Here is a 57671-nt window from a genome sequence, read left to right as displayed (position 1 = left end):
GGCATGGCAAGTAAGGGCGAGTGCCCAAAAGAGTGATAATAAGATGGTTTTCATAGGTTTAGGTTTTGCTTCTGATTATTTTTCTGTAATGTTTATTATCGGACAGGAACCCATCTTCTCTACCAAAGCCAAATCGTAGGCCTTTAGCGCTTCGTTAATGGATTGCACATTGCCCATATTGGCTTGGATTGTAAGTTTAATAGGCCCTTCATAGCCCGTTTCATCAATAATGGGCAAAGGCAGATTTTGCAGGTAATAGGTAGCTAGAGGTCTGATCAATTGCATAAAATGCTGATTTTGGATCTGCAGGCTTTGTGCATCTACCTTTAAAAAACTGGAACTATCGGCTGCGCAGGCAAATTTGGTGGCGTTTGAGGTTCTGACCAATGCCAAGCAGTTTTGTTGCCGATAAGCAATGGCAGATTGATACTGTGGCAGGTAAACGCCCAATAAGCGACGCATGGCCTCATAAAAAAGCTTGGCTTCGCTCTGTGCTGGCGATGTGACCATTTCAAAGCAATAGTTGTGTTTTTTGGCCCAGTTTTTTAATTCTGATTTGGGTACCCCAATGCTCAGCTGGCTACTATCCTTGAGCTTAAAAACCATGTTCTTGTAGCCAAAATTTCCATAATCCCGATAGGCGATGGCGAAAAGATTCATTAAGGTGAGATTCGTTGCCGTAAAACGCTTGCCTTTTTTAACATCGTTTGGATAGAGCTGATAACCTGCGGCTAGTCCTTCGATAAATCCCGAAAAATAGCTGTAGCCGCTCAGGCTTTGTTCAAATATGGGAGCGGTTTGTGCAAGCAACAGTTTTTGCTTATCAATGTCTAGATTTGTATCGCGCTTGACTGCAAAATTTTGTGCTTTTTTAGCCAACATTTGTTCAATATGCATGGCATCTATAGCTTCATGGTCGGTAATGGCGCTGATTATGCCCTCCTCATCAATCCATATATAGTGAGGCAGGTAAACATGCGGAAATAGGCGATGCAGTTTGTGGTCGTTGCTTACTATAGGGATAGACAGCATTTGTTTGGGATAATGCTGCTGCAGAAAGGCCTTAATTTCCTCCGTTTTTTGGTAGGTAACCGAGAGGAACTGCACCTTGTCCTTGAACTGTTCCTGCAGCTGTTCCATTTTTGGAAACATGCCCACACAAGGGGAACACCAAGTAGCCCAGAAATCTAAGATGAGCAGCTTTCCCTTAAAGTCTTCCGTTGATAAAGCCTTGCTAGGAAAATTAAAAGAACGCTCAAGCTGTACTGGAGGCATTTTTTGACCAATTTGAAGGCCTTTGCTGGTGATATCGACCGCCTGGCCACTTTGTGCTTTTGTCCAAAAAACAAAGCATAGCAAAGCCAGTACGATCATGGTCGTAATTTTTTTCATGGGTAAGAGATTAGATTAAAAAATGAATTATGGCTATCTTTAAATAGCAGGAGCTATTTGAACTTATTCAGGCGAACAAATGATCAAGCTGATCAGGATTGCGAAAGAAAAGTCGGCCACGTTATCGAGCCTTTTGACCAATGGAAATCTGCTTGTCATCGACAAGAGGGGATAAATGGGCAGTCCTGTTTTTATGCTATTGGTCATCAATTGTTTAAAGCCTAATAAGCTTCAACCAAATTTAACGAAAAAATATTTGAAAAGGACAAATAAGTCCTAATATTTTTTCTATTATATTTTCACTTTGGTAGGGTGGGAAAACAACATAAAAATCAGCAATATCTGCAAAAAGTGGGGAAGAGGCTAGTAGCGATCAGAGAGAAGCTTAACATCACCCAAGAAAAACTCCAAGAATTGACTGGTTTCGATACCAGGCAGATCGGCCGTATAGAAAGGGCTGAGACCAATGCCTCCATCAGTAGCATCAAAACCATTGCTGATGCCCTGAAAATCAAAGTGAGCGAAATCTTAGACGTATAAGCGATACAAGCATAAAAAAGGTCGGCATTAAACAATGTCGACCTTTTCTTTGAAAATAAATCTTCTTAAAAGTTGGGTTTCAATACATATTTGTCGTAGAACCTGAAGATGTGTTCTGCGGCATCTTCGGCTGTATCCACCAATCTGAACAGGTTCAGGTCTTCCGCATGGATGTTATGTTCTTTTTCCAGCATGTGCGATTTGATCCAATCTACCAAGCCGCCCCAATAAGCCGTGCCCACCAAAACGATAGGGAAACGGGCAATCTTACCGGTTTGGATCAAGGTTATTGCTTCAAAAAGCTCATCCATGGTTCCCATCCCGCCAGGCAATACCACAAAACCTTGCGAGTATTTCATAAACATTACCTTTCTCACAAAGAAATAGTCGAACTCCAATAATTTGTTATGGTCGATGTATTTGTTATGGAACTGCTCAAAAGGAAGGTCGATATTTAAACCTACCGACTTGCCGCCGTTCATGTGCGCGCCCTTGTTACCGGCCTCCATGATACCTGGACCGCCACCTGTAATTACGCCATAGCCACGCTCAGTTAGCAAACGGCCACATTCTACCGCAATCTGATAATAGGGATTGGTTTCGGCGGTACGTGCAGAACCAAATATACTTACACAGGGACCAATTTTGGCCAATTTCTCAAAGCCGTCTACAAACTCGGCCATGATCTTAAAAATCTGCCAGCTGTCTGTTACTTTTATTTCTTGCCAGTCTTTATTGGCAAAAGCACTTCTTATCTTTTCTTCACTTGTCATTCTTATAGCTATTAAAATTAAAATTTGGTCTGTAAGGTAGATTTGCTACCGGTAAGCCAAAGTAATATAAACGTAATTAGACCATTTAATATGATCAATTCAAAACCTAGTGCATAGCCGAACCAACCAACCGAATTAATGTCTATAAAGAAGCATAATATCGGCGATAGCACGCATATAAACGGTACAAGGCGATCGGCAACTGCTCGTTTGGTGAACATGCCCAATGCAAATAAACCAACTAATGGTCCATAAGTGTAGCCCGCGGCCTTAAAAATTGCATTCACTACAGAATCATCATTGATCAATTTAAAGACCATGATCACCAAAACCATCAGTATCGAAAAGCCTACGTGCACATAATGCCTTGCGCTCACCAGCTTGGGGTCATTTTGGTCTTTTTTCTTGTCGAAATGAAGAAAATCTACACAAAAAGAAGTAGTTAGGGCTGTTAGGGCCGAATCGGTAGTGGCAAAAGTAGCTGCAGTTAAACCCAACATAAAGATAATACCCGGAATAATATTCAAGTGGTTCAGGGCAATTTCTGGGTAAAGGTGATCTGGGGTTTGCAAAGCAGCCACATCAATGTTATTGTTAGAAGCATAGAGGTAAAGCAAAGCGCCTACACTCAAGAAAAAGATATTCATGATAACGAATACGCCAGTAAAGGTAAACATGTTCTTCTGGGCCTCGCCAATGGTTTTCATGCTCAGGTTTTTCTGCATCAGGTCCTGATCCAAGCCAGTCATGGCGATGGTTACAAAAATACCGCCCAAAAACTGTTTAATAAAGTGTTGCTTGCTGCCCAAGAAATCTTCCCAAAAGAATATTTTCGAATAGCTACTGTTTTTTACTGCTTCAAAAGTGCCTGCCAGATCGAGGTGTAGCGATTTAGCAATAAAAATGATAGAGAGCACTACCGAAAGCAACAAGAATACCGTTTGCAGGGTATCGGTAATGATAATGGTTTTTAGGCCGCCTTTATGGGTGTATAGCCAAATGAGTACCAAACAGATGATGATGGTGAGCCAGAAAGGTACATTCCATGCATCGAAAATAAATTTCTGCAATACAATGGCGACTAAATAAAGCCTAAAAGAAGAACCAACGGTACGGGAAATCAAAAAGATAACGGCACCAGATTTATAGCTCCAAAAACCCAGCCTTCTTTCTAAATAGGTATAAATTGAAATGATGTTCAGGCGATAATACAAGGGCAACAAAACGGTGGCAATAATGATAAAACCAACAGCATTGCCCAGAATAAACTGAAAATAGCCAAATTCGCTTTTTCCTACGGCCCCAGGCACCGAAATAAAGGTTACGCCAGATAGGGCAGTACCAATCATTCCGAAGGCTACCAGGTACCATTTTGAGTTCCGGTTGGCAATAAAAAAAGAGGCGTTGTCTGAATTGTTTCTCGAAGTAAAATAGGCTACACCTATCAGCAAGGCAAAATAACCCAATAAGAAAGATAAAAGTATCGTTGGACTCATAATTTATATTTAGCTGTTAAATGTAAGTATTTACAGTTTCAAATCAATATAGCGTTGGTAAGTTTTAACTTTTAGTTTATTGGTTCATTAGTTCATTAGTTCATTTGTGTCATTGTTCATTAGCCGATTAGTTTATTGGCTGATTAGCTCATTATTGAATTGCTACATTGTTCATTGTAAACTGGCCACTGAAAACTCATTAGCTGATTTGAGGATTAGCTTATTGCTATTTAATTGTTGGATTGTTGAATTGCTATATTGTTAATTGTAAACTGGCAACTGGCAAATGACAACTGGTTATTGATTTCAGGCTATTGACTACGAACTATGAACCCAGACTAACAACTGGCAACTAACAATAGACAACTTACTTGAAAGAGATTGCTTCATCACTTTGTTCTTCGCAATGACGACTTTCTAGTTGTTAACTCATAACTGACAACTGAAAACTGACAACTGGCAACTAAAAACTAACAACGTCCTAAGCTATTGACTACCGACTAACTTTTGATTAAATTTGTAGATGAATTTTTCTTCCCAGCTGCTTGAAGATGCGGTAAACGAATTTGCAAAATTGCCCGGTGTAGGGCAGAAAACTGCTTTACGTTTGGTATTGCATCTGCTAAATAAGGAGCAGGAAGAAGTAGCACATTTTGGTCGTACGCTCATTCGGCTAAAAGAAGAGATCAAACATTGCCGAATTTGCCATAACATTTCAGACCATGACACCTGTAGCATTTGTACGGCACCTAAAAGGGATGCAGCAACCATTTGCGTGGTAGAAGATACCCGCGATGTAATGGCCATCGAAAATACAAACCAGTATTTTGGAGTTTACCATGTACTTGGTGGCTTGATCTCGCCGATGGATGGAATTGGCCCCTCAGATCTGCAAATCGATGGTTTGGTGCAACGTGTGGCTACAACGCCGGTTAAAGAGGTGATTTTGGCCTTGAGTGCCAATATGGAAGGCGATACCACCTTATTCTACCTCCATAAACGGCTAAAGGATTTTCAGATCCCCATTACCACCATAGCACGGGGTATTGCCTTTGGCGGAGAATTGGAATATGCCGATGAAATTACCCTTGGCCGCTCTATTCTTACCCGTGTGCCTTATGAAAATTCATTGATCAAATAGCAGACAATTGATACATACAGCTCCAAAGGAGCTTACAGCTTATTTCAGAAAATAGAATGAATTTCAAGAACAAAACCGTCATTATTACAGGAGCCTCGTCTGGCATAGGCAAGGCCTTGGCCGAAGAATTGGCTAAGCGAGGTGCCAATTTGGTGCTGGGTGCACGCCAATATGTAACGCTTTGCGAAATCACTGCCGATTTAGAGAAGCAATATGGCGTTAAAGCCTTGGCCGTACAAGCCGATGTAAGCAAGGAAGAAGATTGTGCAAACCTGATCAAACAGAGCTTGCTCACCTTTGGCCAAATAGATGTGCTGATTAATAATGCGGGCCTTTCGATGCGGGCTTTGTTTAACGACCTCGACTTATCTGTGCTTAAAAACCTGATGGACGTTAACTTTTGGGGCACGGTATATTGCACCAAATATGCCCTTCCAGAAATCCTGAAAACCAAAGGCAGTGTAGTTGGCGTATCTTCTATTGCCGGCTACAGAGGTTTGCCTGGCAGAACGGGCTATTCATCGTCTAAATTTGCCATGAATGGCTTTATGGAGGCCTTGCGCACCGAATTGCTCAAAACAGGCGTACACGTTATGGTGGCTTGCCCGGGCTTTACCACCTCGAATATCCGCGTGGCTGCTTTATCAAAAGATGGCAATGCACATGGCGAAACCAGTATGGAAGAAGGCAAAATGATGACTGCTGAAGAAGTGGCCAGTCGCATTAGCGATGGCATTGAACAGCGCAAACGCACGCTCATCATGACTGGCCAAGGCAAGCTGGCCGTATGGATGAACAAACTGTTCCCGGCATTTACCGATAAAAAAGTTTTTCAGCTGTTTGCCAAAGAGAAAAATCCCTTGATTAAGTAAGAGGGGAAAGAGGGAAGAGGTGAGATGGAAGAGGTGAAATGGAAGATGGAAAATGGGTGTTACCTCTCTCTTTCAGAACTTATAACCTACAACTCACAACTTATAACTTATAACTCACAACTAATTCACAACCTAAAACCTCCAATGAGATTCAAAATAATGGTGATTGCTTTTTTGCTACAAGCTTTTAGCGTTTCGGCTCAGGTTAGGGTAGAGAAAAACATCAGCTATGCCAATACAGGAGATGAAAGCCATAGCCTGAATGTGTATTACCAAAAAGACAGTACCAAACAGCGAGACGTTATTGTTTTTATCCATGGTGGCTCATGGAGTAGCGGAAGGAAGGAAACCTATTGGTGGCTAGGGCGAAATTTTGCGAAAAAGGAAGTAGTTACGGCCATTATCAATTATCCTTTGGCGCCACAGGCAACCTATAAGGAAATGGCTGAGGCAAGTGCCCAGGCTGTAAAATGGGTAAAGGATAACATCTCGAAATATGGCGGAAATCCAGATCGTATTTTCTTAATGGGCCATTCGGCTGGCGGACATTTATGTGAGCTGATCAACGCCGACCCGCAATATTTTGATTCGCTGGGGATCAAAAATCCAGTTAAAGGCTTAATTCTTGATGATCCCTTTGGCTTAGACATGGAAGAATACCTTAGCAAAGCCGAAAAAGACCATTATTATGTAGATTTTATCAGGACCTTTAGTGCAGAAAACAAGACCTGGCAGGCTGGATCGCCCTTGTTTTATGTAAAGAACATCAGCAATCCACATCTTGTTTTTTATGGTACCAAAACCTATGAAGCTATTAAGATCCAGTCAGAAAGGCTTAAAACTTTGCTGCAGGCCCAGAACGTTCCAATAGAGCTTAATGTCATCGAAGGCAAAAAACATGTAGGCATGATCAGCCAAATGATTTTTGGAGGCAATCAGTTGTATAAAAGTATTTTGGGCTTTTTGCAGGAAGTTAAATAGTTGCGAGCTATTCGCTTAGCAATTCTACCAATTTGATAGAGCCATCGTCGTTTAAAGTGAATGTGCCGCTCAGTTTTTTGGCATCTGATTGTAAAACCTGCTTCAGCTCGCCACACAGGTTGCCACAATCGATTTTGACCTCGTCTAAAATGTTATAGCCGGTATTTTCATTGCCATTGATGAATTTTACCACATCCAGCTTTAAATCAAGATTAAAAGGAACATTTGGTTCAACTTTCGTTTTCGAGAGCACCTGTTTAAGCAGATAGGCCTTCGGAACACCGCTAGTAGGTGGGTACTTGATTTCGGTTTCTACTACCAAAAGATCATAAACATAGCCCTCCTCATAGTCAAAGCCAACAATTTGATTAGACATTGGGGTCCATTTATTGCCTCCAATATCATTTCCAAGTTGTGCCGAAAGTACCAGGCTTGGAGATGTGGCTACGGCTGTTTGCTTAAATTGGTTGATCCGAATTTGGATGGGCTGTTCTCTCTTCTCGCAAGAGCTTAAAATCGCCACAAATAGAAAAAGAGCGAATAGCCCTTTTAGGTAAGTAATAGTAGTTTTCATTTAGGTTAGTTGTGTGTATTATTCAAATGTAACAAATATATTATGCAAAACAAGCAATCGAATAAGGTCTTTTTTAAACAATTATAGTGCTTGATTTTTAAGTTTTTCCTGCACTGACCCAGGTAAAATAGCCCAGATTGAAGCGACATCCTTTTTTTGCCTTTAAGCAAAAAAGATAGAGCGGAAAGCTGGATTGCCTTTAATCTTTATCAGAGGCATTGCGCTTCAAAACTGATCATTGCAAACCGCCAGCTACTTATCTACTATCGGCTAAGCAGCTCAATCGCATTGAGCCGGGATAGGTCTATCGTGGTTACCCCATTGTCGTCATGAAAGAAAACAGGGGCAAACTTGGCGTTGTAGATGATGTTTTCGTCCAGGTAAGAGGCACGGCTGTGCACGGTTTGAGAAAAAGTATCGTCAAATGCCTGCATCAAAATAAGCAGTTCTACTTCTGCCTCGGTCAGCTCTTCTTTGGTTTTTTCAAAAAGCGGGCTCTTCTCATTGATGGGGTGAACCACTGTCCAGCTTAAATTTAACAGCCCGATTTTGCTTCGTTCCAGTTCCAATGGCATAAACCTTCTCATTTTTTTTCCGTTTACCATTTCATTATAGGTAAAAACCACCTGTACCGAAACTTCGATCAGCTGGCTATTGCGGTAGTTGGCCAGCCTGAACATGAGCGCAGTGCTATCCTTATAGGGTGCAACCACCATGTCTTTGCTGTACAAAATCTTGGCGTTGGGGCGTGAAAATCGGCCGTACAATAAACCAGTGGCCAAAGCGAAAGCCAGCAAACCCAGCATCGATTCGAACGCGGCAATGCAGCTGGTTATAAATCCACTCGGACTGATATGGCCATAGCCTACGGTAGAAATGGTTTGGGCAGAAAAGAAAAAGGCATCAAAAAAATGATCGCGTGTAGTAAGTCCGTCTGTTCCTTTTAGGTTTTCGATGCCAACACCCACATACACAAAGGCGAATAGGATATTTACAACTAGCCAGGCAATGAAAATAACGGATAGAAACTTGCCCCACGACATGGAAATGAGCCAATTATAGGTGTCGGACGAGCGGAAGAAAGGCAAACCGATGCGTTTGATATTAGAGGTGCCGTTGGCATTCATCATGCGCTGGTCTTTGCCCATTGGCCTGTTGCCAAAGCCAAGGTCGTCGTCATGATGCGATTTTCGTTTAATAAAAGACATAATTCTTAATAATTTTAAGAAAGATTTTGCAAATAATAAAAACTATTCCATCTTTGCTACAGAATGATTCAAGTAAACGCAAATAAAAACTGGTGGTGGCATAACGCAATAGCGTGATGTGACCTTTTTTTGTACGTTTATTTTTATAAAATATATAGAAGGTTGCTCATAAGGCAACCTTTTTTATTTGATACCCATGAAGAAAATACTGAACCACTTATTTGAAAACAAGACTTTTAGCAGAGAAGAAGCCAGGAAAATCCTAACTTCTATTGCTTTGGGAGAATTTAACAGCTCGCAGATTGCCGCATTTATTACGGCTTACTGCATGCGCAACATCACTGTAGAAGAATTGCAGGGATTTAGGGACTCGATGCTCGACTTATGCCTCAAGGTAGATTTTTCGGGTTTTGAGCTGGTAGACCTTTGCGGTACAGGTGGCGATGGAAAAGACACTTTTAACATTTCTACCCTGGCCTCTTTTGTGGTGGCTGGCGCGGGTCATCAAGTGGCCAAGCATGGCAACTATGGCGTATCGTCTGGCTGTGGCTCTTCTAACGTGATGGAATATTTGGGCTATAGCTTTACCAATGATGAAGACAGCCTGAAAAGGAGTCTGGATAAAGCGGGCATCTGCTTTTTGCATGCACCTTTATTTAATCCGGCGATGAAAACCGTTGCACCTATCCGCAAGGAATTAGGGGTGAAGACCTTCTTTAACATGTTGGGACCTATGGTTAATCCGGCGCAGCCTAAAAACCAGATTGTAGGCGTATTTAGCTTAGAGCTGGCCCGTTTATATGCTTATTTATACCAACAGACCGATAAAAACTATACCATTATCCATGCGGTTGACGGTTTTGACGAGGTTTCGATGACCTGCGATTTCAAATCGTTCAGTAAAAAAGGAGAAGTACTGACGCAAATCAGTGATTTAGGCTTTGAAGAGATCAACGAGCAGGAAATTAAAGGTGGAGATACGGTAGAAACATCGGCCAAGATCTTTATGGATATCCTGAATGGCGAGGGAACAGATGCGCAAACCAATGTGGTGCTGTGCAACGCGGCCTTGGCCATCCAAACCATTAAGCAGGGCAGTACCTTTGCCGATTGCTATTATGAAGCAGAAGAATCATTGGTGGGCAAAAAGGCATTACATAGCTTTAAACAATTAGTAGGCTAAATGAAAGCGAAACTTAAAATATGCGGCATGCGGGAAGCAGCGAATATTGCTTCGGTAGCAGAGTTGCAACCCGATTACATGGGTTTTATCTTTTATTCAAAATCGCCACGCTGCATTAGTGAGGTTTCGGCCGAATTGATTAAATATGTGCCATCGAGCATTAAAACTACCGGTGTTTTTGTAGATGAAGAATTGGAAAGGGTGATCGCCTTGGTGATCAAGTACAATTTAAAGGCGGTACAGTTGCATGGGCATGAAGATGTGGCTTATTGTGCCGAGCTTGCCAAAACGGGTACAACAGTGATCAAGGCTTTTGGCATAGGCGAAGATTTTGATTTTGACCAATTAGAGGCTTATGAGCCTGTGGTCGACTATTTTCTTTTCGATACCCAAACGCCCATCCATGGAGGTTCTGGAAAGGTTTTCGATTGGACTTTATTAGCCAAATATACTTTAGACAAGCGCTATTTTTTAAGTGGTGGAATCGGATTGGAGCAGGCTGAGACCCTGAAGCAATTGAATGATCCACGGTTATACGCCATAGATGTGAACAGCAAATTTGAGCTGGAGGCGGGTTTGAAAGATGTGGCCAAATTAAAAGAATTTATAACAGCAATGAACAAATAATCCTCCCTCGATTTTAATCTATCCCTTTGGGGGAAGCAGTGAGGAAAAAATAAAAATAACTATGAACTACTTTGTAAACGATAAAGGCTATTACGGTGATTTTGGAGGCGCCTACATTCCAGAGATGCTCTACCCAAATGTGGAAGAACTGAGACAGGAATACCTCAAAATTTTAAAAGAAGAGAGTTTTCAGCAGGAATTTAGAGCCTTGCTCAAGGATTATGTTGGTCGCCCTTCACCTTTATACCTGGCTAATCGCCTTTCGAAAAAATACGGGGCCAATATCTTTCTCAAACGTGAAGACTTGAACCATACCGGTGCGCATAAAATCAACAATACCATTGGCCAAATTTTGTTGGCAGAGCGCTTGGGCAAGAAACGAATCATTGCCGAAACTGGGGCAGGACAACATGGTGTAGCAACTGCAACAGTTTGTGCCTTGCGCGGCTTGGAGTGCGTGGTTTACATGGGCGAAGTGGATATCCAACGTCAGGCACCTAATGTGGCACGAATGAAGATGTTGGGCGCAAAAGTAGTTCCAGCTACTTCGGGTAGCAAAACCTTAAAGGATGCCACCAATGAGGCCATGCGCGACTGGATCAATAATCCGGTTGATACCCATTACATTATTGGTTCGGTAGTTGGTCCACATCCTTATCCCGATATGGTCGCTACTTTCCAGTCGGTTATTTCAGAAGAGACCAAAAAACAATTGCAAGAGCAAACAGGCAGTGAATTGCCAGATTATGTATTGGCTTGTGTAGGTGGCGGCAGCAATGCGATGGGGATGTTCTATCATTTTATCAACGATGAAAGCGTAAAACTGATTGCCGTTGAAGCTGCGGGTAAGGGAGTAGACAGCGGACTTTCTGCCGCAACCACTTATTTGGGAAAGGAAGGTGTGTTGCATGGCAGCAAAAGCATTTTGATGCAAACGCCAGATGGACAGGTGGTAGAGCCACATTCTGTATCTGCAGGACTGGATTATCCAGGCATTGGTCCGCAACATGCACATTTGTTCAAAACCGGCCGTGGCCAATATGTTTCCATTACGGATGACGAGTCTTTGCAAGCCGGCTTATTGCTCACTCAGTTGGAAGGCATAATTCCAGCGATAGAAAGCGCCCATGCTTTGGCTTATTTAGAAAAGATGGAATTTAAAGGCGGCGAAAATGTAGTGGTTTGCCTCTCCGGCCGTGGCGATAAGGACATGGAAACTTATATGAAATATTTTAATTTATAGTAGAGCGATAAGCGTATAGCGTACAGCGATAAATCAAACGCCAAACGCAATACCCCTAACGCCAAACGCGATACCCCTAACATGAACCGTTTACAACAACTTTTTCAGCATAAAAAGAAAGATATCCTTTCTATCTATTATACCGCAGGCTATCCGCAATTGGATAGTGCCCTGCAAATTGCAACCGCTTTGCAAGAGGCTGGCGCCGATTTTCTGGAAATAGGCTTTCCTTATTCAGATCCGGTAGCCGATGGTCCGGTTATCCAGGCCAGCAGTAAACAAGCCTTGGATCAGGGCATGACCTTGCATTTGCTTTTCGAACAGTTGAAAGACCTGCGTAAAAGCATCACCATTCCTATTTTATTGATGGGTTATGTCAATCCGGTATTACAGTTTGGGGTAGCCAATTTCTGCAAGGCTTGTGCCGAAGTAGGGGTAGATGGTTGCATTATTCCCGATTTGCCCATGTACGAGTATGAAGAATTGTACAAAGAAGAATTCGAGAAAAATGGCTTGAGCAATATCTTTTTGGTTACGCCACAAACTTCAGAAGAACGCATCCGCAAGATCGATGGCTTGAGCAATGCCTTTATCTACCTGTTGTCTTCATCAGCTACTACAGGCAAAAACCTTGATGTTTCAACCAGTGCAACTGCTTATTTTTCGCGTATTAAAGCCATGGAGCTTAAAAATCCATTGATGATCGGTTTCGGTATTTCCGATAGAAAAACTTTCGACTCAGCCAATGAATATGCCAGCGGAGCCATTATCGGCAGTGCCTTTGTCAAATGCCTGGCCAATGGCGATCAGGTAGAAGCACAAGTGAAGGATTTTATGAAGGAGTTTAGATCCTAGTAAATCGTCATTGCGAGGAGTGAAGCAATCTCTTTAAGCTGTCATTCTTCACGATTAGATACGGTTTAGACTTGTTGATGAAGGACACCAACAAATGTGGAAGTTTTTAGACCAATTATTTTAGGCCAATAAAAATATCCACCTCTGCATCCATTGGGTTTTGTGCTTTAGTGCCATACACTTCAAAATCGGTGTCGAATGCCCTTGGAAGATCTGATTTCCAGATCTCCGTCCAAGCATTCAGAACTGCACCTTCTTGCAGGTTGCCTTGAGCCACATATTTGGCATAATTGGCTTCATTTACGCTTTTGCCAACTAATCCGGCAGGAATATGATTTAAATCGCTTACCTGATAGCCCAACAAAGTAGTATAGGGACGGGTATGGTCCTTTTCATAATCTGTATAGAGGCAATAAATGTCTTGACTGATCTTGTTAGGGATCTGATCGCCAATGCTTTCGCTTAGAAACTGATGCCAAAGGGCTGGGATATCTTGTGCTGATTTGCCGTTTTCGTTGGTTGTTCTTACGCTAATGCCTATAACGTAAAAGGGTTTGATTGTTTGAGTGCTCATGGGAATTGAATCTTGTTGAACCCAAAAATAAAACGAGCAAGTGACAACCCTATGTCAGGGCTGCTTCGAAATTTTGTCTACAAATTTCAACATATTCTTCCAAGGTCAGCTGATGTGGCTCAAAGGTTTCTGAAAGCACCTCCAGGTTAGACATTCTGTCCATGCGAAAAGCACGGTAATCTTTTCTTAGCCTGCACCAGGCAATCAGCAACCAATTTTCTTGGGTACTATTGTAAATGGCAAATGGTTCTACTACTCTTTGCGTAGTTTGTTTTCCCTCAACTGTGCAGTAATTGAGCTGGATAGGTTTAAAATTGGTCAATGCCAGCTGAATGCACGAAAGGTAATTGCTGGTATGAAAGCTCTCGTCGTGATGCGCAAATATAGTCCGCTCTGCCAGCAGGTTCGCCTTGTCTTTGGTATTGTAACGCAAAACCGATTTGATTTTGTTAATGGCCTCGATGTATTCGCGAACAAAAGAAGAATCTTTATTCTGGCGGATCAGCTGTTCGGCAGTAACCAAGGCATTGGCTTCGCTTTCGGTAAGCATAATGGGTGGTACGCGATAGCCTTCCATGATGGAATAGCCTTTGCCTAGCTCGGTTAAAATCGGTACCCCCGATTCTTCCAAAGCCCTGATGTCACGGTAAATGGTTCTGATGCTCACCTCAAACTTTTCGGCCAATTCGGTAGCAGTGAGCAGTCTTTTGGTCTGCAATTGCGTTAAAATAGCCGTGAGCCTTGGCAGGCGTTTGGGGTTGTTGGGCATAAGGTTTTTGGTGAGGAACTGTAAAAATAAGAGAAATAAGCAATGGATTATTGGTTCTTAAAATTTTTATTTGATCTATTGCCTACGCTCATTAAATAGGTAAAACCTGCAATTCCGGCCAGTACAGAAGTGCATAAGATGGCAAATTTGGCTTCTACCACAAACAGGGCATCGTTAAATGAAAGCAGAGCAATAAAAATAGACATGGTAAAACCGATGCCAGCCAACATGCCTACACCAATAACATGCTTCCAGTTAGCGCCCGATGGCAATTTAGCCAGTTTGGTTTTTACGGCTAGCCAAGAGAAGAAACTGATGCCTATTGTTTTCCCGACAAATAAGCCAACAATGATACCCAAGCCTAATGGCGAAACCAAACCATCGATCATTTCTTTTTGAAAGGTGATATTGGTATTGGCCAGGGCAAAAATAGGCATGATCAGGTAGTTGACGGGGATGGTTAAGCTATGCTCTAGTTTTTCGAGTGGAGATAGGCTGGCTGTATTGTTGGTTGGAATGGTAAAGGCCAACAACACCCCGGCAATGGTGGCATGAATACCTGAATGATGTACAAAATACCATAAAAACAAACCCGGAATAAGGTAAAAGACCAAATGCTTAACCTTGAAATAATTGAGCAACAACAGGAAAGCAAAAATACCACCTGCAATAAAAAGTTCGGTCCAGTGGATCTGTTCGGTATAAAAAACAGCGATGACCAAAATTGCACCCAAGTCGTCGGCAATGGCCAAGGCAGCCAGAAAAATTTTAAGCGAAGCGGGAACATTTTTGCCAAGCATCGCGATGATGGCTAAGGCAAAGGCAATGTCGGTAGCCATCGGAATACCCCAGCCTGAAGCCGTGGCAGTGCCTTGGTTAAATAGGAAATAGATGAGTGCTGGAACGATCATGCCACCAAGTGCAGCCAAAACCGGCAGGGAAGCTTTTTTTACACTCGATAGCTCGCCTTCTAAGAGTTCGCGCTTGATTTCTAAGCCAACCAACAAAAAGAAAATTGCCATCAGCCCATCATTGATCCATGCCGAAATGCTATAACTGATCGATGTACTGCCGATTTGAAAGCCTAAATTTTTTGATAAAAAAGCAGAAAAAGCTGTGGCCGAGCTTGAATTGGCAATAAACAAAGAAACTACCACACAGATCAACAGGAGTATGCCACCTATTTTTCCAGATTGAAAGAACTCCTTAAAAATACTGAGATTGATCTTTTTTGCCATGGCTTAAAAATACAGTTTTCAGTTGAGAGTTTTTAGTCTTAAGCGTCAAGCTATCCCCTTTTGGGAGGTAGGAAGGAATAGGGGACATTTTTTGCCATAGGACATCTAAGTTGAGGCTTATAACTACAAACAGTACAATTTTTTGAAAAGAATGGAAGTTTTAGGCGCTGTGCTGTCCCCATTTGGAGGGGGCAGTGAGGTATAAATAAAATTTAACCATCTAAGGCATCTAAGTTGGGGCTTATAACTGCAAACAGTACAATTTTTTTGCAAAGAATGGAAGTTTTAGTCGCTGTGCTGTCCCCTTTGGAGGGGGGCAGGGGGAGGACATAAATAAAATTTCACCATTTAAAACATCTTCAACTAACTGCAGTTAATCTCGCATATTAAAAAAAAACCGCTCCAAAAATGAAGCGGTTCTGTTAAGGTTGGTTGTTAAATCTATTTGAACAGGGTAGCTCTTACACTGATCTCGAAAGTGCCATTGGCCGAACCCTGCAGAGCAGAAGTTTCAGTGGTGTAAAATCCCATAAAGGCTAAAGAATTTTTATAGTTGAAGCCTGCGCCAAACGAAGCACTTTTAGTACTGTGGTACATGCCCATGATAAAAACCCTTTCGTCAAAATTAAAATTAGCGCCGGCATCAACAATGTTGTCATAACCTTTAATGCCTCTAAAAGCTACTTTAGGCTCGATCGACAAGGCATTCACACCACTACCTGTAGCAATCTTATAGCTTGCGGCTGCGTAAAATTGCGAACGGTCTACATTATTATCGTCTTCCTGCTTAATGAAACTTCTAATGTTAGGAATGGCAGCTTCGATATTGAGTTTATTGCTGGTATAAGACACCCCAAAATCGCCGTCAAACAAAGAGCCTTTGTTGTTGAATTGGGCAATCGATGGGTCGCTTGCATCGCCATTTACGTCGCTGTAATCAACGCGTTCGTTCATGATCCCAACCGAGGCTCCGAAATTCAGTTTTTGATTATTATCGTTCAGGGGTAGGTGATAGGCATAAGTAGCCACTGCTTTGGTGCGTTGCAATGAACCCGCTTTTTCGTTGTACACATTAATACCTAAACCCACTTTGTTCATTTTGTAGTCGGCCGTAATAGATTGTGTACTTGGCGAGCCTGGAATATTGCTCCATTGCTTGCGGTAGTTGAGGTTTACATTCAAGCCATCTGCTATTCCGGCAAATGCAGGGTTAGCCTGATACTGGTTCAAAAAATATTGCGAACTTAAAGGGTTCAGCTGTGCATTGGCAGTTGAGGTGCCCAGCAGGCTAAATGTTAAACTAAGCAATAACAAGCCAATCGCATTGCTCAAAAATTGATGTTTTTTATAATTGATCTTCATCGGAATGTTGCTTTTTAGTTTCTAACAATAGTGATATAGCCTTTAAATGGAGCGATGTTGCTTCCAAATTCGAGTACGTAATAATAAGTATCCGAGGCCAAAGGCGCTCCATTAAATGTACCATCCCATTCGTTGGCATAGTTTTTCTTGGTGTATACCTTTCTTCCGGCTCTGTCAAAAATGGTTAAGGTATTGTTCGGGTAGTAATCGATGTTCTGGATGACGAACTTGTCGTTTTTGCCATCCCCGTTAGGGCTCATGATGTTAAGTGCCTTTATTTGATAATCGTCTTGTACCTGAATGGTGATGTTTTGAACACTGATACATCCCGAAGCATTGGTTGCCGTAACGGTATATGTGGTAGTTTGCTTTGGCCTTACTGTTAGATTGGCACTGCCTTGTCCGGCCACAACATCTGTTTGTGGCGACCAAGTATAAGTGCTTGCACCGCTAGCCGAAAGTATCACCGATGTGCCTTTAGAAATAACAGCAGACGAATTGTTGCTAGTAATGACTACGACTGGCAATGGGTTTACGGTAATGGTGGCTGTTCCGCTTTGTGCCTGAGTGGCATAGGCATCGGCAACGCTTACCAAAGCATATACAAACGTACCTGCAACATTGCTTGGCGCATTTAGTGTGGCTACAGTAGAATTCGTGGTAATGGTTCTGCTAGCACCCCCGTTAATCGTGTAGGTGAAAGTATAAGGAGCAGTTCCTGCCCCACCAGTAAAAGTAACTACAGGAGCGGTACCATTGATGCAGATCTGTGCCGTTCCGCTGAGGGCAGCCGTAGGCAATGGCCTTACAATTACCGTAGCCGTGCCTGTTTGCGGCTGACCGCAGTTGGCATCGCTTACATTAACCAGGTTGTAGGCAAAAGTACCAGTTACATTGGTTGGCGTAGTTACCGTAACACTGTTTCCACTCGCTGTGGTGATGGTTTTGTTGGCGGCGCCATTGATATTGTAAGTAAAAGTATAAGGTGCTGTTCCATTGGTTCCGGTGAAGGTAATTACAGGTGCTGTAGCGTTCATTGGAACTGCAGTTGAGCCTGCAATAGTTGCGGTAGCCAATCCGTTTACGGTTAATTTAAAGGTTTGACTTACGTTGTCAACACCACCAAAATCGGTACCACCGTTATCGGTAACCTTAACTGTAATGTTAGCTACACCGCTTACATTGTTTTTTAAATGATAGGTTACGGTACCTTTATCGGCGCCGGTCGATTGCGCAGTTAAAACGTCGAACAAGTTCGCATTATCAGAAGTAACGGATAAAGTAACCGTTTGAGCAGTTTCCGGCCCAGCTGAAATGCCTGTTAAAGCCACTGTTTGGTTGGTTGCACTGTAGCAAACCGTTTGGTTGGCAATTGCATTCAGGGTTGGAACACCGTTTCCGAACAAGTATCTCGATTTAATCGGGTAGTGGTCTGTAGTGGTTGTGTTGTAATTGGTCACCAAGGTTCTCACCCCATCCATTACTTCGGCTGTGCCTGGAATATAATTGGTGTTCAATGCTTTGGTAATGATCACGTTGTCGATAACCGTAGGGAAACCTGCGGTTGATTGTTTTCCGGCCAAGCTCAAAGGCAAAGTAATCGGGAAATAGTTGGCCACATCATTAGTGAAATCAGAATAAGATGTTCCAGTTCCTGCCGGCATAGGCGCGATGGTTTTATCTGCATCCAATACATCGTTAAAATCGCCCAAGATGATTACTTTTTTGCCTGCTAGATTCGCATCTACCCAAGTTTTAAACTGTTGGTTGCCACCTTTGCGACGGTTGTAGGCATCAACTTGCTCAGCTGGTGTCCCTGTATTGGCCTTCGCATGGATCTCGATAAACGTAACGGTTTCTTTCTTGCCGTTAATGGTTACCTCTGCTTCCATGGCAAAAGGGAAACGACCTGACGACCAGTTTTTATAAGGAGTGCCATCAACGCTGGTTGAAGGTACTGCAGGGTTGTAAGTATCCTGCAAAACGCCATACGTTCTTAAAGGCTTAACCTGATCTATGCGATACATAAAAGCCAGTTTTTGAGCCAATGGATAATCAATATCGGCTTTGTTATCTGCATAAGAACCAAACTCGCTAAAGATCACATTATATCCCGGAGGCAATACATCTCTTCTAAAAAGTGTGGTATCTACTACTTCGGCAAATCCATAAATATCGGCATTAAGACTGTTTACTACAGTTCTTACATTGGCAGCTTGCTGGGTATCGTTTGATGGATCTTGAGCCGGACTGCCGAACCATTCGATGTTCCAGTTTACTACTTCCAAGGTATTGGCTACATCGAAAGTATTTCCTGACAAGGCTACCGATTTATTGGCACTGCCCGCTGTAGCAATAGTTACATTGCCATTGTAGGTGCTGTTGGTTGCCGTTGGCGAAAATTTGGCATATACCGTTTGTGGCGTATTGTTGATGCTTGCCTTGGTATAAGTTAAGCTGCTGCCAAAAGTGCCTCCGCTTGTTTTAGCAATCGTGAAATTGGCAGGAGCGGTTAAGGTTACATCGCCAGTGAGGTTGCCTGCAGAGAAGCCAAAAGTACCTTCGGCAGAAGTAGTTCCTGCAGCTTGGTAGCCAAAGCTTAAGCTCGATGGCGATAAGGTGATATCTACCGGTGGTGGAGTGCTGGAGTTGCTTACTGCAAAATCGTCAACTGTCCATCTGCTGGCCGACGAAGTGGTAGAAGTATACACGAAAGCCACATAAACAGGTGTAGCTTTATAGGCTGTTAAATCGATAAAATCTGATTTGGTCCAGGTGTCTGTAGCAGTTTCAGGAAATTTTCCATCTAAATCTACCCAGGTAGCTGCACTAGGATTGCCTGTGCCTGTGTAATTGGTTGATATTTTTAATTTCAGTTTATCACCCGCAAATGCAGAACGTGTCCAGAAAGACAATACGGCATAGTTCATGGTTGATAAATTCAAGGCTGGCGAAATCAGCCAATCTTCATTCAGGATATTGCCACTGGCAAAACCATTGATTTGTAGGCCGTTTCCGGCACTCGCTTTTCCAGTAGGATCAGAAGCATTGTGTCCAAAAGTAGTAACACAACCCCAAGTTTGAGGACCTGTAACGCTATATTGGTAAAAACCATCTGATAGCGCCGAACTGCCTGCAGTGGTACAATTTTCGAAGTTAAATACGGTTTGGTTTGGATCGATAGCTACTCCGGTGAGTGCCAAATTAACCGTTGTTGCACCAGCGCTGCTGTGCGCAATCGGAACGTTCGCATTTCCAGAAGCGGTCGGACTAAACTTCACGTATACGGTTTGACCAGCCATGGCTTCAGCAGCGGTAAAACTGATCGAACCCGAAAATGCACTATTGTCTTTCGATATGGTGAAAGGTGCATTAACCGATAGGTTTACATTGTTAGTTAAGTTGGCACCTGATACAACATAAGTTTTTACTGCAGAAACGGTGTTGATGGCTTGGTTGCCAAAAGCCAAACTGGTTGGGTTTACACTGATGCTTGCCGCAGAAGTAGAAACGGGTTCGGTTAGGGTAGAATTTTGGGGATTAGGTGCCCTAACAATGAAGTCGGCAGCATTGTCGTCGCTGTCGTAGCCATTGCCTACAAATTCTTCTGAGCCACCAGTGCCCATGGTAGTTGCAGTTGAACTTGCGCTTGCCTTACGTTCAACAGAAGTAGTATTGCTTGGTGCTGCGGTAGGTGCAGTTCCTTCGAAAGCGTTGGCAGTAGTTCCAAATCCTACAAAGTCTATAATATTGGCCCCTGTTGGATTTGAACCAGTTAAAGCAGTACTGGTATTGCTCAAAGCAATTTTTCCAGCTCCGCCAGCTAAATTTAAATTTCCGATAGCATCTGGAGTAGGCAAATTTAACGTGCCACCAGAGCCCGCATTACCTTGAACCAAATAAAAACCTTTAGCTTTTATGCTTCCTGTTAAGGTAGCAACGCTCCAACTGGTTCCAGTCGCACTGGCATATTGTACCGACCAGCCGGCCACATTGATATCGGCATTGGTTGGGTTATATAATTCGATGAAATCGTTTTTATAAAGCGCGCCACTATTGCCACCTCCACCATAAACTTCGCTAATCACAACATGGTTGGCACCCGCAGGTTCAATCACACTCGAGTTTTGAGGGTTTGGTGTTTGCACTACAAAATCGGTGTTATTATTATCGGTATCATAGCCATTGCCAGCAAATTCTTCAGCGCCTCCAAGAGCGAGGGTGGCTGCGGTAGAAGTAGCAGTTGCTTTTCTTTCGATAGAAGTTGTATTGGTGGTAGCTGGTGTAGGGTTTGCGCCTTCAAAACCAGTCGCGCCCCCAAAACCTACTAAATCTATAATTTGAGTGCCAGTAGGCTTAGCACCTGTTTGTGCGGTAGTAGTATTGGCTAATAAAACCTTGCCAGCTGTACCCGAAAGAGCTAATGTTCCAATCGCATCAGGTGTAGGCAAATTAACTGTACCCCCAGCACCTGCAAGTGCTTGTACTAAGTAATAGCCCTTTGCTGGAATACTCCCTGTTAATGGAGTAAGAGCCCAAGTTCCTGTTCCTGCAGCACTGGTATATTGTACCGACCAGCCAGTTAAATCAACCGCGGTATTGCCAGGGTTATATAATTCGATGAAATCGTTCTTAAAAGTGGCTCCAGTATTGCCACCGCCTCCGTAAACCTCACTAATCACCACATGTGCCTGTACAGCCGGTGGGGTAGTACCTGTACCGGTTAAGGCAATGCTAGCTGATGTAGCGTTTGTACTGGTATTGAGTACTACATCTGTAGAAGTTACCGCAATTGTTGGACTAAAACGTACATAAACGGTTGGATTGCCTGCAACTTCGGCAGCTGTATAAGTAATCGATGTACTAAAACTACTATTGTCTCTCGACACCGAAAATGGCGCTGAAGTACTTACGGTAACATCGCTGCTTATCCCTGTGCCACTTAACACATAGTTTTGCGTAGCAGAATTGGTGCCTACGTTTTGCGTATTGAAATCGAGTGAAGTTTTGCTGGCATTCACCGTTCCGCTAATACCGGTTCCGCTAAGGTTTACATTTACAGCCGTTGCTCCCGTACTCGAATTAACAATGCTTCCATTGGTTGTTCCGCCAGCTGTAGGACTAAAGCGTACATAAACTGTTTGTGAGGCATTAACTTCAGCAGCTGTATAAGTGATCGAAGGCGTAAAAGTTGTTCCGGTTTTTGAAACTTCGAAAGGAGCAGTAGTGTTTACGCTTACATTAGCTGTAAGGTTGTTGCCACCCAAATTATAGGTTTGTGCCGTAGAATTGCCACCGGTATTTTGGTTGCCAAAACTTAAAGTGTTTGGATTGGCGTTTAGTGTTGGGGTGCCTGTACTTACGTTTGATAGTGTACCACTGATTGAAAAACCACTAGTACCACTAGATGCTGAGGTAAAACCCCATCCACCTGTTGCTGTTTGTCCACTTGCATAATAACGCAAAGTAACTGTAGTACCAGCTGGTATGTTTTGTAGAGCAGCAATACCAGAAAGATTAGTAGAGCTACTTAAGTTTGCTGCTACTATGTTTACTGGAGAGCCAATTAATGTAAAGTTGGTACCGTCTAAGCTATAGGCAAACTGTGAAGCTACGCCGGGCGAAGCATAAAAAGTTGCCGTTCCTGCAAACTTTGCATCAATATTGCTTAATGAAAGTTGCTTGCCTGTAACTGCCGTTAGTGTTACCTGAAAATAGTCGGTATTCGCTGTTGATATACCTTCATTTTTAAACCCCACCGTTCTAAAAGAGTTATTTGCAGCGCTGGCTGCAGCACCTGAGCCACGTGTTAAAATAGGTGCGGCAGTTAAACCTGCATCAAAGGTATTAGCAGTGGAAGTTGCCAGCTGATTTTGCCCAGTGAAATCCCAGTTTGCGATTTGAGCACAAACATTTAAGGGTAAATAAGAGACTGTAGCAAAAAGAAAAAAGAGTAAAAGTTTTCTCATATACATTAATTTAACAAGCAAATGTATACGCAAAAACCAAATTCCAATGTTAAGTTGTTGTTAAATAATCATTTTGTGGAAAACTATATATAATCTTTCCTTTATTTCAACGTTGTTAAATTTTTTAAAGCTTCGTTTTTTGCAAAATTTGTAAGGATAAAGGAGTGGTTTGCCAAATTAATGATGGGATGCTTTTTCGGACCTGTCTACTGTCATGTTGAGCTTGTCGAAACATAGCAACTTCTATACCCGCACATACCTTCAACAAGCTCAGGCTAATAATGAGTTGTAAAAAATAGCCCTGTCAATTGGTGATCAACAGGACTAAATCATTAAAATCTGCTAGTTGCTATTTCTTTTTAAGAATGTAAATGGCATTTCCAGTTCCTTTTTCCGATCCCTCAGGATAAGCTTGAAAAAGTTCATAGCCATAACTCTTCATCTTGTTTACGCAATCTATACCCGAGGCAAATTCGATTTCGTTTCCATTGTCGTCCTTAATGCGTAGGTCTTTGTCCCGTCTTGCCTTTTGACCATAATCTAATTGAATAAAATACTTACGGGTACCCTCGTAAATGGTCCTGATTTCAATGTACTCCGTACGAATTTCGCTGAGCCTAACGCCACCTACAGATTGTGCCTTGGCCTTGGTTAGGGCAAAGCATGCGACCATGATCGCAAGCGTGATTGATTTTTTCATGATAAAGGTTTTAAATGTGTGTACTACAAGGTAGTTAGAATTATAAAACCTTCAAAAGAATAATTGGTTAAACTAGAGATAATCCTCAATATTTCCCTTGCCTTCGCGGATAACTTCAAAATCGCCAGTCGTACAATCAATCACAGTCGAAGCTTCGTTGTCGCCATAGCCACCATCGATAACCATATCCACGAGATCTTCATATTTTTCGTGGATCAATTCCGGGTCGGTCGAATATTCGATCAGTTCGTCGTCGTCTTTGATGGAAGTCGAAATGATAGGATGGCCTAATGCCTCTACAATCTGACGGGCAATGGTATTGTCGGGCACACGAATACCCACTGTTTTTTTATTCGAACTTAACAGTTTGGGTACATTGTTGTTGGCGTTAAAAATAAAGGTAAATGGTCCAGGCAAAGCCTTTTTGAGTACCCTGAAAATCGTGGTATCTATAGGTTTAATGAAATCAGAAATATGCCTTAAATCCGAGCAGATAAATGAGAAGTTTGCTTTTTCAGGTTTAATGCCACGTAAACGACAGATTTTTTCGATGGCTTTTTGGTTGGTGATGTCGCAACCCAAACCGTAAACCGTATCGGTGGGGTAAATGATCAATCCGCCTTTTTGCAAAACCTCCACCACTTGCTCAATAGCCTTCGGATTCGGATTTTCGGGATATATTTTGATTAGCATATGTAAAAATAACAAAATAAGGGCACAGCTTGTTTAACATCTTAAGATTATAATTACATTTATTAGACGCTTGCTACTCGGATAGAGTTAGCGCATTTGTTACTTTTGGATAAATCGGTTTTTATTGATTTCAAAATAATAGAAACAGCATTAAAACGATAGATTATGAGAAAAGCTTTTGTTGCCATTGCCGCATTCCTCGTGGCGCTTACGATTATGTTGGGCCTAACCTACACGCCTTTGTGGTGGCTGTTTATTTTTACCGGACCTTTTGTGATTTTGGGCATCTATGATCTGTATCAGCCAAAACACAGTATCGTAAGGAATTACCCGGTTTTTGGTCGCCTGAGGTATTTTATGGAAGAGCTGAGGCCTAAAGTTTACCAGTATTTTGTAGAAAGTGATACCAATGGCAAGCCCTTTAGCAGACTTAACCGCTCATTGATCTACCAACGTGCTAAAAAAGACAACGATACCATCCCTTTCGGAACGCAATTGGATGTTTACGAAAACGGCTACGAATGGCTGAGCCATAGCATTGCAGCCATCAGCCACCACGAACTTGACTCTAATCCGCGGGTGATGGTTGGCGGCCCCGACTGTACACAGCCTTATTCGGCCAGTATTTATAACATATCGGCCATGAGCTTTGGTTCATTGAGCCAAAATGCCATCTTGGCTTTAAATGGAGGGGCCAAAATGGGAAACTTTGCCCACAATACAGGCGAAGGTGGCATTAGCGACTACCATAGCGGACCAGGGGGAGACCTGATCTGGCAAATCGGTACAGGTTATTTTGGTTGCCGAAATCATGATGGCACCTTTAATTATGATGCATTTGCAGAAAGATCAAAAGCGCCAAATGTGAAAATGATCGAAATCAAGCTTTCGCAGGGTGCAAAGCCGGGCCATGGTGGTATTTTGCCGGCTAAAAAGGTTACTCCAGAAATTTCGCGCATTCGTTTGGTAAAAGAAGGATTTGATGTGATTTCTCCGCCTGCGCACACCGCATTTTCAACACCTTTAGAAATGATCGAGTTTGTAAAGAAATTGAGGACACTATCTGGAGGCAAGCCTGTTGGATTTAAATTGTGTATTGGCCGCAGAAGCGAATTTTTTGCCATTTGCAAAGCGATGGTCGAAACAGGCATTTATGCAGATTTTATAACAGTTGATGGGGGAGAAGGTGGTACTGGCGCCGCGCCACAAGAGTTTTCTAATGCAGTGGGCATGCCTTTAAGAGAAGGCGTAGCATTTGTATATGATGTACTGAGCGGCTTTGGACTTAAAAAACACATCAAAATTATTGCTTCTGGCAAAGTGGCTTCAGGATTTGATCTGGTTAAAAACATTGCGCTTGGTGCCGATCTATGCAATTCGGCCCGCGGTATGATGTTTGCCCTGGGTTGTATTCAGGCTTTAGAGTGTAATAGCAATACCTGTCCAACCGGTGTTGCTACGCAAGATCCTAGTTTGATGAAGGGCTTGGTGGTAGAAGATAAAACCGTACGTGTGTTCAATTTTCATCAATCAACTGTTCAGAGTGCGGTAGAGTTGTTGGGGGCTGCAGGCTTGCGTCATCCTTATCAGCTTACCCGTGCCTATATCAACCGACGGACTTCACAAAACATGATGCAATCTTACCTCGAAAGTTATCCTTATATACCAGAAGGATGCCTGTTGCAAACACCTTATCCATTGCAATTTGAGCTGGGTATGGCATTGAGTACTTCAGCCAGTTTTGCACCTACAGATTATAAAGTATCATTGGTCGATTACCAGCATGCAAGCCCGCACCATGAATAGGCAAAAAATTATATCTTAGCGTTTTTAATAGATACCTGAAGCTTTGCAGATAGATAGAGAAGTAAAAAAGGGCTTAAAACTCTTGCCGTTCATAGCCGCTGTGCTGGCATTTTATTATTTTGGCATTTTTAATAAACAATATCCGAATTTGGTATTCGCTTTGGGTGTATTGTCTATTGTTTCGTTATATTTTTCAATCATTAAAGGGAATTTATCTAAAAACCTTTTCCTGAGCATTAGGAAACAGGAGTGGAGAGTATTGTTTTTCCTTGCCATAAATACCGTTCTGCTCGTTATGGTTATGGTAACCGAACTCGAATTCGATTATAAGAATTTTGGACTGAACATACTGTTTGTTGCTATGAAAGCAATTTTTACTGTCGGAATTATATTGGGCTATTTGATTAACCTTTCCAAGCAGCAAGAATTGGTAGAGGAATAAAATATACAGTTGTTAGGTAAAAGAAAATCCCGTTCTATTTATTGTAGAACGGGATTTTTTATGAATTGATTTGCCAACTGAATTAAAACTCTGCTCCTTTAGGAAACCTAGGGAAGGCAATTACGTCTCTAATGTTGGTCATGCCGGTTACGAAAAGCACCAGGCGCTCAAAGCCCAAGCCAAAACCTGCGTGTGGTGCTGTACCAAACCTGCGGGTATCCAAATACCACCACAATTCATCTTCAGGAATGTTCATTTCGGCCATGCGCTGGGTCAGCTTGTCCATGCGTTCTTCACGTTGCGAACCACCGATCATCTCGCCAATGCCTGGGAATAAAATATCCATGGCAGCTACCGTTTTGCCATCGTCGTTCATGCGCATATAAAACGATTTGATGTCTTTAGGGTAATCTGTTAAAATAACCGGTTTTTTGAAATGCTTCTCTACCAAATAGCGTTCGTGCTCCGATTGCAGGTCTGCGCCCCATTCGTCAATCAGGTATTTGAATTGCTTTTTCTGGTTCGGTTTTGATGATTTTAAGATCTGTATAGCTTCTGTATAGGTTAAGCGCTCAAAATCGTTCACCAAGCAGAAATCAAGTTTCTCTAGTAAAGAAAGTTCGCTTCTTTCTTGCTGCGGTTTTTGTTTTTCTTCTTCCAGTAACCTATCGTTTAAGAAGGCCAACTCGTCTTTACAATGGGTCAAGGCATAGCTGATCACATATTTCATCATGTCTTCGGCCAACTGCATGTTGTTTTCTGCATCGGCAAAAGCCACTTCTGGTTCAATCATCCAGAATTCGGCCAAATGGCGCGTTGTATTTGAATTTTCAGCCCTAAAAGTAGGACCAAAGGTATAAATCTGTCCAAAAGCCATTGCTGCCAATTCGCCTTCCAGTTGTCCAGAAACGGTTAAATTGGTTGAGCGGCCAAAGAAATCTTCCTTGAAATCCACTTTTCCATCTTCGGTGCGAGGCGTGTTGTCGAAATCTAAGGTGGTTACCCTAAACATTTCTCCTGCACCTTCGGCATCACTTGCGGTAATGACCGGCGTATGCATGTAAACAAAGCCTTGTTCGTTAAAAAACTGATGAATGGCAAAAGCCAAGGCATGTCTTACTTTAAAAACGGCATTAAAGGTGTTGGTACGGAAACGCAGGTGCGCCTTTTCCCTCAGAAATTCTAAACTATGTTTTTTAGGCTGCAAAGGATATTCTTCGGCATTGCTGTCGCCCAATATTTCAATTTTGCTGGCTTTGATGTCTACCTTTTGGCCTTTACCCAATGATTCGACCAAAGTGCCTTCAATGGCAAGCGCTGCGCCCGTAGTAATGCGTTTAAGCAATTCTTCTGGCGTATTGGCAAAGTCTACCACAATTTGGATATTACCCATACAAGAACCATCATTTAAGGCTATAAACTGGTTGTTGCGGAAGGTACGTACCCATCCCATTACTTTAACTTCGGTGTTAAATGCAGTAGACTGCAGCAGGTCTTTAATTTTTTCTCTCTTGATCATTGCAAATTGCTCTATAAGGGCGTCAAAAATAAGGATTTAAACCTAAAATCCCTACCGTTTTTGCCCATAGTTTTTTATAAAATACATTTTTTCTTTATGGCTAAATATGTTTAAGTTTGCTCTCCCCTTAATCCTTAATAAATTTTGCAGATTCTCGGCAACAAGTTAGATGGTGATCGACTTATAGGTAAACCTGAATTGTTTTCTTTGCAAGAAAGGATATTCAATACGGTTTGTATCATTGCCTTTATTACCATGTGCTTTGAGATTCCGTTCAATTTTATCATAGGCTTGGCGGTTCCGGCCGGTCTCTGCATATTCGGAGTTGTTTTTTCGGCCTACATGTACTACATCTCTCGCTTCAAACGGAGATCCTCCCTAGGCATCAAGATTTTCTGCATCGTTTGCAACCTGGCTTTTACGGTCAATTATTTCTATAATTCGGGTATCTACGGGCCAAATTTGTTATTGTTCAGCCTTGTCTTTTTAATGGTGATTGCGGTTATTCCAAAAGAGCACTTCAAGATTTGGATTCCGATCAATATCTTGTTGGTGTTTGCAATCCTAACGGTTGAATATTTTTATCCGCAATTGGCGCCAAATGTTTATGTGAGCAATTTGAGCAAGGTGATCGATTTTGGGGTTACTTTCCTGGTAGTGGTTACCTTAACCTATTTTGCCATAAGCTACATTAGGAAAAACTATGATGCCGAACGTTTTTCGGTAGACGAGAAGAGCAAAGCCATTGAAGAACAGAAATTGGAGCTGGAAAGGATCAATTCAGAAAAGGATAAACTTTTTTCTATTGTTGCCCACGATATCAGGATGCCGCTTAATTCTATCCAAAGCTATCTTGAGCTCTTAGCCGAAACAGATTTGGAAGAAGAGGAGCGGGTGCATATCAAAAAACAGCTGCTCCAGATTACAAGAGATACCTCGGCCATGGTAACCAATGTGCTTTCCTGGTCTAAAACACAAATGGAGGGTACACGCGTAGAGCTGGCGCCCATGAATGTGAAAGACGCATTATTCAACGGACTGAATATCGAAAAGAGCATTTCGCAACGAAAAGGAGTGAAGCTTGAAATTTACAGTGAAGACAGCCTGCATATTGTGGCCGACCATAACATGTTTCAGCTGGTGGTGCGAAATTTGGTGAACAATGCCATCAAATTTACCGAAAAGGGTGGCGAAGTGAATGTAAATGCAAAACAAATGGCCGGTATCTGCCATATCGAAGTGCGAGACAATGGTTTAGGCATCAGCGCAGAGCAACAATCTAAATTGTTTAAGCTCAAAGCCTCTTCAACCTATGGCACCAATAAGGAGAAGGGAATTGGCCTGGGGCTTTTGCTTTGCAAAGAGTTTACCGACCTGCAGGGCGGAACAATATCTTTTGAACCCAACAGCGATAAAGGTTCCGTATTTAAACTCGCGTTTGCTTTAAGTGCCAATTAAAGTGGCAGGGCAATGTAAAACGAAGCACCAGCATCTTTTCCTTCGCTGGTAGCCCATATTTTCCCTTTGTGCAGTTCTACAAGTGTTCTGGTAATGGAAAGCCCCATTCCGTTGCTGTATTCCTTGTCGGTTGCTGTAGCGCTCAGCTTTGCGAATTTTACGAATAGCTTGCTCATGTCGGCCTCGTTCAGGCCTTGGCCTTCATCTTTAAATTCTATAATGAGCTGTTCGTCAGCCTTGCTGATTTTGATCTGGATTTTGGTGTGCGGATAGCTGTATTTAACTGCATTGCTCAATAGTTGCGCAAAAGCTTCCTGTAGCCTTTTGGCATCGCCCAGCAGCAGCGCGTTTTCGATGCTGTTCAGCTCTATGCTCAATTGTTTTTTCTGAAGCCTGAGTTCAAAATCGTGAATGGTAAGCTGAAGGATGTGCAACACATCAACCTCCTGTATGTTGAGCCTAAAATTTCCGTTTTCTACTTGCGAAATCTCCATCAGGTGTTCTATATTGGCCAATACGCTTCCTGTGGCCGATTTTATCCTGTCGGCAAAATTATTGACGATATCTATGTCGTCTATCTTCTTTTTGATGAGTTCTGTAGAAAGCGAAATGGTTGTATTTGGATTTTTAAGGTCGTGTACGGTCTTATTGGTCAAGTCTGTTTGGACATGGGTAGCCAGTCTTGAAGCAGCCCTGATTTCTAAGATATCGATAATCAGGGCAGAAAGTGATTCCAAGGATTCGAACTGTTGCGCTGCGGGTTCCTTAGGGCTGAGGTCGAGTACGCTTAAAGTGCCAACCGCAAATCCCTCTGGTGTAATAAGTGGGGCGGCAATGTAAAAACCGATGTTGTTTTTGAGGATAAAAGGATGTAAAAATGTTTCTTGAACTGTTGGTGTATTGTTGAAGACCGTAAGCTCATTATTGAGGATGCTGATAGCAGCCAGGCTCTCTTCCCGTAAATTGTCATTGACATCAAGTGGGCCAATGTTGCTTTTGATAAACGTGTATTCATCATCTACAAAACTAAGCTGTGCCATAGGGGCATCAAATAACTGTGCTGCAAGTTTGGTAATTCGATCGAATGGGTTTTCGGCTGGGGTTTCGAGGATGTGGTAACTGTAGAGTTTTTGTAGGCGAAGGTGTTCGTTAGCAGGAATTGAAGGTGAATGATCGGCTAATAGGTTCATAAATTTTACAGTCATATACAAATATAATAAACTGAATTATTTTAATGTTTTTTAGATGTTTTTCTATTTTTTGCTAAAATATTTATGTTTTGTTTATTTTTTTATGATGTTTTTGTGATTTTGTTATGTTTTATTTGATGTTTTTTTGTTTTTAATTGGTACTAAATGATTAAATATTTAGTTTTTGCATATAAATTATGTTATTTTTTTATGAATTTTTGCTGTTTTGTATTTATAAATACTTTTTAATTGATTTTTAATGAAAAAAATAAGTTAAAATTTAATTTTTAATTATAATTTTTAAAATATTTGTTTATATTTGTGGTGTTCATACAAAAAAGTACATTTATATTTGGTTTGATTAAAGCTCTGGTTGGATGGCCAGAGCTTTTTCATTAAAAAAATCAAAATCTACAGATCAGAACTTAACTAACCTAACAACTATAACCAAAAAGACCAGCTCGATGATTCGACTGGTCTTTTATTTTATGTCTTTTTTGGTAATTGTTAAAATTCTAAAATAGCTAAACTTGTTTTGGAGCGCAGTGCCTGCAATAGCGATTAAAGCTAGTCCAGCTTTCCGCTGTATCTTTTTTGAAAACGAAGGCAAAAAAGGATGTCGCTCCAATCTGGGCTATTGGAGTTGGAGCTGTACAACTAGACATAATTGCACAAAATGATGCTCCCTAAACCTGATTGAAACGAAAAGCCCGAATCCCGATTTTTTATCGGGAGAGGCTTGTAGTGAAAAGCGGGGCTGGATTTACCGAAGAACACCAAGCCTTGCTTTTCTAAAATAGGTGTTTATTTTGTATCATATTAAGTCAACCATCAACCATCAACCATCAGCCATCAGCCATCGACTATGGACTAAAGACTACCGACTTAAGACTAAGCTATCCCTGGTTCCTCGGATGGGCTACATTACCTTTGGTTTTATCATAGCCTTTTGAGCCGTCTTTAAAGAAAAAAGCAATGATTGCGGTAAATACTACTGCCGAAACGGCCAATATGCCAATTGTAGCTACAGTCTTGTTAAAATTTGTACTGTCCATCATGCTGATGCCCCAGTAAGACAACAGAAAATAGGTGAGTATAAACAACAAGACCAAAATGGTTAGAGATCCAATAAAATATTTCATGGCTTTTATTTTAAATTGCTTAGCAACTGTTTTTTCAACTCGTCAAACTCGGCAGCGGTAATGATATCTTCGTCTAATAAAATCTTAAGCTTTTGAAGCTTCTTTACGGTATCATCGTCGCCATTATCGTTGAGCAGCTTATCTCTTTCATCGTTAAATTGCCTGCCTAGCTCCATGCCTACGCCCATTTGAGCGCCTATGCCGGCCAAACCGCCTTCGTTTCGCGCAGCATCGCGTAATGCCCGTAGTTTTTCCAGCGCAACATAATCCAGTCCGGCTACTTTAGCTGCCATCGTATCGGTGGTTACATCGGCCACACGTCCAATTCTTGCAGTGGTTTTTTCGTCGAAAATGGTGCCGGTAATTTTAAAGTCTGACAGCTGAAGGCCAAGCTTTTCAAATTCTGGATTGATCAGGGCGATTACGCCAGCAGCAATAGCTGGTAATTGTGCATCAATTTCCTGGAAAGAAAATTTTTGTCCAGCCAGGTAGCTTGAAATGGCCTGTGGGATACGGTTGCCGATCAACGTTCTCATCTGCTCTTTGCTATACTGTTCTAAATTGCCAATGATGTTGCTGAATACAAAGCTGGCATTGGAGATACGGTAGGAGAAATTGCCGTTGGCACCCATTTCAACCGGGATATTGTAAACACCATCCAGGTATTTGATCGGACTTGCCGTGCCCCAATTCTGGTTGGTGATTTCGGTTTTGAGGTAAAAGAAAGCATAAAGCTTGTGCTCGCTCTCAAAATTCTGCCTAATCTTTAGCAGGGTTGTGATGAAGGGATGGTTATCGGTTTCGAGGTTATAGGTGCCTTCCTGTTCAATTACATCGGCTATTTTTCCCTGATAAACCAAAATGCATCCCTGGCCCGGTGCTACAATAAGCTTGCTTGCATTGATGATTTCGTTGCGCTCGTTTTCAAATCTATACCATAGCAGGGAAGGATCTTGGTTTTCCCATTGTATTATCTTCGAAAGCTGGTTCCTGAATAAATTGAATATGCCCATGGCTTTTATAGTTAAGGTTTATAGTCTAAAGAGAGGTTGTTCAGGTCTAGTTTATTTACCTGCTTTCCGTTCTTGTCGAGCAGGATATAGTTGTAAGTATCAAGAAGGTAGCCGTTTTTTAAAATGTATCCCTCGCTTACGCTTTGTTCGCCTTTATACGACCATTTGATATTGGCCGTTTTGCTGTCTAAAAGCTGTACAATGTAGGTTTCGTTATCTTTGGGTGTCGGCTTAAACTTGATCAATATTTCCTTATCGTTGTAATCAAGCACATTTGCACTAAAATAGGTGCGGTTCGGTGTTAGGTTTGTGTAGCTGATGACATGGTTTCGCTGCTTGTGCCAGTCTAATAGGAAAACCTTGCGGTAAGGCGAGGCATCGGTAAATATCCCTGAGCCTCCATAGTCCTTTGTATATTCAAACCTTGGCTCGTCTCTTGGATAGCCAGCTTTGTATTCTCTGGTATAGGCTACTAATTGTATTTTTTCGTCCGGATAATCTGAGCTTTGCGAACTAAAGGTGTAATCTGTTTTTTTAGTAGCGTTGGGTATGGCCCTGTTCAATAGATTGTACAGCTTATCGTCAACTACTATGGTATTTGTTAATGGGTAATAGGCATATTTTTTGCCTTCGTTGTTGGTAACGGTATAGCCGCTGCCGTAACTCTCATATTTAAATTCGATTTTGGCGATGCCTACATTAAATTCGGGGACATTTTTCACATAACTATCTGTAATCGCTTCAAATTCGAGCGTTTTCGGGTTTAAGGTAAGTACTTCTGAATCTTGATAGGTCACGTAAGTTTTGCCATCATCGAAAACCTTGAACTTGAAACTGTTGCTCGAGATATCGCCGTCTGACTTAAAGGGAAATTCGGTTATTTTAAGTTGCTTTTGAGTGGAAATGTCATAAAAACCGACGTAGATGTTATTTTTTAAAGGATCGTTGGCGCTGTAGCTTTCTGGTTCGATGCGCCCTATCAAAACATACACATCACCTTCGTTTCTGGCCAGGTAAAATTTTTGGAGATAACCAGATTTCCATTTATAGCCGTCTTCTTTTTTGGCGCTGCCCGCATAAGTGCCGTAGCTTTTTTGTTTTGATGAGCTGCTAAAAATCGAAATGACAATAGGCAACAGAATAATCATAAATACAAAGCCGCCAACGGCCAGTAAAATCCACAATGTTCTTTTGGGTGTGCTAAAATTAGGTGGGGGTGTTGAGTTGTAATTGTGGTTGATGTTGATGTCGTCACTGTCTATAAAATATTCCGTTCCACAGCTCCTGCATCTATAAAAATCCGTTCTGAGTTCTATTGCCTGCGTGCTTCCGCATTTTGGGCATTGTATGGGCTTGATGTTTTTTGGCATACGAGCGTTTAAAAAATTGGCTTCTCTAGATTTCTAGCAAAAAGGTTGCCAACAAAAAAAGACCAGCACGTTTAACGGCTGGTCTTTTGTATCTATATTGAGACATTTGCAATGTCTCCTAATTTGTCTGATTAAGCGAGTACTTTGCTTACCAAGTCGGCAGCTTCTTTTAAGGCAATGGCTGAATATACTTTCAATCCTGAATCATCAATCAGTTTTTTAGCTTCTTCTGCATTGGTACCTTGCAAACGGCAGATAATTGGAACTGGAACATCACCGATTTCTTTGTAGGCATCAATTACGCCTTGGGCAACCCTGTCGCAACGAACAATACCACCAAAAATGTTGATCAAGATGGCTTTTACGTTAGGATCTTTCAAAATAATGTTGAAAGCAGCTTTAACGGTTTGTGCATTGGCAGTACCGCCTACGTCAAGGAAGTTGGCAGGCTCGCCACCGGCAATTTTAATGATATCCATCGTTGCCATGGCCAATCCAGCACCATTTACCATACAGCCAACGTTGCCGTCAAGCTTTACATAGTTCAGGTTGCTTTCGCTTGCTTCAACTTCTGTTGGATCTTCTTCGCTTTTATCGCGCATTGCAGCGTAGTCTGGGTGACGGAACAAAGCGTTCTCATCCAAATTTACTTTGGCATCAACTGCAATGATTTTATCATCGCTGGTTTTTAAAACCGGATTGATTTCGAACATTGCCGAGTCGGTTTGATCATAAGCTTTGTACAATGCTGCAACGAATTTTACCATTTCTTTATGCGCAGCGCCGCTTAGGCCAAGGTTAAAGGCAATTTTGCGTGCCTGGAAGCCTTGAAGACCAACTTTAGGATCAACTTCTTCCTTGAAGATCAAGTGTGGCGTATGTTCTGCTACTTCTTCGATATCCATACCGCCTTCGGTACTGTACATAATGATGTTAGTTCCATTGGCACGGTTCAACAAAACGCTCATGTAAAACTCACTGGTTTCAGATGGACCTGGATAGTACACATCTTGTGCAACCAAAACCTTGCTCACTTTCTTTCCTTCAGGACCAGTTTGAGGGGTAATCAATTGCATGCCTAAAATATCGGTTGCTCTTTGTTTTACCTCGTCTAGGTTTTTGGCCAGCTTTACGCCACCGCCTTTACCTCTGCCACCTGCATGGATTTGGGCTTTAATTACAACCCAGTCAGAGTTATAGTCGGTTTTCATTTTTTTGGCGGCTTCAACAGCTTGATCAACTGTATCGGCAACGATGCCTTCTTGTATGGCAACGCCAAAACTTTTTAGAATTTGTTTACCTTGATATTCGTGGATATTCATTGCTCAAAAATTTGCCCAAATCTACAATTTCAAAAGCTTTATGCCAATAGCAACAGGTCGATTTTTTAATAAATAGTGCTTTTGTGTTCGAGAAATTACAAAATGTTTAATTCTAGTTGTATAGGGCATGAAAAGAATGGCCTAGAAAAAGAAAAAGGAGCAATTTTGCCCCTTATCAATTTATGTACAAGTTGCCTTAGTAAGTGGGGCCATTGTAATACACCGTTCCAGAAGAAAGGGGTATTTAATTAAAGGTTAATTTTTGCGGTTGGCATTTTTACCATATGCAAAAATTGGTGATGATGGTTTTTCGGTCTTTTAAGAATCCAATATAAACTGCTTGGTCTCGATCTGCATATTCTCTTGAAAAGCCCACTTCAATTAATTGTTCCTTGTTCCCGATTATTTTGTCGAATTCTTCACTGCTAAAATGGACTCCGTTTTTGATGAATTTCTTATCTGCATCAAGTTGCTTATACAGCTTTTGATAGTCTTTCGGTGCCAGTATGATTTCCGAAGCCGAACAATAATCGCCGTGAAGGTCGGGATTGGAAGCCGATTTGTTAACTACCCTTGCACTTTCAGGCGGATCGGTAAGTGTAATTTTCTTAAAATCTTCTAAATAAAAACTATCCGTTGGGTAAAATGAGATGTAAACTTCATAAATATTCCAGCCACCAGCAATAGCAAAAACAATAACAACCAAAATCTTCAAGACTCGATTTTTAAGTATTTTATAAATGATATAACCAAGCCAAATTGGCATCGTCATAACCAAGAAGCCAATAATGATTAATGCTATAAATACTAAACTTTCCATGATTTATTCGTTGTTAATTTATTTAGTTAAAGCCTAAGTACTGATTTGTTTAACCAAAACAACCCTGCCGTTTTTAAAATGGATTTCCAAAAGATCCGGATCAATATTACTAATACTTGGTGTTAAGCCAATATCATAGTACCAAAGGTCTTCGCTATTTCCATTGCTGTTTTCCCGGCCTAAAAGCTGTATGACTTCTGCTCTGGTTTTTCCTATCAAAATTTCGCTGTTGATTAAGTCTTTGGTGAGTTCATAACGCATTTCAGGATCATTCCTCCATTTTTCCTTGTCAAAATCATGATTTGCATGGTAGGTGGGTGCAAAGAGAATCAAAAAGACAAGCGCTAGATAGATAATCGGAGTACTTGCTAAAGTAAGCAAAACGGTAATCACTTTTCTTTTAGTAGCATTTTCTACAGATCTAAAAACCAGGCTCCAAAATAAGCAGAGGGCTAGCGCCAAAAAGAAAAGGATAAAATAAACTTCAATGCCCATTTGAACAGATTTTTAATGTGCTACACGGTACCAATTTCCCTCAATGTGGCGTATGCCCTTGATGCTCCCAAAAATCATGTCCTTCAGCGAATCTTTATCTTCAGTGTAGACAAATGCAGAAAAATGGTCTAAAAACCCTCTGTCAATAAAAAAGGTTACCCTTAATTTGCCATTCTCTTTGTCAATGATGATTTCGTTTCCGCCATTAGAAACAGGTGGAAACTGGTACTCCTTCACGTAATAGACATTAGATTCTGTAGCGATTTCTCCCGATTTGATCATACGAACAATCTCGTTCCTCGCCGATTTTCTAATTGCCCAATCAACTTTTTCCATTTGATCTTCAACAAACAATGCCAGCGTACCAATAACGACAGAAAAATAAAGTGCAATCAAATGAAATTTATGGTTTTTATGTTCCTTCTTGGTGATCAATATGATTAACGTCGCCGTAAGCATTAATGCGATAATTGAATAGGGTATCATTAAAAAGAAACTCAAGAAGCCAAATGCGCAATAATAAAAATAAGGAGCCTGGAAAAGTGCTAAAAGGATTAAGACAACTGAAAGGATGTTTTTAAAGGTGTTCATGTTAGGGGGAATTAATTGGTTAAGGTTAAGCCAGTAAAAGTTTGTTATTGATGGTTTTTTGGCTCAGCTAACCATAACGATGATAAACGCTAAAATCAGCAATGCGATAACGATTAAACTTCCCATGATTTGTGAGTTTGCCAGTTTGTAGTAGCTTCGCTTGCAGTTTCATTTCTCGTTCTCAGTTTTTTAATGGTCTTTCTGAATTTGGATTGCATCTTTTTCCAATAGCTGGTAAAATGTACATGGCCAGCCTTGAACAGCTGTTGGTGCGCGAACCAAACCGTTAAGATGGTGGCATAGTAAAAGCAGGTATAGAAAACAAAGGAAAACCCCCGCATGAGTTTGTTCTTCTGTTGATAAATCAAGCTTAACCGTTCCAGTTGAAAGGTGATATGAGCAGCTTCGTCTATTAAAATGTCCGTACAGATCTGTTTGAGCAACTTGCATTGAGTGGCATCCTTTAGGCACTGGTAAAAAACCTGTGCGGTGCTTTCTACGGTAATGACGGCAATCGTCCAGAATTCCATATCCGTATTGAGACCTCGTACTTTTCTGAACAAGCTGTCGCCCCAGTCTTTTTTGATTCTCGGTTCGCCAATCCGATCGAGGTATTTACCCAGGTTTTCGCCATGTTTCTGCTCTTCTTTGATAAACAGCCTGATGGCGTCTACATAATGTTTGTCGTTGAGTTTAGCGGCATGTTTACTGGCGGCATTGATCAGGTTAGTGCCTTCAGAAGTTTCTCCCAATTGCCAGGCTTGCAGCGAAGCTAGGATTTCTTGTTTTTCATGAGTGGTTAATGCAGGGCTAACTGTCCAATCAATCCTTTCTTTTTTAAGGTTTTGATCAAAGTAGTCTTTCCAATAGCTGGAGCTTTTCATGGTTTGGTTTTTAGGTTAAGGGATGAGAGCGTTAAATAGATTAGAGAGCATCAGATTTAACCAGTTTTTTTAATGAAAATATTTACGGGCTTCCCATTCGCGGTAGTTCCATGAAAGCCAGGTCGTATTGTCGTAACGTTTTTTGAAATTGGTAATCCTTACATCCAGGCGTTTGTTAAAAGCCAGCTCTGCTTCCTGTTGTTCGGTTAACTTGTTTACTGCGATGTCTGTTTTGGTTGTGTCGCTAGAAACAGTAGTGATAGGCAAAGGCCAAAATTCAGAATTTTTTAAACCTGCATTTAACAGTTTTCGGTTCTGATCGAGCAGGGGCAGGGTTTGGTCAGAAAGATCGGTTAAGTGATCAATGTCTATCGCAGCAGGTTTTTGGTTTTTAAGGTTATATTCCACTATAAACACATCCCAATTCACGAAACAGAAGGCAAACAAGAGAATATACCAAGCCAAGCCATTTGCTTTGCAGAGGAAGAAAAAAGTTCTTCGCTTTGCCACTTTTAAATAGACTGTAGCCAGACCAATGGTACAGAGCAACAAGAAAACAACTACACCGATTCTTTTGTAAGTTAAGCCGTACATCAAAATGTAGTTGTAGTCTCTTAGCCCTACCGAAAGCACCAAAAAGGTATTTTGTACAATCCAGATGATGGCCAACAGCTTTAAGGTTTTGTTTTTGCGGTAAAAATTGAGGTTGCCATTAAAGAAGTAAAGGATAACGAGCATGGCTAATACAATGCTGAGGATAAGCGCATTTGTACCATCATGCAATTCTGATGCGTAGTTGGTTACGGTTTCTCTTTGTGCATTTAGCCATAAGGTGCTCAAGTCTATCAGATTCAAAAACAGTAACAAGAGGTTGAGCAAGGCAAAACAGAGCACACCAACAATATTTTCTGTTTTGAGGGCCAGTTTTCTTTTAATAAAGCTGCCCAAGAAGAGATCAGCTAGCTCATAGCCAAAAGTATTCTTGTTGCGTTTTCTGTTGCGCACCAATTGCTCCTTGCATTTGAGTTCGAGTGCCTCAACACCATTTCCCTTCAAACCAAGTAAAATGGCTGTGGTAAACATAATGCCCAATATTACATGCATCACACGGATAAAACTCAGATCGGCGAAGAAGAAGTTATAGATATTGGTAAAAAAAACGGAGATCCCATTGGTGAGCTGATCAAGGTATTTGGCAAAGACTTCGTTTGCATTGCTATACAAGGCGGTAAACAAGATGAGTACAAAGATGGGCAGTACCACATACTTAATGGGTTTACCCAATGGCTTCAGCGAAAAATTGCCGATCCTCACATTCATTATTCTTTGGATGAGGTTGAAAGGAGAGGTGAACAATTGCATCAGGAATGAAATAATGGCGGTAAAAACACCCCTGATCAATTGCGCATGGGCAAAACCCACAAATACCGCAAGACTGATGTACCAGGCAACTATGGTTAGCCCCGATTGGTTATAAACTACTAGAGCTCCGGCCAATAAGTGCGTAGCACCTAGTATAAACAGTTTTCCGCTTTTGTGTATGCCTTTGTCAAATAGCAAGGCCAGTATAATAAATACCGAATAGAGGAGGAGGTTGAGTGCCAGTCTTTCCATCCAGAAAAGAAAGGTGAAAAGGAGTCCTCCGGCAAAAATGGCGAGGAGCTTGAAATCTAATTTTTGTTCCATTTGAATTTGTATGAAGGTTTAGATATTGAGTGCAATGCTTGCGTAAATAAGCGAGAGTGGAATGTTTAAGAGCATAATGCCCAGGGAAATGAACAATTGTGTACGATCTTTTGCATTGGTTAATATTTCGATGAGTAGGAGCAGTAGGAAAATACCATTAACGATTGCAGCAAGTACAATATAGCCGAGACCTAAGAACATCAATTGTGTAAATTGAGTGATGCAAAAAAGTAGAAAGATGACGGTTCCTAGGATAGCCGAATATTTTGCGATTTGCTTGCCCATATTGGCCGTGAAGTTTTTTTCTGGTGTTTTCATTTTTAAAAAGTACTTTGAAATTCAAAGTTAAAGTATAAAAAAAATTAAATTCCTTTGATCATTTTTTCCAAAGCATCTAAATGTGCCTTGAAATGCTGTTTGCCCAAATCGGTAATCATATAGGTGGTATTGGTTTTTCGGCCAACAAATGCTTTCTGTACCTTGATGTATTCGGCCTGCTCTAAAGTCTGCAGGTGCGAAGCCAGGTTGCCATCAGTAAGCTCAAGCAATTGTTTGAGCTCGTTAAAGCTCACGCGCTCGTTCACAATCAAGATGGACATTACGCCAAGCCTGATCCTGCTGTCGAATATTTTATTTAAGGCCTCTATAGGGTTTTTCATCTGTTTAATTTTTGTTTTCAGCGATGATGAAGCTGCGATGATTTAACCATTCCACTTATGTAATTCAGAAAATACGGCACTTTCATGAGCTAAATTTTGATAAACGATACCTATTTGGCCTTTTCATATTTAAAGTACATGATAACTCCATAAATAACATGGAGTACACCAAAGCCAATAGCCCAAAAATAAAGGCCATAGCCAATGTAAAACATCGCAATCAGCCCCAAAATTACTTCACATATCCCTAAAAAACGAATATCCGAATAAGTATACTTGCTGGCATTGATCAATGCCAAGCCATAAAAAACCAAACAAGAAGGTGCAATAAGGGCTACGTTGTTGTGTTCGATGAGCAAAGCCAGGATGAATGCGCCTCCGGCGAAAAGCGGAATGAAAAGGTTGGTCAAAAGCATCCTCGACGACCTGTCCCAAATTGGCATATTTCTTTTTTTGCTTTGTCTGTAGGTAAAAAGAAAGCCGCCAACAAGCGCCACAATCAATACAATAATGCCAAGTTTTAACAACCTAAATTCGATGTCTATATCTGCATCAACGCCATAGCCGTACTTGCCATTACGGTAATTGCCTAGTTCAAGATAGGCAAAATAGGCGCCTGCGAGGGCTGTGATACCTGCAAATATACCTGATAGGCCGCTTAAAGAGATAAATCTAGAAGAGCGGTCCATCATGTTTCTGATATCGCTCAGGGCATTCAATTGTTCCTCTTGGTTACTCATATTAAAAGCACTTTGTTTTTCAAAGTTATGTAGAAAAATCAAAGTCGCAAGTTTTTTCGAAAAAAAATATAAAATAAAGCCAAAGCAAGGTTCATTGTTTTGACCAGCTCTGCTTTATTGGTAGCTGAATTTTAAAATAGCTCGATCTTAATTTATAAAATAATAACTTTGTGCCATGCTAAAAGCGATAGGTATTAAGAAAGCTTATGGAAGTCTACCTATATTAAAAGGGGTGGATTTTGAAGTGGCACAAGGCGAAATTGTAAGTATCATTGGGGCTTCTGGTGCAGGAAAAAGCACTCTGTTGCATATTCTTGGCAGTTTGGATAAACCAGACGAGGGCACCGTAGAACTCAAAGGCACTAAAATCAACAAACTTTCTGGCGATCTGCTCAGCGTATTCAGGAACGAGAATATCGGCTTTGTTTTTCAGTTTCACCACCTATTGCCAGAGTTTACAGCTTTGGAAAACATTTGTATTCCGGCATTTATTGCTAAAAAGAGCAAGAAAGAAGCTGAAAAGAGGGCACATGAATTACTGGCTCTTTTTGATTTGAACGGAAGGGCAGACCACAAGCCGAATGAACTTTCGGGTGGTGAACAGCAACGCATTGCCGTAGCGCGCGCGCTGATCAATAATCCGGCAATTGTTTTGGCTGATGAACCTTCGGGTAACCTCGATTCGGCAAATGCCAATGCACTGCATCAATTGTTTATCAATTTGAGAGACAATTTTAAGCAGACTTTTGTCATTGTAACCCACAACGAAAGCCTGGCAAAAATCAGCGATAGGGTAGTTACCATGAAAGATGGTTTCATTATTTAGGATCAAGATTTGAAGTTGTTAATTACCGGCGGAACCGCCCTTGCCCCATTAAAACTGCTAAAGGCGTTTGAGCAATACGAAGTTATACTGGCCGATTATGGCGATGTACCCATGCTCAATTCCAAAGCTTATCAAATGATGAGCCTGGGCTTAAAAAACGAAGAGACCATAGCCCATCAAATATTAAGCAGCTGCCTAGATGCAGACATTACTGCTGTTTTGCCTCTCTATCCTTTCGAAATAAGTGCATTGGCCAAAGCCAAAGTTCTGTTTGGCGAATTTGGTATTCAGCTTTTGGTGCCAAATGATGATGAACTAAAGCTTTACCTGGACAAAGGACAAACACCTAAATTAAACGACTGGGCTGTTTATGAAGTCGGTAAACTAGTATACGCCAGCACCGAAAATCAGGTTTGGCAAGAACAGCAAGGCTTAAATGGCGCCTTTGCATGGACTGATGGCCAACTTTCTTTAATCACAATCTAATTGAATTTATGGCATTTGAAACTTATCTAAAAACCAAGAAAGCCTTTGTTTTCGGCTTAGACGATGTGCTTTATCCAAAAAAAGACTATCTCTTGCAGGTTTATTACCTTTTTGCCGAATTTATGGCTTATACGGAACAGCTTGATTCGGTAGCGATGATTACTTTCATGCAGACAGCATATTTAGCGAACGGAGCCGAAGGTATTTTCGATAAAACTGCTACTCAGTTTGGAATTGATAAGAAATACCAGCATAATTTTGACCTGTTGCACGAAAATGCAAGGTTGCCATTAAAATTGTTGCTTTACCAGCAGGTATTGACTTTTATGCAGGAAATCGTCGTTGAAAGGAAAGAGATCTTTATTTTGGTTGATGGCAATCCGGCCGAGGCCATCAATAAAATCAAGCAAATGGAGTGGAATGGTTTGGAACAGTACCTCAAGGTGTATTTTACAGCCGAGTTTGAGCCTAAACCATCATCGGCAAGTATCGATTTTATGTTAGCACAGCATACCCTGACTAAAGAAGATATGGTAATTATAGGCGATAGCAAAAGAGATGAGAACTTTGCGGCTGATTTGAACATAGAATATTTTAGTGTAACAAAACTATTGTAAAAAAAAATCCGTTAATTAGTATCGATTAACTTATTGAGAATGAAACTAAAGTCACTTACTGTTTTGGCCATGCTAGCTGTAGCATTGGCATCTTCTTGCAAGAAGAGTAAAACAACGCCTACACCACCACCTACACCAGATCCGCCAGTTACACCAACGGCATCAAGAGCCGATCTGACAAGGGATTCTATTTTTCTTTATGCCAAGGAAGTTTATTTGTGGAATACAGCATTGCCTACTTACGAAATATTTAATCCTAGAAAATATACAAATTCAGGATCGGCTTTGGATAATTATGATGAAGAATTGTTCGAAATCACCAAGTACTCCATCCCTTATGAATACAAGGCTGGAGCAACGAGTTCTAAATATTCTTATATACAAGACCGGGCTGATAAAAATCCTACGGCTTCTATTGCGACCACAGCATCAGTCGATTTAGAAGGCAATGGTAATGATTTTGGAATTAGGGTAGGACTGTATGGAACAACTGCAAGTTATACCGTATATGTTACCGCAGTTTATCAAAATTCGCCAGCCGAGAAGGCAGGGTTTGTACGTGGCGATAAAATCGTAAAAATGAATGGTGTAACTTATGGTACCAATTACAGTACGGCGCAAAGTAATTCCATAAACGCAGCTTTAAACGGTACAACCTTAAACCTGGAAGGGATAAAGAGTACTGGCGATAGCTATACCACATCGCTGAACAAAGCTGTTTTTAAAAGCAGCCCGATCTACAAATCTAAAGTGATAACTGCCGGTACAAAAAAGATCGGTTATTTGGCTTATGCCAGGTTTTCAAATCCTGATAATTCAAATACTGCCTTAAATGCAATCTTTAGCGATTTTGCAACAAACGGCGTTACTGATTTGGTGGTTGATTTAAGGTATAATGGTGGCGGTTATGTAGCAACGGCTGAGTATTTAACCAACCTGATCGCACCTGCTGGTACTACAGGAGTAATGTATACCGAATATTACAATGCAACAATGCAAGCCGGAAATGCCAAGATATTAAGTCATCAGCCTTTGCTTGATGGAAATGGTAAGGTGCAGTATCAAAACGGCAAAATGGTAACCTATGCAGACGTTAATTATTCTGTTGCCGCCAATACCAATAATTTTGCAAAAAAAGGTGCTTTGGGCAATGTACAGAACGTTGTTTTCATCGTGACTGGCAACACGGCTTCAGCCAGTGAGCTGGTGATTAATAGCCTTAAGCCACATATGAATGTTAAATTGGTCGGCCTAACCACCTACGGCAAACCCGTTGGCTTTTTCCCTATTACCATAGAGAACAAATACGATGTATATTATTCTTTGTTCGAATCCAAAAATTCATTAGGCCAAGGAGGTTATTACAATGGAATGGTTCCTGATGCAGTTGATGATGAAATTCCTACTGGTACGGTGATGTACGATTTTGGTAATGTAAATGATAACTTTCTGAAAAAGGCAGTAGGCATTTTGGCCCCAGGTGTTACCGTAACCAGCCAAGCTAAATTATCTGTAGTTCAAGAGAGAAACCTTGCTGTAAAATCGGGTCAGGTTATCGAGACAAACCTAGACAACAAAGAGTTTGTAGGGATGATTGAAACCCGTTTGAAAAGAAAGAATTAATAGCCAATTCATAATTGAAAAAGACCACTAAATGTGGTCTTTTTTGTTTATAAGCTAACTTTTATTTTACATTGAGTTTATAAAAAGGTGCCTGCTTTTTTTGTCTAATTAGCAAAAAATAATTAAGCTTGTTATACACAAAACACGAATGCACTATGACTAGCGAATTGATTGAAAAAGAAACTATAGATGTTACTAAGATCGTACCTTCTCCAAGCTCACTCTCAGAAGAACTAACCAACAGATTAGCAGCGACCCAGCGATTGGGAAACGAATTTAAGGCTAAAGCTACTATTGAATTTAACACTATTGATGGACCAAAAAGAGTGAACACTACAGTTTGGTCGGTAACTGAAAAATACATCCAACTCAAAAACAATATCCATATTCCGATAAAAAGCGTAATCGATATCGATTTTTAAAACAAAAAAAGCCCGCTTCAGCTATCGAAACGGGCTTTTATTTTGAATTTAAGCTTATTGCTTTTTCATTTGGAGACTTTCCCTAAAAATAGCCTGAATGTCTCTTTGCTTGTCGATATTTACGATCACTTCCTGTATTGCATTGGCCGCATCGATAAAGAACTGTTTGTTGATGTTCTGGAACTCGTCTGTAGCCTTATGATAGTCTTTATGATCTTCCACCCCAAAATAGATGAACGGGATGTTTTTGGCATTAAAAGCTCCCTGATCGCTTTGGTTGGTCCAGTCGTCACGGCCTTGTTTAGGGTCATCGTGGCCCAACAATAATTTAAGATTAGGATTGGTTGTGATCAAAAATGGTTTTAACTGCGGATATTTGAAGGTGCCACTTGCATAAAGTTCTTGCTTGTCATTATGGCTAATCATATCCATGTTAATGTTGAGCTTAATTTTCTCAAGTGTCACTGGCGGATTGGCTACAAATGCCTTCGCCCCTTGAAGCCCCATTTCTTCGCCGTCGAAAATGGCAAAAATAAGGGTATTGTTTGGTTTGTTTTTCGAGAAATATTTGGCAAACTGTAAAAGCCCGGCAACGCCAGAAGCATTGTCATCGGCACCATTGTAAATCTCGTTCTTAATTACACCAACGTGATCATAATGGGCCGAAATCACAATAATGTTATCCATTTTACCTTGTATGTAAGCAATTAGGTTTTTGCCTTGAACAGCTGCTGCACCATTACGGCCTTTGATTTCGAAAGCCTGCTCGTAGCCGGTTTGGCCTGGATAAGGCTTCAATCCGATTTCTTTTAACCTCCCTGTTAAATAGGTCCTAGCCATTTCGCCACCCTTTGTTCCGGTTTTGCGCCCTTCATAAGCATCAGAGGAGAGTACTTCTACGTCTTTAAGCAATTGTGCTCCGGTTTTATTATCGGTTTGTGTGGTTTTAACTGTGCCACAGCTTATTAATAAAGCTAATGGAATCAGAAATATTCTTTTCATTGATCTTGGTTTTGTTTTGGAACTAAGGTAAAGATATTAGGGGATAAATTATGCGTTTGACTTTTGTAAAAACTTAATGCGAAACCTCAATGTTGTAAGATTAATCTTAATTTGGGACATTATTCAAACTAAAATTAGACAAAATGGAATATAGACGTTTAGGAAAATCTGGCCTGCAGGTAAGTGCGCTTTCTTTTGGAAGCTGGTTAACTTTTGGCAACCAGATTAGCGACAAAACTGCTGATGAATTGATGGGTATAGCTTATGATGCCGGCGTTAATTTTTTTGACAATGCCGAAGGTTATGCCGAAGGTAAATCGGAAATCGTAATGGGCAAAATTCTGAAAGCCCAAAAATGGGATCGCGAATCTTTTGTAGTTTCTAGCAAAGTATTCTTCGGTACAGAAAACAAAGGTCCAAACAGGGTGGGCTTATCTCGCAAACATGTAATTGAAGCATGTAATGGAGCATTGAGCAGGCTGCAGGTTGATTATTTAGATCTATATTTTTGCCACAGACCAGACAAACAAACACCAATAGAAGAAACGGTTTGGGCAATGAACACCCTTTTGCAACAAGGCAAAATCTTGTACTGGGGTACTTCGGAGTGGAGCGCTTCAGAAATTATGGAAGCTATAGCAGTAGCTAAGCAATATAATTTGATTGGCCCAACCATGGAACAGCCCCAATACAATTTGTTTGAGCGCCAAAAATTGGAAAATGATTACCTCCACCTCTTCAAGGAACATGGATTGGGTACGACCATTTGGTCTCCATTAGCTTCTGGTCTTCTTTCTGGTAAATATTCGAGTGGCGATGTAAAAGATACACGCTTGGAACTGAATGGATTGGAATGGCTAAAGGATAGGGTAATGGCGACAGAGAAATTGAAAAAAGTGGAAGCATTGAAAAAGCTGGCTGATAAAATGAATCTTTCGGTAGCTAAACTATCGCTAGCTTGGTGCCTTAAAAACCCAAATGTAAGCACTATGATTTTGGGTGCATCTAAACCTGCACAGCTGAAAGAAAATTTAACGGTTTTAGAGGTCGTACCTTTGCTAACAGATAAGGTAATGGAAAGTATTGAAAAGATTATGGGTACCAAACCCGTATTGTCTCCTTTTTAAGGGTCATCCGCTTTCAAAACAAAAAAGTCTCTAGGCATTTATCTAGAGACTTTTTGTTTTTTCCGAAATGAAGATCTTGTATAATAACTAAGCCCAAGCGCACAACTTGGGCTTAATTCCAAATAAATTATCCGACAAGAGCGTCTGATTTAATTTAGATGCGGGTAAAATGACTTAGCGTTTTAAAGTTGGCTAAATCAACGGATATATTTAAATGATTTATATAGAAGCGTTAAAATCTTATACGAAATGGTCTGTTTGTTATATGAAACCATTTCTGCGATGATGCATACGTCCCCCTATAACTAGTGAACATATGCGCTGGATCTATCTATTAAATTCAAAAATCCCCAAAGTTGCGGCGCTACTTTCTGGATCGTTTGACGCTGGGGTGCTGGTAAATACTGCAGTACAGGTCTGTTCGTCGCTGTAGCTACACTTATAGGTGTTTGGCCCTAATTCTCCTTCTTCAACCAGTTCAAGTCCAGCAATCGGTTCCCAACTCCATGAAGTGGGCGAGTGCATAACTTTGCCATAGTAAGAAGATTTAGGGGCTTTAAAAGCACTTTGAGTAAAAGCAATCGCAATTGCTAGGATGCAAGCTAGTGCACCAATTCTTTTGGTTTTCATAGTTTTAGTTTTTGATGAGTAAATAGGCTAGGGCAACCAAGCCCAAGCCATAAATTATGGTTAGATGTACGCTGTTTTTTTATTACCTCCTTTCTTCATCAGGATAATGGCTAAAGTGGAAAGCATTAACCAGAATAAGTTGAAATAAAAATGATCAGTCCAGCTGGTGTTTTCTAATATGCCACCACATGAACAGGGTATCGAATCAAAAAAATGATTGATAACCAAACCAATATAGATCGTAAACGTAAGCATCAGCACAAAGGACAGGTAAAAGCCATAAAGTTTGGTACGGCTAAAAAACAGAAATAAAGTAGCTATAAGTTCGGCTATGGGTAATAAAAAAAGCAGGCCTACCACAAGGAAATGTGGCAAAGGCTGATTAAACAATGACCACCTAAATGCTTTGATATCGATCAGTTTGGTGGCTAACGTATAACACCAAAGAAAGATGAAAGCCAAGGCGGCCAATTGAATAATCCGTTTTTCATAGGTAGATGAAATGCTCATTTTATAATGAATTATAAATAGCCGATAATTTATAGCTGACGTCAAAGCTCAGCGAGCCCATGGCTACGCCATCTGTCGAAAAATAGGTTTTATCAGAGCTTCTGATAATTTTTTCGGCTCCCGAATCTTCCTCATCGAAATTCACATTATTGAAATAGATGGGAAGCCGGTTTACGATTGCAAAACCAATCCTTACGGAAGCATAATGGATAAAATTTGCGGATAGCTTATCCAAGTAATTATTTTGCTTGGGATTGAGCTCGAATTTGCTTTTCATCCAATTTTTGAAATCTGTAGAAATAGAAATTGCTTCCATAAACAACAGCTCGTCTTTTAATGCGTAAAGCTCGGTTTGTAGGCTTTGAACGCCCATGGCGTTGAATTGAATTTTTTTCATAGCGTTTATATTTGAGTAGATGTTTAGGCAAAACTATACGCTAATACATTGCTCTACAAGGTAAATTCATTGTTTTTTAACGAGACGGTAAAAATTAGCAACGAGGCGGTGAGGTAACTATCTGTCGCGTTTATATTTTATTTTATTGGAAAAATATTAGCTTTAAGTACCTATCTAGAAAAACATATTTATGCGAAACAAAACTAATACCCATTGGTATTTATCCTTATTGTTTTATATCTTCCTAATTCCCTATTCGGCTCATTTCCTGATATCGATAAGAGAAAGAGATAGCCTCATTAGTCGTTTGAACAATAAATACTATTGGATTGCATTGGCCTACACGCTTTTGCTTTCTTATGGTTTTACCTTTTTTATTGCAAGAATGTCTGTTTTTTTGGATAAGCACCCAAAGCTGATCAATAACGATATTGCGAGAACAGGCTGGCAATTGTTACTCGGAATGTTACTGCCCCTGATTTTGGTTGTACTTGCTACAACAGCATACTTCGATTATTTTGGAGAAAGTATAGTTAAAAGGGGTTATTTTACTTATGAACTGCCAATTATAGTGCTTTATCTGGCAATTATCAATGGGTTTTACCTTCTCATCTATGCTAACAATCAGGCAAGGGTTAATAAAAGGAATTACCTGAAGCAAAAAGAATTGCTGGCAAAAGATAAAAGGATATTGATTTATAGCAAAGGTGCGCAGCTGCCGATTAGCGTTTCGCAAATCGCAATGATCGATCAGGTACAATTGATCAATTGGCTGATTACCCATGCCGGAGAAAGCTATATTATTAACCTTTCTTTAAAGGAAATCAACAATTTGCTGAGCAATTATGAATTTTTCCAAATTAACCGTAAGCAGATCATTGCCAAAGCCATCGTTAAAAAGATTGTTAATGGCTCTTTTGGGAAATTGGAGCTTACGCTAGGTATTCATTATGCCAAGCCGGTAATCGTAAGTAAAGACAGGGCCAAACATTTTAAGGAATGGCTTGCCGAGAAACCTTATTGATCCTCCAGGCTAGAAGTATCTTCCCAATCAGCTGCCTTTTTATGCTCTTCCTTGGCATAATCATGTGCCTGTTCATGAATCGGCTCAGTATCTTCAGATTGGTTTTTGATTTTCGTTTTACTTACACTATGCGGTTCTGCATCTATGTTTTCGGCAGCAGGTTTTGCCTCGCTTTGTTTTTTCGCCAAATCGTGTTCTCTAGCTTCGCGGTCGTGGTTTTTACCTAGGCCCGCAATATTTTCATCATATCCCATAACAAATGCTTTTGGTTTTCATCCAATACAACAACGAAGCAACACAAAGGTTTGGGAGGCTAGTAAAAACTTAAGCTGGTTAAATCAGTTTTTCGAGATCTTTTGGCAAGAGCGGTTTTTTGAGCAGTTTGATTACATAAGGATTGGCTTCTGCTTTTTGAATATCACCAAAATCTAGGGTAGAGGAGAGCATGGCTACCGGACAAGTATCTGTAAACGACTTTGGAAAACGTTTAAATTCTTCTAAAAAATCAAAACCATCCATGTCGGGCATCTGAATATCGAGCAAAATAAACTGTGGCAGCCGTTCCTGGTCTTGCAAGTGTTTGCGCAGGTATTCAAGTCCCGCTTCTGCCGAATTGCATACAATAATATCGTCAAATAAATGAGTAATACTGATCAATTTGGCATTGATCTTTAAATCAATCTCATTATCGTCGACCATCATTACTCTTTTAGGGTTATTTGACATTTGGAATCACAATTTTAAAGGTGGTACCATGATTAACGTCTGAACTTACCGAAATACGGCCATCAATTTTATTGAGTGCTTCTTTTACTATAAACAAGCCCATGCCACTGCCGTGATGTACTTTTCCCTTAAAAAACTGGGTAAAAATCTTCTCCAAGTGTTCATTTAAAATACCCATCCCGTTATCTGCGATATTAATTTGCACAGCTTCGGGAGTGACTTCCACATCAATATTTACCTTTTTGTTGAGCTCTGCCGCCCTTTGGTATTTAATTGCATTTGAAATGAGGTTGCCTAGAATTACTTCTATCCTAAACAAGTCTCCACGAAAAGGAACAGGTTGGTCTACATGAATGATAAATTGGGTGTCTTTATCTGTATAAGCGTAAACCTCTATGAGTTCTTTGATCAGCTTTTTAAAATCTACCTCATTGATATCGGTAAGCGTTTTATTGTTCTTGTAATATTGAAGCGTCTTTTGGATGTAGTAATCGAGCTTGTTGGAACAGGTTTCGATTAGGCCCCAATATTCGCCACTCGAATTGAACAAGCCCTCCATTTTTACCAGGTTCACAATTCCTATAACAGATACCAATGGGGCTCTTAATTCGTGTGAAATACTGTAAATGAAGCGGTTGAGTTCATCATTTGTTTTTTCGAGCTCAGCCATCTTATTGCGCAGGTCTATCTTAGACTTATAGGCATCGTAAGCATTTTTGATAGAATTATGCAGTTCGAGATCGTTCCATGGCTTGGTGATGTACCTGTAAATATCCCCATGGTTAATGGCGTCAGCCAAGGCTTCTATATCGGTATAGCCGGTTAAAAGGATGCGTACCGGATCGGGGAATGTTTCGGTTATGCTTTTAAAAAACTCAACCCCCGTTGTATTGGGCATTTTTTGGTCGGCAATGATCACATGTACAGCTACATTTTGAAGTATTTTTAAGCCTTCGGCGGCAGAAATGGCTGTATAAATTTCATACTGCCTTCTGAAGCTGGCTTTAAATGCCTGTAAATTATTCTCTTCATCGTCAATGTATAAAACTCTTACACTCGGGGATCTCATTTTGCGATTTGGATTATGGATTTACATTTAAGGTAATAATAAATTCTGTGCCTTCATTAAGTTTTGATATAACTTCTATGTGACCCTTGTGCTTCTCTATGATACTGAATACGATAGAGAGCCCCAGACCAGTACCTTCGCCAATATCCTTAGTTGTAAAGAAAGGCTCAAAAATACGATGCTTTACCTCCTCCGTCATCCCAATGCCGGTGTCCTTGATGCTGATTTTTACCTGTTGGTCTTCATACCAGGTTCTGATCGTCAAAAATTCTTCTGCTCTTTGTTCTGCTTTGGTTTTTATGGCCTGTATGGCGTTGCTTACCAAGTTCATAAACACTTGGTTGATCTTGCCAGGCAGGCAGTCTACTTTTGGCAAATTGCCATATTCTTTAATTACGGTTAGGTTATCAGGTAAATTGTTCCTTACCAACACTAATGTAGATTGAAGCCCTTCATTTAAATCTATAGGCTTCATATCCGTTTCGTCAACACGACTGAAGTTCCTCAAACTTCTAATGATTTCTGCAGTACGTTTGGCACCTTCGCTGATACCAGATAAGAGCGAAGATATTTCGTTGTTTACAAAATCAATATCGATCTGTTTTTTGAAAGATTCGATTTCCTCTACTTGTTCTTTAACATCTCGACTGTAGTCAATGTTTTCGTATTTGGTGATAATTTCTTTTAAATCGTTAATATCAAGTTCTAAAGGTTTGATATTTGAAGTTACGAAATTTATGGGATTATTGATCTCGTGCGCAATGCCAGCCGTTAACTGACCCAATGCAGCCATTTTTTCTGCATCGACCAGTTGTGATTGGGTATCCTTTAAATTGGTTAGCGTAACATTGAGTGTAGAATTAGCACTTTCCAATTCTTCCGTACGCTCTTTTACCTTTTTCTCTAAGACGATATTCTGTTCCCTGATGAGTTTTTGATTTTCTAGGGAGGCATTAAGGGCCTGTGCCTGAGCCACCTCGTTCTCTTTTTTAAAGAAATTGATTTTATCGGCCAAGGCGAACGAAAGCAACATTACTTCGATTGCCGATGAAATTTGAAGCAGGTAAATGGTAAAGTTGTTATAAGGAATTACACCATAGTCTTTCATGATGAAAAGGATGGCTCCAACCAATAAAACAGACCAGGCTACCAAGTAATAGCCGGCCGGCTTAAAGTGCTTTCTGAAATATACAAAGCTGGCAGCGGCCAAGGCCAAAATAGTTCCCGAAATGGTAAGGAACTGCATGAATACAAAGGCCGTGTAAATGCCAAACACATATAGTACGATCAGGTTAAGTAAGGTCAGGTAGTAGAAAATAACGATAAGCTTATGCCAAAGCTTGGAGAAAACCTTTGTATTGAGGAACGAGAGCGTAAATAAACTCGTGAACACCAATGCCAAACTAGAAAACAAGACCACCGAATAGGTGTTGATCGTGGTTCCTTCGGGCGAGAAATATTTGGCAAAATAGCCTTGTATAGAGATTTGGGTAAGCCAGGTAAAAAAGAGATAAAAGATATAGTATAAATAACTTTTGTCTCTGATGATGATAAACAGAAACAGGTTATATACAAACATCACCACCATAATACCGGTATACAAACCAAAGATTACGTTTCTGAGCGAGAAATTCTCTAATAAAGTACCTTGATCGCTTACGCTTACCGGTGCCAAAAAGGTTTCATTGGAACGGAGCTTCAAAAATAGGTTATCGTCTGCAGCTATAGTAGGGGGAAGTTGGAATATCTTGCCCAAGGTAGCCCCGTTATTGGCGTAGGGGTAACTGGTGTAAGGCTTAATGAGCTGACTTTCGCCGTTGCTGTGTACAATATAAAGTTCTGCCAGCGCTAAACGAGATTGATCAATAAACAACAGCTGGTTATCGTACTGTTTAGCGGCTTTTGGGCTAAATTTAATCCAATAGCTGCCGGTATCTAATCCATAGTTGAGTACGTCTTTGTCTGTAGGCGTAAACTTTTGGCTCATTGCCTCTTTTAAATCGGCTTTATTGGTGCCATCTCTATAATAGCCTACGGTAAAATCACGCTGTAAGATGCCTTTCTCATCTACCGAAGCCTTAGCCATTAGGTTTCCAAAAGAAAGAAGGGCGAACAATAAAAGGTATACTGTTCTTTTCATAAGCCTATAGTGTTAGATCGAAATGCAAAGTAATCATTTCGCCGGTTTTTGATTGGATTTCTTGTTTGGTAATGGCGTTTGATCGCATATTCATTGCAATGCTTCTTTCAGGCTCGTGCGTTAAAGGCAGATTTTTTACATCATCGATCAGGATTGACGTTGCCGTTAAATCTTCTTTGGGATAATAAAACTTACCATTGATGCCTATTTCTGTAATCACCCTAAAACCGCCTCTAATAGAATTTCGGTAGGTTGCCGGAGCACATAAGCCAAATAAGGTGTTAAGCTTGATCATATCGGCATAGGCCACACAGGCTGTACTTAAATGCATGCTTCCAATGCCAAGGCCGGCAATATCCCATGAATTCCAAAGTCCACAAAGTTCGCCAGTGCCGGCATCTGTTCTTTCGTCAACCATTTGGTAGATCCTTTCGTCCATATAACCTACGGCATCTTCAATTGGCAAGGGATTTTTACGGTTTGCCTGATGGATACGCCCACCGGCCAATGCGCGACCTCCTTCTTCGGCGGTAACCAAAATTACAAATACATCAGGGTTGAGCACCCAATCAATTTTTGCCGAAGTGATTTGGGTAATGCCAAAAATCTCAAGAACATGGGTATGTCCTTCAATAAACTTCATACACGCTGCACGATCATCAACCGCCCTAAAGGCCTTGAAATATAAATTGTCTATATGTGGCCTATGCTCTTCCAATGGAGAATATTTTAGAGGTTGATTTTCGGATAGTTCTTTCTGGGGATGGGCTGGCCTTAAAGAGCCTGAACATAAAGATAGCTTGTTCGCTTGAATCCAGACCAAAAATATGTTTGAAATTTTGTTCTGCTTGGCTTAGTTGTGCCTTGTTTTCTGTGGGAAGAGGTAAACTGTTTTCAACTGAATTCTTATAGAAAAAGATCAGTGGTACGTTAATGGGATGCACCTGCAAATCGAGTTGCGTTGCGCCCAGCCAAAGTTTTTGTGCGGCCATGCCTCCTTCGATAAACGATTTGATTTCGCCCTGTGGCATGGTAATGAGACCAATTGCGCTCGAAGCCATGAATTGCATCATAGACAGGCGTTTAAAACCACTGCCACCATTGATCTGTTGCAAGAAATCGATCATGCGCCTATCTTTTAGCAAACGAATACCGATTTGATCGTTGTTGTTTAAATCTAGGGTATGGATTCCGATACCGTCTTCTGTAACCGCCACTTCCTCTAAATTCCAGCGCATTTCGCGTTCAATGAAATCGGTATGGGCAGCTGGAATAAACATTCTTAGCAAGTCGGTATGGGTAGCAATCATGCCCAGGTTTTTGATCATTTCGGGATCAGTTACCCATTTGAGCTGTGCATTTTCCGTTTGTGTTACCAAATTGGTCAAGCTAGCCAAAGTTGCTTCGTCTATTTCTTGCCTTGGCGTAATTTTTCTGTTGGTATGCCTCAACGGGATTTGGCTTGCCAATGCTGTAGCCTCTTCGTTAGGCTGCTGGTTTTCGCCAAAGCTGAACCAGGCAACATGCTTAGGAGCCAGTTGAGGAGTAATTTGCCAGTTAACGGCTAAGTTTAAGCTTGAGGCCTTGAGCAATAAATTCTCAATAGCGGCGCCTAATGAGGTATAAGATGATATAAATTGAGGATCTAAATAAGCTTGTGCCACCTGTTCTTCTAAAAACAAGTGCAATATGCCGTTTTGATAGTGCCAGTGCCAAGGCTGGTTGTTGCCTCCAGATGGAGCCAGTTTGGCCGCTTCTATCAATTGTTGTACAATTTCTTGACTAACATGATGTGATGCGGTATCGAAGGCTAATTTGTGGATACCGATAAATTCTTCTATTTCCGGTACACTTAAAAGGGCAGGAGAGGCCAATGGCTGATTTGGTGGAGGAGGAGCCGGATCACTAATCAACTCATCTAAGTCTAAAAAGAAGCGTCCTGAAACTTTAAGCAGGTTCAATAAGATTTTTCTGGAAAGATCTGCTGTTACGCCACCGCCGTAGGTAACTGCACTTGCCAATTGGGGCCAAGTAGAAATGGTGCCCATAATTTCAACGGCAGAGGCCTTCATACGTGGCGATAAGGTTTCTACGCCAGTTACCGCAGTAATGTAAGGTGCCCTTTCGTCTAAAGTGCTGAGCGTCTTGTATTTGCTCATGTCTAAATGTGCTACCATGCCATGTAAAACTGGCCTTTCGGGCTCCAAATCAAATCTTTCGATATCTATGGTGCCACGATCGCTGCCTTCCATCAAAACCGGAATGCCTAGTGCCTTTGCCTTGGTGCGGGCATTGATTTTAATGTCGAAGCTGTCGCATTCGTCTATGAGCAGGTCGAGCTTGCCATTTTCCGTCAAAAATTTATCCAGGTTATCTTCTGTAATGCCCTCATCAAAACAAACTACATTCAGGTAAGGATCAATTTCGGCAATTTCGCGGGCAACAATAACGGTTTTCTTTATTTTGAGATTATAAACGCCAGTTCTGATCCTGTTGATGTTGCTCAAATCGAGTTCGTCAAAATCCGCGATGCGCAGTTCGCCAAAACCTCTTTCCATTGCCAAAGTCAGTGAAACCGATTGTCCAACAGAAAGGCCCATTACCCCAATTTTTTTTTGAGCGAGGGTTTGTTGCTCTTGAGCTGTAATTTTATGCTTGTTTCGATTGGTACGAACCACTGCAAACTCTTCTTCATCTAGCAAGTGTACTACCTTATTGGCCCATGGATAGTATACCCAAACTCCAAAATAATCTGTCGAAAGTTCACCAAAATGCTTTTCAACAGCCTCTGCCAATACGCTTGGCGGCATAAAAACGATAGTTGGCTGCAGGCATTTGATCAATTCTTCAACTTGCGCTGTAATATGGTCGTAAACTTGTAAAGTAGACTTGTTTTGAAGCAGTACTTCGAAGGCATTTTTCTGCTCCTGATCTAGCAGTCTGAAAAACACGGGTTTATAGCTGTTTTTGTAGGCTGAAGTTTGTTCGGTAAGTTGAGAGAGCAATGGATTGAAACCAATTTTAGACTGCATTATGGGTAGTAAAAAGTAACTTGTTAACGATAAAACAGGGATATATGTTAAAACAACTAAATTAGTCTTTTAAGAGTTATAATAAAAAAGTATTTTTATCTTTTATTAACATCCCGATGAGCACAAATATACTATACGTAGACGACGAACCACATAACCTGAGCGCCTTTGCTGCAACCTACCGTAGGTTGTACAAAATTTTTACTGCCGAATCTGCCGAAGATGGCAGAAAAATACTAGATAAAGAAGACATACACATTATTATAACCGACCAGCGCATGCCTAAAACTACCGGTGTAGAGTTTTTGGCTTCCATTTTAGAAGAACATCCAGATCCGATCAGGATGATCCTTACAGGCTATACCGATATTGATGCAGTGATCGATGCCATTAATAAAGGACAGGTTTATCGTTACATCCAAAAACCCTGGATGGAAGAAGACCTGCGCATCAATATTGAGAAGGCAATAGAAATTTATACGTTACGTAAAGAAAACAGAGAGCTAACCGAGAAATTATTAATAGCCAACAGACAATTGGAATTTATTGCGCGCCAAAATCTGTTGTCGTAGACTAGATTTATATATAGCAGTTTTTGGACAACCATTCTAAACAAATAAAACCATCGTTTAGTTTTAATAAATTATTATTATTGTAAAACGCTGTCCCTAAATTTTTTAAGACAGGCGAGGCTTGGATGAAGAATTTCTATT

At 40.9% G+C, this 57671-nt stretch carries 57 protein-coding genes (2 of these 57 running past the window's edge); 20 read left to right on the top strand and 37 right to left on the bottom strand.

All coding sequences use genetic code 11. The annotated features are described in order from the left end of the window. Positions 1–54 carry the 5' portion of a SusC/RagA family TonB-linked outer membrane protein gene (locus AC570H_RS09415; protein ID WP_497354024.1) on the bottom strand. Its footprint begins 3120 nt before the window's first position, so the window shows 54 of its 3174 coding nt (coding positions 1–54); the start codon lies at positions 52–54; its stop codon lies beyond the left edge, outside the window. Positions 55–75: 21 nt separating this feature from the next. Further along, positions 76–1392 (bottom strand): TlpA family protein disulfide reductase, encoded by a 1317-nt coding sequence (locus tag AC570H_RS09410; RefSeq protein WP_497354022.1) that lies wholly within the window; start codon positions 1390–1392, stop codon positions 76–78. Between the two features lie 351 nt (positions 1393–1743). On the opposite strand from AC570H_RS09410, the gene AC570H_RS09405 reads away from it, so the two are divergent. Next, the gene (locus AC570H_RS09405; protein ID WP_497354020.1) at positions 1744–1932 is read left to right on the top strand and encodes a helix-turn-helix domain-containing protein; all 189 of its coding nucleotides are present in this window, start codon (positions 1744–1746) and stop codon (positions 1930–1932) included. A 65-nt stretch (positions 1933–1997) separates the two neighbouring features. Here AC570H_RS09405 and AC570H_RS09400 read toward each other — a convergent pair whose 3' ends face one another. After that, positions 1998–2705, bottom strand: coding sequence for an LOG family protein (locus tag AC570H_RS09400; RefSeq protein WP_497354018.1), 708 nt, complete (start codon positions 2703–2705; stop codon positions 1998–2000). 17 nt (positions 2706–2722) lie between these two features. After that, positions 2723–4201, bottom strand: a complete 1479-nt coding sequence (locus AC570H_RS09395; protein ID WP_497354016.1) for a sodium:solute symporter — start codon at positions 4199–4201, stop codon at positions 2723–2725. A 523-nt stretch (positions 4202–4724) separates the two neighbouring features. Here AC570H_RS09395 and recR point away from each other — a divergent pair. From recR to AC570H_RS09380, 3 genes are all read left to right on the top strand, one after another. Beyond that, complete coding sequence (gene recR / locus AC570H_RS09390; RefSeq protein ID WP_497354014.1) at positions 4725–5342, top strand: recombination mediator RecR; 618 nt, start codon at positions 4725–4727, stop codon at positions 5340–5342. A gap of 56 nt (positions 5343–5398) precedes the next feature. Then, positions 5399–6214, top strand: coding sequence for an SDR family oxidoreductase (locus AC570H_RS09385; RefSeq protein WP_497354012.1), 816 nt, complete (start codon positions 5399–5401; stop codon positions 6212–6214). 144 nt (positions 6215–6358) lie between these two features. Next, the gene (locus AC570H_RS09380; RefSeq protein ID WP_497354010.1) at positions 6359–7195 is read left to right on the top strand and encodes an alpha/beta hydrolase; all 837 of its coding nucleotides are present in this window, start codon (positions 6359–6361) and stop codon (positions 7193–7195) included. A gap of 7 nt (positions 7196–7202) precedes the next feature. Here the strand turns inward: AC570H_RS09380 and AC570H_RS09375 are convergent, their stop codons facing one another. After that, entirely contained in the window at positions 7203–7769 is a 567-nt protein-coding gene (locus AC570H_RS09375) for a DUF4377 domain-containing protein (protein ID WP_497354008.1), read from the bottom strand. Between the two features lie 263 nt (positions 7770–8032). Next, the gene (locus tag AC570H_RS09370; RefSeq protein WP_497354006.1) at positions 8033–8977 is read right to left on the bottom strand and encodes an ion channel; all 945 of its coding nucleotides are present in this window, start codon (positions 8975–8977) and stop codon (positions 8033–8035) included. Between the two features lie 196 nt (positions 8978–9173). Between AC570H_RS09370 and trpD the strand changes: the two genes are divergently transcribed. The 4 genes from trpD (at position 9174) to trpA (ending at position 12885) form a co-directional block, all read left to right on the top strand. After that, the gene (gene trpD / locus AC570H_RS09365; RefSeq protein WP_497354004.1) at positions 9174–10160 is read left to right on the top strand and encodes an anthranilate phosphoribosyltransferase; all 987 of its coding nucleotides are present in this window, start codon (positions 9174–9176) and stop codon (positions 10158–10160) included. Next, the gene (locus AC570H_RS09360; protein WP_497354002.1) at positions 10161–10787 is read left to right on the top strand and encodes a phosphoribosylanthranilate isomerase; all 627 of its coding nucleotides are present in this window, start codon (positions 10161–10163) and stop codon (positions 10785–10787) included. 61 nt (positions 10788–10848) lie between these two features. Further along, the gene (gene trpB / locus AC570H_RS09355; protein WP_497354000.1) at positions 10849–12030 is read left to right on the top strand and encodes a tryptophan synthase subunit beta; all 1182 of its coding nucleotides are present in this window, start codon (positions 10849–10851) and stop codon (positions 12028–12030) included. Between the two features lie 81 nt (positions 12031–12111). Continuing rightward, positions 12112–12885 (top strand): tryptophan synthase subunit alpha, encoded by a 774-nt coding sequence (trpA, locus tag AC570H_RS09350; protein WP_497353998.1) that lies wholly within the window; start codon positions 12112–12114, stop codon positions 12883–12885. A gap of 115 nt (positions 12886–13000) precedes the next feature. Here trpA and AC570H_RS09345 read toward each other — a convergent pair whose 3' ends face one another. The 7 genes from AC570H_RS09345 to AC570H_RS09315 form a co-directional block, all read right to left on the bottom strand. After that, on the bottom strand, positions 13001–13459 hold the full coding sequence (locus AC570H_RS09345) for a GyrI-like domain-containing protein (RefSeq protein WP_497353996.1): 459 nt from the start codon (positions 13457–13459) through the stop codon (positions 13001–13003). Between the two features lie 49 nt (positions 13460–13508). Next, positions 13509–14228, bottom strand: coding sequence for a helix-turn-helix transcriptional regulator (locus tag AC570H_RS09340; protein ID WP_497353994.1), 720 nt, complete (start codon positions 14226–14228; stop codon positions 13509–13511). 47 nt (positions 14229–14275) lie between these two features. Further along, positions 14276–15466, bottom strand: a complete 1191-nt coding sequence (gene nhaA, locus AC570H_RS09335; RefSeq protein WP_497353992.1) for a Na+/H+ antiporter NhaA — start codon at positions 15464–15466, stop codon at positions 14276–14278. Positions 15467–15907: 441 nt separating this feature from the next. Then, on the bottom strand, positions 15908–16828 hold the full coding sequence (locus AC570H_RS09330) for a PorP/SprF family type IX secretion system membrane protein (protein WP_497353990.1): 921 nt from the start codon (positions 16826–16828) through the stop codon (positions 15908–15910). 14 nt (positions 16829–16842) lie between these two features. After that, positions 16843–22797 (bottom strand): T9SS type B sorting domain-containing protein, encoded by a 5955-nt coding sequence (locus tag AC570H_RS09325; RefSeq protein ID WP_497353988.1) that lies wholly within the window; start codon positions 22795–22797, stop codon positions 16843–16845. A gap of 349 nt (positions 22798–23146) precedes the next feature. Next, a complete protein-coding gene (locus AC570H_RS09320; RefSeq protein WP_497353987.1) occupies positions 23147–23497 on the bottom strand; it encodes a hypothetical protein in 351 nt (116 codons plus the stop codon). Between the two features lie 72 nt (positions 23498–23569). Continuing rightward, positions 23570–24190: an L-threonylcarbamoyladenylate synthase gene (locus AC570H_RS09315; RefSeq protein WP_497353985.1), complete on the bottom strand. Its 621-nt coding sequence runs from the start codon at positions 24188–24190 to the stop codon at positions 23570–23572. Between the two features lie 165 nt (positions 24191–24355). On the opposite strand from AC570H_RS09315, the gene AC570H_RS09310 reads away from it, so the two are divergent. Continuing rightward, entirely contained in the window at positions 24356–25996 is a 1641-nt protein-coding gene (locus AC570H_RS09310; protein ID WP_497353983.1) for an FMN-binding glutamate synthase family protein, read from the top strand. 43 nt (positions 25997–26039) lie between these two features. After that, entirely contained in the window at positions 26040–26438 is a 399-nt protein-coding gene (locus AC570H_RS09305) for a hypothetical protein (protein ID WP_497353981.1), read from the top strand. Between the two features lie 82 nt (positions 26439–26520). Here AC570H_RS09305 and asnS read toward each other — a convergent pair whose 3' ends face one another. Then, positions 26521–27957, bottom strand: a complete 1437-nt coding sequence (gene asnS / locus AC570H_RS09300; protein ID WP_497353979.1) for an asparagine--tRNA ligase — start codon at positions 27955–27957, stop codon at positions 26521–26523. Positions 27958–28164: 207 nt separating this feature from the next. On the opposite strand from asnS, the gene AC570H_RS09295 reads away from it, so the two are divergent. Then, on the top strand, positions 28165–29415 hold the full coding sequence (locus AC570H_RS09295; RefSeq protein WP_497353977.1) for a sensor histidine kinase: 1251 nt from the start codon (positions 28165–28167) through the stop codon (positions 29413–29415). Here the strand turns inward: AC570H_RS09295 and AC570H_RS09290 are convergent. The 13 genes from AC570H_RS09290 to AC570H_RS09230 all read right to left on the bottom strand — a co-directional run bounded on the left by AC570H_RS09290 (position 29412) and on the right by AC570H_RS09230 (position 41327). Beyond that, positions 29412–30605, bottom strand: coding sequence for a GAF domain-containing sensor histidine kinase (locus AC570H_RS09290; protein ID WP_497353975.1), 1194 nt, complete (start codon positions 30603–30605; stop codon positions 29412–29414). The two genes, AC570H_RS09295 and AC570H_RS09290, sit on opposite strands and share 4 nt — an antisense overlap. Positions 30606–31501: 896 nt before the next feature. Beyond that, on the bottom strand, positions 31502–31747 hold the full coding sequence (locus AC570H_RS09285; protein WP_497353973.1) for a hypothetical protein: 246 nt from the start codon (positions 31745–31747) through the stop codon (positions 31502–31504). A 5-nt stretch (positions 31748–31752) separates the two neighbouring features. Further along, positions 31753–32760: an SPFH domain-containing protein gene (locus AC570H_RS09280; RefSeq protein ID WP_497353971.1), complete on the bottom strand. Its 1008-nt coding sequence runs from the start codon at positions 32758–32760 to the stop codon at positions 31753–31755. Positions 32761–32771: 11 nt separating this feature from the next. Then, positions 32772–34130 (bottom strand): hypothetical protein, encoded by a 1359-nt coding sequence (locus AC570H_RS09275; RefSeq protein ID WP_497353969.1) that lies wholly within the window; start codon positions 34128–34130, stop codon positions 32772–32774. Between the two features lie 131 nt (positions 34131–34261). Beyond that, entirely contained in the window at positions 34262–35452 is a 1191-nt protein-coding gene (sucC, locus tag AC570H_RS09270) for an ADP-forming succinate--CoA ligase subunit beta (RefSeq protein ID WP_497353967.1), read from the bottom strand. A gap of 277 nt (positions 35453–35729) precedes the next feature. Then, entirely contained in the window at positions 35730–36167 is a 438-nt protein-coding gene (locus tag AC570H_RS09265) for a hypothetical protein (RefSeq protein WP_497353965.1), read from the bottom strand. 138 nt (positions 36168–36305) lie between these two features. Next, positions 36306–36767 (bottom strand): hypothetical protein, encoded by a 462-nt coding sequence (locus AC570H_RS09260; protein WP_497353963.1) that lies wholly within the window; start codon positions 36765–36767, stop codon positions 36306–36308. Positions 36768–36779: 12 nt separating this feature from the next. Next, entirely contained in the window at positions 36780–37358 is a 579-nt protein-coding gene (locus AC570H_RS09255; protein ID WP_497353961.1) for a hypothetical protein, read from the bottom strand. Positions 37359–37471: 113 nt separating this feature from the next. After that, positions 37472–38242, bottom strand: coding sequence for a ferritin-like domain-containing protein (locus AC570H_RS09250; protein WP_497353959.1), 771 nt, complete (start codon positions 38240–38242; stop codon positions 37472–37474). Positions 38243–38311: 69 nt separating this feature from the next. Beyond that, positions 38312–39928, bottom strand: a complete 1617-nt coding sequence (locus tag AC570H_RS09245) for a DUF4153 domain-containing protein (protein ID WP_497353957.1) — start codon at positions 39926–39928, stop codon at positions 38312–38314. 18 nt (positions 39929–39946) lie between these two features. Beyond that, a complete protein-coding gene (locus AC570H_RS09240) occupies positions 39947–40246 on the bottom strand; it encodes a hypothetical protein (RefSeq protein WP_497353955.1) in 300 nt (99 codons plus the stop codon). Positions 40247–40290: 44 nt separating this feature from the next. After that, complete coding sequence (locus AC570H_RS09235) at positions 40291–40587, bottom strand: winged helix-turn-helix domain-containing protein (RefSeq protein ID WP_497353953.1); 297 nt, start codon at positions 40585–40587, stop codon at positions 40291–40293. 110 nt (positions 40588–40697) lie between these two features. After that, the gene (locus AC570H_RS09230; RefSeq protein ID WP_497353951.1) at positions 40698–41327 is read right to left on the bottom strand and encodes a hypothetical protein; all 630 of its coding nucleotides are present in this window, start codon (positions 41325–41327) and stop codon (positions 40698–40700) included. Positions 41328–41502: 175 nt separating this feature from the next. On the opposite strand from AC570H_RS09230, the gene AC570H_RS09225 reads away from it, so the two are divergent. From AC570H_RS09225 to AC570H_RS09205, 5 genes are all read left to right on the top strand, one after another. Then, the gene (locus AC570H_RS09225) at positions 41503–42153 is read left to right on the top strand and encodes an ABC transporter ATP-binding protein (RefSeq protein WP_497353949.1); all 651 of its coding nucleotides are present in this window, start codon (positions 41503–41505) and stop codon (positions 42151–42153) included. A gap of 9 nt (positions 42154–42162) precedes the next feature. After that, positions 42163–42639, top strand: a complete 477-nt coding sequence (locus tag AC570H_RS09220; protein ID WP_497353947.1) for a hypothetical protein — start codon at positions 42163–42165, stop codon at positions 42637–42639. 8 nt (positions 42640–42647) lie between these two features. Continuing rightward, positions 42648–43256: an HAD hydrolase-like protein gene (locus AC570H_RS09215; RefSeq protein ID WP_497353945.1), complete on the top strand. Its 609-nt coding sequence runs from the start codon at positions 42648–42650 to the stop codon at positions 43254–43256. 39 nt (positions 43257–43295) lie between these two features. Then, complete coding sequence (locus tag AC570H_RS09210; RefSeq protein WP_497353943.1) at positions 43296–44879, top strand: S41 family peptidase; 1584 nt, start codon at positions 43296–43298, stop codon at positions 44877–44879. A 155-nt stretch (positions 44880–45034) separates the two neighbouring features. Then, positions 45035–45301 carry a hypothetical protein gene (locus tag AC570H_RS09205; RefSeq protein WP_497353941.1) on the top strand — a complete coding sequence of 89 codons (267 nt, stop codon included), beginning with the start codon at positions 45035–45037 and terminating at the stop codon, positions 45299–45301. A gap of 54 nt (positions 45302–45355) precedes the next feature. Here the strand turns inward: AC570H_RS09205 and AC570H_RS09200 are convergent, their stop codons facing one another. Beyond that, complete coding sequence (locus AC570H_RS09200; protein WP_497353939.1) at positions 45356–46303, bottom strand: M28 family peptidase; 948 nt, start codon at positions 46301–46303, stop codon at positions 45356–45358. 143 nt (positions 46304–46446) lie between these two features. Between AC570H_RS09200 and AC570H_RS09195 the strand changes: the two genes are divergently transcribed. Next, on the top strand, positions 46447–47430 hold the full coding sequence (locus AC570H_RS09195) for a potassium channel beta subunit family protein (protein ID WP_497353937.1): 984 nt from the start codon (positions 46447–46449) through the stop codon (positions 47428–47430). A gap of 327 nt (positions 47431–47757) precedes the next feature. Here the strand turns inward: AC570H_RS09195 and AC570H_RS09190 are convergent, their stop codons facing one another. Genes AC570H_RS09190 through AC570H_RS09180 form a run of 3 tightly spaced genes read right to left on the bottom strand, consistent with a single transcriptional unit; the run spans position 47758 to position 48967 of the window. After that, positions 47758–48060 carry a hypothetical protein gene (locus tag AC570H_RS09190; RefSeq protein WP_497353935.1) on the bottom strand — a complete coding sequence of 101 codons (303 nt, stop codon included), beginning with the start codon at positions 48058–48060 and terminating at the stop codon, positions 47758–47760. Positions 48061–48120: 60 nt separating this feature from the next. Beyond that, positions 48121–48570 (bottom strand): MauE/DoxX family redox-associated membrane protein, encoded by a 450-nt coding sequence (locus tag AC570H_RS09185; protein ID WP_497353933.1) that lies wholly within the window; start codon positions 48568–48570, stop codon positions 48121–48123. A 1-nt stretch (position 48571) separates the two neighbouring features. Further along, positions 48572–48967 carry a hypothetical protein gene (locus AC570H_RS09180; protein ID WP_497353931.1) on the bottom strand — a complete coding sequence of 132 codons (396 nt, stop codon included), beginning with the start codon at positions 48965–48967 and terminating at the stop codon, positions 48572–48574. Between the two features lie 190 nt (positions 48968–49157). Here AC570H_RS09180 and AC570H_RS09175 point away from each other — a divergent pair, with 190 nt between their 5' ends. Then, positions 49158–49991, top strand: coding sequence for a LytTR family transcriptional regulator DNA-binding domain-containing protein (locus tag AC570H_RS09175; protein ID WP_497353929.1), 834 nt, complete (start codon positions 49158–49160; stop codon positions 49989–49991). Here the strand turns inward: AC570H_RS09175 and AC570H_RS09170 are convergent. The 6 genes from AC570H_RS09170 to AC570H_RS09145 form a co-directional block, all read right to left on the bottom strand. After that, complete coding sequence (locus AC570H_RS09170; protein ID WP_497353927.1) at positions 49985–50245, bottom strand: hypothetical protein; 261 nt, start codon at positions 50243–50245, stop codon at positions 49985–49987. The genes AC570H_RS09175 and AC570H_RS09170 overlap by 7 nt on opposite strands. Before the next feature lie 79 nt (positions 50246–50324). Continuing rightward, positions 50325–50717, bottom strand: a complete 393-nt coding sequence (locus AC570H_RS09165; RefSeq protein ID WP_497353925.1) for a response regulator — start codon at positions 50715–50717, stop codon at positions 50325–50327. After that, positions 50707–51786, bottom strand: a complete 1080-nt coding sequence (locus AC570H_RS09160; protein ID WP_497353923.1) for a hybrid sensor histidine kinase/response regulator — start codon at positions 51784–51786, stop codon at positions 50707–50709. Before AC570H_RS09160 ends, AC570H_RS09165 begins: the two co-directional genes overlap by 11 nt. Positions 51787–51799: 13 nt before the next feature. Beyond that, positions 51800–53926, bottom strand: a complete 2127-nt coding sequence (locus AC570H_RS09155; protein ID WP_497353921.1) for a sensor histidine kinase — start codon at positions 53924–53926, stop codon at positions 51800–51802. 4 nt (positions 53927–53930) lie between these two features. Continuing rightward, the gene (locus tag AC570H_RS09150) at positions 53931–54644 is read right to left on the bottom strand and encodes a hypothetical protein (RefSeq protein ID WP_497353919.1); all 714 of its coding nucleotides are present in this window, start codon (positions 54642–54644) and stop codon (positions 53931–53933) included. After that, positions 54631–56958: an Rv1355c family protein gene (locus AC570H_RS09145; protein WP_497353917.1), complete on the bottom strand. Its 2328-nt coding sequence runs from the start codon at positions 56956–56958 to the stop codon at positions 54631–54633. The genes AC570H_RS09150 and AC570H_RS09145 overlap by 14 nt, the downstream gene beginning before the upstream one ends. 116 nt (positions 56959–57074) lie before the next feature. Between AC570H_RS09145 and AC570H_RS09140 the strand changes: the two genes are divergently transcribed. Further along, positions 57075–57530, top strand: coding sequence for a response regulator (locus AC570H_RS09140; RefSeq protein ID WP_497353915.1), 456 nt, complete (start codon positions 57075–57077; stop codon positions 57528–57530). A gap of 125 nt (positions 57531–57655) precedes the next feature. Next, on the top strand, positions 57656–57671 hold the 5' portion of the coding sequence (locus AC570H_RS09135) for a PKD domain-containing protein (protein WP_497353913.1). It continues 3542 nt past the right edge of the window; only the first 16 of its 3558 coding nucleotides appear in the window; it begins with the start codon at positions 57656–57658; its stop codon lies beyond the right edge, outside the window.

Source organism: Pedobacter sp. B4419, from assembly GCF_059693725.1.
The sequence above is the reverse complement of the archived record's forward strand: the minus strand, read 5'-3'. Positions and strand labels throughout refer to the sequence as shown.

What these genes read in the sequence shown, in the direction of transcription:
- AC570H_RS09410 (WP_497354022.1), bottom strand. Translation starts at nt 1,392, where the DNA reads ATGAAAAAAATTACGACCATGATCGTACTGGCTTTGCTATGCTTTGTT.
- AC570H_RS09400 (WP_497354018.1), bottom strand. Translation starts at nt 2,705, where the DNA reads ATGACAAGTGAAGAAAAGATAAGAAGTGCTTTTGCCAATAAAGACTGG.
- AC570H_RS09395 (WP_497354016.1), bottom strand. Translation starts at nt 4,201, where the DNA reads ATGAGTCCAACGATACTTTTATCTTTCTTATTGGGTTATTTTGCCTTG.
- recR (WP_497354014.1), top strand. Translation starts at nt 4,725, where the DNA reads ATGAATTTTTCTTCCCAGCTGCTTGAAGATGCGGTAAACGAATTTGCA.
- AC570H_RS09385 (WP_497354012.1), top strand. Translation starts at nt 5,399, where the DNA reads ATGAATTTCAAGAACAAAACCGTCATTATTACAGGAGCCTCGTCTGGC.
- AC570H_RS09380 (WP_497354010.1), top strand. Translation starts at nt 6,359, where the DNA reads ATGAGATTCAAAATAATGGTGATTGCTTTTTTGCTACAAGCTTTTAGC.
- AC570H_RS09375 (WP_497354008.1), bottom strand. Translation starts at nt 7,769, where the DNA reads ATGAAAACTACTATTACTTACCTAAAAGGGCTATTCGCTCTTTTTCTA.
- AC570H_RS09370 (WP_497354006.1), bottom strand. Translation starts at nt 8,977, where the DNA reads ATGTCTTTTATTAAACGAAAATCGCATCATGACGACGACCTTGGCTTT.
- trpD (WP_497354004.1), top strand. Translation starts at nt 9,174, where the DNA reads ATGAAGAAAATACTGAACCACTTATTTGAAAACAAGACTTTTAGCAGA.
- AC570H_RS09360 (WP_497354002.1), top strand. Translation starts at nt 10,161, where the DNA reads ATGAAAGCGAAACTTAAAATATGCGGCATGCGGGAAGCAGCGAATATT.
- trpB (WP_497354000.1), top strand. Translation starts at nt 10,849, where the DNA reads ATGAACTACTTTGTAAACGATAAAGGCTATTACGGTGATTTTGGAGGC.
- trpA (WP_497353998.1), top strand. Translation starts at nt 12,112, where the DNA reads ATGAACCGTTTACAACAACTTTTTCAGCATAAAAAGAAAGATATCCTT.
- AC570H_RS09345 (WP_497353996.1), bottom strand. Translation starts at nt 13,459, where the DNA reads ATGAGCACTCAAACAATCAAACCCTTTTACGTTATAGGCATTAGCGTA.
- AC570H_RS09340 (WP_497353994.1), bottom strand. Translation starts at nt 14,228, where the DNA reads ATGCCCAACAACCCCAAACGCCTGCCAAGGCTCACGGCTATTTTAACG.
- nhaA (WP_497353992.1), bottom strand. Translation starts at nt 15,466, where the DNA reads ATGGCAAAAAAGATCAATCTCAGTATTTTTAAGGAGTTCTTTCAATCT.
- AC570H_RS09330 (WP_497353990.1), bottom strand. Translation starts at nt 16,828, where the DNA reads ATGAAGATCAATTATAAAAAACATCAATTTTTGAGCAATGCGATTGGC.
- AC570H_RS09325 (WP_497353988.1), bottom strand. Translation starts at nt 22,797, where the DNA reads ATGAGAAAACTTTTACTCTTTTTTCTTTTTGCTACAGTCTCTTATTTA.
- AC570H_RS09320 (WP_497353987.1), bottom strand. Translation starts at nt 23,497, where the DNA reads ATGAAAAAATCAATCACGCTTGCGATCATGGTCGCATGCTTTGCCCTA.
- AC570H_RS09315 (WP_497353985.1), bottom strand. Translation starts at nt 24,190, where the DNA reads ATGCTAATCAAAATATATCCCGAAAATCCGAATCCGAAGGCTATTGAG.
- AC570H_RS09310 (WP_497353983.1), top strand. Translation starts at nt 24,356, where the DNA reads ATGAGAAAAGCTTTTGTTGCCATTGCCGCATTCCTCGTGGCGCTTACG.
- asnS (WP_497353979.1), bottom strand. Translation starts at nt 27,957, where the DNA reads ATGATCAAGAGAGAAAAAATTAAAGACCTGCTGCAGTCTACTGCATTT.
- AC570H_RS09290 (WP_497353975.1), bottom strand. Translation starts at nt 30,605, where the DNA reads ATGAACCTATTAGCCGATCATTCACCTTCAATTCCTGCTAACGAACAC.
- AC570H_RS09285 (WP_497353973.1), bottom strand. Translation starts at nt 31,747, where the DNA reads ATGAAATATTTTATTGGATCTCTAACCATTTTGGTCTTGTTGTTTATA.
- AC570H_RS09280 (WP_497353971.1), bottom strand. Translation starts at nt 32,760, where the DNA reads ATGGGCATATTCAATTTATTCAGGAACCAGCTTTCGAAGATAATACAA.
- AC570H_RS09275 (WP_497353969.1), bottom strand. Translation starts at nt 34,130, where the DNA reads ATGCCAAAAAACATCAAGCCCATACAATGCCCAAAATGCGGAAGCACG.
- sucC (WP_497353967.1), bottom strand. Translation starts at nt 35,452, where the DNA reads ATGAATATCCACGAATATCAAGGTAAACAAATTCTAAAAAGTTTTGGC.
- AC570H_RS09260 (WP_497353963.1), bottom strand. Translation starts at nt 36,767, where the DNA reads ATGGGCATTGAAGTTTATTTTATCCTTTTCTTTTTGGCGCTAGCCCTC.
- AC570H_RS09255 (WP_497353961.1), bottom strand. Translation starts at nt 37,358, where the DNA reads ATGAACACCTTTAAAAACATCCTTTCAGTTGTCTTAATCCTTTTAGCA.
- AC570H_RS09250 (WP_497353959.1), bottom strand. Translation starts at nt 38,242, where the DNA reads ATGAAAAGCTCCAGCTATTGGAAAGACTACTTTGATCAAAACCTTAAA.
- AC570H_RS09245 (WP_497353957.1), bottom strand. Translation starts at nt 39,928, where the DNA reads ATGGAACAAAAATTAGATTTCAAGCTCCTCGCCATTTTTGCCGGAGGA.
- AC570H_RS09240 (WP_497353955.1), bottom strand. Translation starts at nt 40,246, where the DNA reads ATGAAAACACCAGAAAAAAACTTCACGGCCAATATGGGCAAGCAAATC.
- AC570H_RS09235 (WP_497353953.1), bottom strand. Translation starts at nt 40,587, where the DNA reads ATGAAAAACCCTATAGAGGCCTTAAATAAAATATTCGACAGCAGGATC.
- AC570H_RS09230 (WP_497353951.1), bottom strand. Translation starts at nt 41,327, where the DNA reads ATGAGTAACCAAGAGGAACAATTGAATGCCCTGAGCGATATCAGAAAC.
- AC570H_RS09225 (WP_497353949.1), top strand. Translation starts at nt 41,503, where the DNA reads ATGCTAAAAGCGATAGGTATTAAGAAAGCTTATGGAAGTCTACCTATA.
- AC570H_RS09215 (WP_497353945.1), top strand. Translation starts at nt 42,648, where the DNA reads ATGGCATTTGAAACTTATCTAAAAACCAAGAAAGCCTTTGTTTTCGGC.
- AC570H_RS09210 (WP_497353943.1), top strand. Translation starts at nt 43,296, where the DNA reads ATGAAACTAAAGTCACTTACTGTTTTGGCCATGCTAGCTGTAGCATTG.
- AC570H_RS09205 (WP_497353941.1), top strand. Translation starts at nt 45,035, where the DNA reads ATGACTAGCGAATTGATTGAAAAAGAAACTATAGATGTTACTAAGATC.
- AC570H_RS09200 (WP_497353939.1), bottom strand. Translation starts at nt 46,303, where the DNA reads ATGAAAAGAATATTTCTGATTCCATTAGCTTTATTAATAAGCTGTGGC.
- AC570H_RS09195 (WP_497353937.1), top strand. Translation starts at nt 46,447, where the DNA reads ATGGAATATAGACGTTTAGGAAAATCTGGCCTGCAGGTAAGTGCGCTT.
- AC570H_RS09190 (WP_497353935.1), bottom strand. Translation starts at nt 48,060, where the DNA reads ATGAAAACCAAAAGAATTGGTGCACTAGCTTGCATCCTAGCAATTGCG.
- AC570H_RS09185 (WP_497353933.1), bottom strand. Translation starts at nt 48,570, where the DNA reads ATGAGCATTTCATCTACCTATGAAAAACGGATTATTCAATTGGCCGCC.
- AC570H_RS09180 (WP_497353931.1), bottom strand. Translation starts at nt 48,967, where the DNA reads ATGAAAAAAATTCAATTCAACGCCATGGGCGTTCAAAGCCTACAAACC.
- AC570H_RS09175 (WP_497353929.1), top strand. Translation starts at nt 49,158, where the DNA reads ATGCGAAACAAAACTAATACCCATTGGTATTTATCCTTATTGTTTTAT.
- AC570H_RS09170 (WP_497353927.1), bottom strand. Translation starts at nt 50,245, where the DNA reads ATGGGATATGATGAAAATATTGCGGGCCTAGGTAAAAACCACGACCGC.
- AC570H_RS09165 (WP_497353925.1), bottom strand. Translation starts at nt 50,717, where the DNA reads ATGTCAAATAACCCTAAAAGAGTAATGATGGTCGACGATAATGAGATT.
- AC570H_RS09160 (WP_497353923.1), bottom strand. Translation starts at nt 51,786, where the DNA reads ATGAGATCCCCGAGTGTAAGAGTTTTATACATTGACGATGAAGAGAAT.
- AC570H_RS09155 (WP_497353921.1), bottom strand. Translation starts at nt 53,926, where the DNA reads ATGAAAAGAACAGTATACCTTTTATTGTTCGCCCTTCTTTCTTTTGGA.
- AC570H_RS09145 (WP_497353917.1), bottom strand. Translation starts at nt 56,958, where the DNA reads ATGCAGTCTAAAATTGGTTTCAATCCATTGCTCTCTCAACTTACCGAA.
- AC570H_RS09140 (WP_497353915.1), top strand. Translation starts at nt 57,075, where the DNA reads ATGAGCACAAATATACTATACGTAGACGACGAACCACATAACCTGAGC.